We start from the raw sequence: 57671 nt of genomic DNA, 5'->3' as shown, positions 1-57671 counted from the left end.
CGGAGATCGGCGCCGGCGGCACGCCGCGCCGCGCGAAGAACCGCTCGAGGAAGTGCGCGATCAGCAGCGGGATGTCCTCGCGGCGCTCCCGCAGCGGCGGCAGGCTCACCGAGAGCACGTTGAGCCGGTAGTAGAGGTCCTCGCGGAAGCGGCCCTCGCGCACGAGCTGCTGCAGGTCGCGCTTGGTCCCGGCAACGACGCGGACGTCGACGGGGACGGGGCGGGTGCCCCCGAGCCGCTCGATCGTCCGCTGTTGCAGCGCGCGCAGCAGCTTCACCTGCATCGAGAGGGGCACGTCGTCGATGTCGTCGAGGAACAGCGTGCCGCCGTCGGCGCGCTCGAAGCGGCCGGCGCGACTGCTCACGGCGCCGGTGAACGCCCCCCGCTCGTGGCCGAAGAGCTCGGACTCGATCAGGCTCTCGGAGAACAGCGCGCAACTCACCGCGACGAACGGCTTGTCGCGCCTCGTGCTGTGCAGGTGCAGCGCGTTGGCGACCACCTCCTTGCCGGTGCCGCTCTCGCCGGTGACCAGCATCGTGCCCTGACCCGGACCGACGAGCGCCAGGTACCGGAAGATGGCGCGCATCCGCGGATTGCGTCCCACCACGATGGACTCGAGGGAGAACGGCACACGGTCTGGCGGAGGCATGTCACGCCACCTGGACGAGGCGCAGGCCCGGGTCGAGGCGGCGCAGCGCCCGCTCGATGCCGACGTGGAGGGTCATGTGGGAGGTGGGACAGTCGGCGCACGCACCGACCAGCCGTATGCGCACCTCGTCGCCCGCCAGCTCCACCAGCTGGATGTCGCCACCGTCGGCAGCGAGGTAGGGCCGGACGCGCGTGAGCACGCCTTCGACGGCCGTGCGACTGGGCATGGGCGAGCCTCTCCGATCGCCCACGGTAGCACCGCCGACTCTCCGGCGTCTGTCAGACGATTCTGATAGTCACGCCGGAAATCCGGTAAGTCGGCCGGCTGGCGCCGGGCCGAACAGTGCGGCGATGCCGCGCCAGTCACGGGCTCGCCGGACCCCGGCTTCCAGCTCCGGCTTCCGGGTTCATCACACCTGCTCGCCCGCTGGCGCTGAACCGCTGGCCCTCGGCGGCCGTCCCATGAGAGTCATGACGAAGGGGCGGGTCGATCGGGGAGCCTGGCGGAGCCGCGTCGGGCGCGTGCTTCGCTGGGGAGTGAGCGCCGCGCTCGTGGTGCTCGGCGTTGCCTTCACGGTCGCGTACGTGCGGTCGGGCAACGTCTGCGACCAGGGACCACTGCCGACCGGACCGACGCCGATGGCCGCCCTCGTGCAGTGCGAGTACGGCGGCCCGGACGTGCTCCGAATGGCGCGGATCGCGCGCCCGTCGCCCGGCCCGGGCGAGGTGCTCGTGCGGGTGCGCGCGGCGTCGGTCAACCCTGTCGACTGGCACCAGATGCGCGGCGTGCCGCGCGTGATGCGGCTGTCGACCGGGCTGCGCAAGCCCTCCGACATCCGTGTCGGCGTCGACTTTGCCGGCATCGTCGCGGCCGTCGGTCCAGGCGTGCACAGCCTTGCCGTCGGCGATGCGGTGTTCGGCATGCGAAACGGGGCGCTCGCCGAGTACGTGGTGGTGCCGACGACGCGTGTCGTGCGCAAGCCGGACGGGGTGTCCTTCGAGGCCGCCGCGGCGGCGCCCCTGGCCGCCATCACGGCCCTGCAGGGCTTGCGCGACCACGGGCAGGTACGGCGCGGGCAGCAGGTCCTGGTGAACGGGGCGTCGGGTGGGGTCGGGACCTTCGCCGTGCAGATTGCACGGCAGCTGGGCGCCACCGTCACCGGCGTGTGCAGCACGCGCAACGTCGCGATGGTGAAGGGCCTCGGGGCGCAACGCGTCATCGACTACACCCGCGCCGACGTGACGCGCCTGCCCGACAGGTACGACGTGATCTTCGACACCGTCGGCAACCACGCCCTCGGGGCCATCCGCGGCGTCCTGGCGGAGGGCGGACGCTACGTCGGCATCGGCGGCGGCACGCCCCACGACGCGGTGTGGCTCGGCCCGCTGCCGCGGGTGCTCGCGATGATGCTGCGATCCCGGGTCGGGTCGTCGACGATGACCTTCTTCGTCACGAAGGCCAACGCGGCCGACCTCGACCTCGTCGCACGATGGCTCTCGGATGGGACGCTGCGCACGCAGATCGACCGGACGCTGCCGTTCGCGCAGGCGGCCGAGGCGATCCGCTATCTCGAGCAGGGACGGGCTCGCGGCAAGGTCGTGGTCATGATGTCCGCCCCGTGATGCGTCAGTCCTCGCTGACGTACCCGTCGGCGATCGCCTTGGCCTGATCCGGGAAGATGGCCATGGCCGTGCGCATCCTGAGGAAGCCGAAGCGCCGGTAGAACGCCTCCTTGCCGGGCACCGCGTACAGGATGATCTTCCGGTGGCCGCGCGACAGGTCGACCAGCTGCTGGACGATGGCCTTGCCGACCCCGGTGCCCTGGTGGCTGGGCAGCACGGCCACGTCGCACACGTAGGAGCAGTCCACGCCGTCGGCGAGCGCGCGCCCCGCCCCGACCAGGCGGCCGTCCTCCCATGCAAAGCAGCGATAGCGGCTGTTGGCATACGCCACGCGCAGGTCGTCGGCGTTCTTGTTGCCGAGCGGTGCGGCCCGATACAGCGCTTCCAGTTCGTGCCAGTCGATGTCGTCGATCGTGTGTGTCCAGCGGATGGGCACCGGAACCTCCTAGACTCATGAGATACGCATCCGGGCCGTGCCGGTTCGCCCGTCCGGGCGCGCGAACCCGTCGCCATCGAGGCGCGCCGGCGCGCCGGGTGCGCACCAGCGGATAGAATCGTCTGGTTCGCCCCGCGGTCCGCACCAGCCGGCGCACACTTCCAGATGAGATTGACGAACTTGCGATGTATCGGCGCCGCACGTGTGCCTCGCGGCCTGCGGGCCCTGACGATGGTGCTCGCGCTGGTCGCGGCAGCGAGCGTCGGCCTGCGTGCGCAGTCCCGCGTGCTGTCGGGCACCGTGCTCGATCCCGCGGGACGCAGCGTGCCTGCCGCCACGGTGACGGTCGTGACGACGGCGGGCGCGACGGTGGCCTCCACGTCCACCGACGGCGAGGGCCGTTTCACGCTGCGCGTGGACGCCGCCGCGTCGCCGGCCGAGGTCCGCATCGAGCGACCGCGCTTCGAGCCGAGCCGCCTCGCCGTCCCGGCCGACGACGCGCCGATGCGGGTCGTGCTCGCCCTCGAACGGTGGGAGGAACAGGTGTCGGTCAGCCCGCTCGTCGTCGATGCGACGACGGTCGATTCCTTCGGCGCCAGCCGCACCGTCGTCACCGACCTGCAGGTCGAGCAGTTGAACGCCGTCGACCTGGCCTCGGCGTTGCGCAGGACGCCGGGCGTCACCATCTCGCGGTTCAACCCGGTGGGGGCCTTCGGCGGCGAGTCGGGCGGTGCGGTGTTCGTGCGGGGCACGGGCATGAGCCGTCCCGGCAGCGAGCTCAAGACCTACGTCGACGGGGTGCCGTTCTACATGGGCATCTGGGGGCATCCGCTGCTGGACCTGCTGCCGGTGAGCAGCCTCGATGCCGTGCAGGTGCACAAGGGGCCGCAGCCCGAGGCGTTCGGCAATGCGTTTGCCGCGATCGACCTCTCGACGCGGCGGGCGCGCGGCGAGGGCGTGGGCGCATCGCTGCGCGCCAGCGCCGGCAGCTTCTCCACCGTGGTGCAGCAGGCCGAGGTCAGCGGTCGAGCCGGGGCGTGGGACTTCGCCGTGGCGCAGGGTTTCGCGCGGTCCGACGGTCATCGCCCCGCCGCCGACGGCCGGCTGGCCAATCTGTTCGTGCGGCTCGGCTGGCGGATTGCGCCGGGATGGACCGTCGCCGCGACGGCGCTGGCGGCCGACAACGACGCCTCGGATCCGGGAGTGGTTGGTCAGCCCGACACGAGGGCAGGGCGCTTCGGCACCAGCGGGACGCTCGCGACGCTGTCGCTCGCGCACGTCGGGGCCAGCGTCAACGGAAGCCTGCAGGCCTACGCCAACCGCGGTGAGGGGAACTGGCGCGGCCAGCCGCCGCCCGACGGCGACACGTTCACCCGGTTCGCGCTCTCGGGCGTGCGCTGGCGCGAGGAGGTGCTGGCGTGGGCCGGCGTGCACGTGTCGGCCGGCCTCGACGTCGACCGCATCGACGGCGACGTGCGCTACGACACGGTGCCGCCGGTGCCGCCCTCGCGCTTCGAGGGCGACACGCTGACCATCGTCGGGCCACACGTCGCGGCCGACCGCGTCGTGCCGATCGGAGGGACGTGGTCGATCCAGCCGTCGGCAGGCGTGCGAGTCTACGACCACTCGGTGTTTCCGTCGGCCGCCAGTCCGCACGCCGGCCTCGTCGTGCGCGCCGGTGGCGTGCTGGCGGCACGCGTCAGCTACGCGCGCGGGCTGTCGTATCCGGGGCAGGAGGTCGTGGCGCTCTCCGGGCTGATTCCGCCGCTCGGCCAGTCGTGGCGCCAACTCGAGGCCGAGCAGGTCGATCACGTCGAGGTGGGCGTGGCGCTCACCCCGCGCCGCGGCACGAGCGTGGATGCCGCCGTCTTCCACGACGAGTACGCCAGGCGGTACGTCTTCGCCTTTCCGCCGCGCGTGGCGCGGCCGACGTTCCTCAATCTCGGCGCCCACACGGTGCGCGGCCTCGACGTCTCGGTCCAGCAGGACCTCGGCGCCGGCTGGCGGGCGTTCGTGGGAGGCACGCTGCTCGATGCGTCGATTCCGTCGTTGCCGTACCTGCCCGAGCGCTCGATCGTCGCGGCGCTCACCGGGCGGTTCGGTCCCCTCCAGCTCGCCGTGGACGTGCAGCACCAGTCGGCGATGACGGTGCTCGCCCGTGCGCGCACGGCGACGGCGGTCAACCCCCAGCAGGTGGACGGGTTCACGGTGGTCAACGCACGCCCGTCGGTCACGCTGCCACGCAGCGGTGGCCGGGCCGACCTGTTCGTGGCCGTCGAGAACCTGTTCGACACGACGTACGCCTACCGCCCCGGCTACCCGATGCCCGGCGCGTCGGTGCAGGTAGGTGTGGCCTTGCGAGCAGGCCGTCGCTGAAAGTGCCGCCCGGTGCCCGGTGCCCGGTGCCCGGTGCCCGATCCCCGATACTGATCCCGATGACGCCGCCTCTCGTGACACCGCGATTCCTGACCATGTTCGCCTTCAGCTTCCTGGTCTTCATCTCGGTGTTCCAATTGCTGCCAGTGGCGCCCTACCGGATGCTGGCGCTCGGCGGCACCGAGGCGTCGGCCGGCTGGTTCCTCGGGCTGCTCACCATCTCCTGTGCGGTTTCCGCGCCGTTCACGGGGCCCCTCTCCGATCGCATCGGGCACCGCCGGACGCTGATCCTGGCCGGCGCATCGCTGTCGGTCATCACGGCCACGTACGCGCTGGTGCGCGACAACCGGCTGCTGCTCGGCCTGGTGGTGTTGCACGGCGTGGTCTGGTCGGCATTGATGGCGGCATCGAGCGCCTACGCCACGGCAACCATCCCGCCGGCGCGCCGCGCCGAGGGGCTCGGGTACTGGGGCATGGCGTCGATCCTGGCGATCGGCATCGCCCCGACCATCGGATTCTGGGTGTACCACCTCGGGTGGTTCGTGCTATGTCTCGAACTGGCGGCGCTGAACCTGATGATGACGACCGTCGGGTGGTTCCTGCCCGACGAGCGTGAGGCCGCGCTGGCGGCCGGCGCGCCCATCGACGAGCCGCCGCGGCGCTTCGGCATCGAGTGGCGCGTCATCGCGCTCGCCGTCACGCTGTCGATGATCTCGTTCGGCTACGGCGGACTGACCTCGTTCTCGGCGCTCTTCGCCGATGCGCTGGGGATCACGCCGCGCGGCATCTTCCTGTCGGCGATGGCCGTGTCGGTGATCACCGGTCGCCTGGCGGTGGGGCGGCGCCTGGACCGATGGGGCGCCGCGCCGGTGCTCATGGTGAGCCTGCTGTTCCCGGTGTGCGGGCTGGCCGTGCTGGCGACGGCGGCTGGCCGCACCGCCTTCGCGACGGCGGGCCTGCTGTTCGGTGCGGGATTCGGCCTGGTCTGGCCGTCGTTCGCGGCGCTGGTGATGGGGTCGATTCCGATGGCGCGGCGGGGCGCGGCGTTCGGCGCCATCCTCGCGGCCTTCGACACCGGGATCGGCGTCGGCTCGGCCACCACCGGCTGGATGGTGCGCGCCCACGGGTTCCGGGCGGCGTATGGCCTGGCGGCCGTCCTGGCCGCCATCGCCCTCCCGTACTTCCTGGTGGCGCGCCGCCGGCTCCACCTCGGCGAGTCCGTGCACTGATCGTGGCGCGCCCCGGAAGGCAGGCCCGCCGCGGGCTATCTCTTCGCGACGGGGTACAGGTCGACGCGGCGCACGTACAGTTCCGCGCCCTCCGACTGGATCATGATCTTGCCCTTCGAGAGGCTCGGCCTGGTGCCGACGTTGACGACGCGGCCGTTGACGATGTTGGTGATGCGGTCCTTCTCGACGATCACCTCGAGGCGCGTCCACTCGCTGCCGTGGCCCTCGACATCGGCCACGCCGACGAACCCGAGCTTGTCGGCCCAGTCGGCGTCGCGGCCCCACCAGTTGATGCGCTGCCCCGACGAGTGTTCCATCGCCACGCCGTTCGGGTCGTAGTACAGCTCGCCGGTGCGGTCGCGCAGCGTCGTGGCGGTCATCCGCGGCACGAGCTTCGAGCCATCCTCCGCCGTGCCGGCCACCAGGATGAAGTCGCCGACCCCGCCCTCGATGATTTGTGCCTCGATCGAGTGCATCCACGGGCCGTTGAAGTCCTTGCCGGTGTTGCCGTCGCGTCCTTGCGCGTGCACGAGGACGCCGCTGTCACGGGCGCGGTCCTTGCGGTTGCCCCAGGTGAGGTTGCCCCAGCGGAACTCGACGACCAGGTGGTAGGTCTCGTACTCCTTCCGGGTGGTGATGCCGCCCCACTTCTGGCCGCTGATGCGGATGGCGGGCGCGCCGTCCACGTTGTCGACCACCGTGAAGACGCGATCGGGATCGGCGAGATGGTCGTCGACCAGCCACGAGTAGAAGTGCTCGGTGAACTGCTTGCCGTCGAACAGGTGGATGACGTCAGGCGCTTGCGCGGCCGCGGGCACGGCCATCAGCAGCGCGAGCGCGGCGGAGGGGAGGACACGAGTCAGCATGGATGGCGCGCATTCTCCCACACGCCAGGCATCCGTTTGGTGTCACATCGTGGGGCAAACGAAGGGTGTCGCGGCGTGTGACGTGCGTCGCGCACGTCGGGCACTGCCGCCGAGCCGACGCCCCTCAGGCGCGTGTGGAGGCGTATCGCCACTGCGCCGCCCCCAAGGCGATGATCACGGCGGGCAGCACGAGCCCCGCGGGTCCCGACGCCTGCCAGGCCGGCGTCGCCGCATACATGCCGACCATCTGCACGAGCACGGCGGCCAGCGACAGTCCGAGCACCGGCCCTGCCCACGGGGCGCGACGCCAGAGACCCACTGCGCCGATGACGCCGGTGACCGTGGCCACGCCGAAGACGACGAGCAGCCACGCGGGCGTGGCGTCGAACACGGCACGGTCGGCCGGGGCGAGGGCGGCGACCTGCTCGGGACCGATGGTCACGCGCAGCACGAAGATGATCAGGCCGATCAGGTTCCAGAGAATCGCGGCGGCGGCGATGTAGGTGTGGCGGTTGGTGGACATCGATTCCTCCCCGAGCGTCGAGGCCAGGCGCGCTACCAGGCGCCCGCCGTGGCGGATCGCCATGCGGTGTACGCGATAGCGTAGCTGACGGCGTTGCGGGGGTGACGAGGCCAGCGAGCGCGTCTGACGCCGCGGCATCACGCGGTCTCCCGCATGTCAGCGTGCGCGCGTGCGGTCCGGTGGAGTCAGAATGCCCGGGGGCGCTCGCGTCAGGCTTGACTGAGGAAACGCGCGCGGGATCCTCGATCTGCCCCACCGCGGCCTGGCTGCTGCACCTGGCAGCAGCCGTCGCTCGCAACGATTGCGTCAACTCCTTGAAAACTGGATACTTGCGGGTGCTGCTGTTTCCGCGGTACGCGTGCCTCCGCGTCTTCGGCGGAGTTGAGGGGACACGGCGCGGTGGACCGGCCCGCGGGCGTCGCCGCAGCGCTGCGGGCGACCGGCGCTGCTCGCCGCAGTCCCACATGTCGAATCGTTGCGTTGGTCCGTCCGTTCACACCCGCGCGCGCTCCTCGCGGTAGATCCGCGCGAACTGTCGTCGCACCGCAGGGCTTTCGATCGCGCCGAGGGTCTCCGCGTGAACCGCCGCGGCCTCGTCGCGACGCGAGGACTCCAGCAAGATGGCCAGCCGGTGACGATGCGCCGTCTGCGCATCGGGGAAGTTCTGCGACTCCAGCGCCACGGCTTCGGCGTCGTCGGCCAGGCGCAGCGCCGCGTCGCGCTCGCCGAGCTGCCTGAGCAGGCCGATCTGGAGCAGCTTGTTCAGCACGCTGTTCCTGCCGATGGCGTACCGATGACAGTACGACTCGTGCCGCTGCGAGTAGGCCAGGGCCACGCGCAGGCGGGCGCGCCGACGACTGTCGTCCGTCTCGGCCATCGCTTCCACCGACACCACGCACGCGAGGTTGTGGTACACGGCGAACAGGTGCTGCAGGTCGCCCTCCACCACGAACAGGCGGGCCGCATGCAGGAGGTCGCGCAGGGAGTCCGGATACATGCCGCGCGTGCGCCAGATCAGCGAGCGCAGGTTGAGCGCCTGCCCCTGGAGCCGAAGGAACCCGAAGTCGCTGGCCGTCGCCATCACCGTGCTCACGAGGCGCTCCGCGTCGTCGAGGTGGCCGCGGCGATAAGCCACCCACGCGCGCTGCAGCGTCGCCTGCCCGCGCAGCGAATGGACGATCGGCGGCGGGATGTTCGCGGCGGCTTCCTCGGCCTCGTGCGCGGTCCGCTCGGCGAGGTCGAGGGCGCCCGTGTCGCGCAACCGCTTCGCCGTGAGCAGCAGGGCCATCGCCGTCAGCAATGGATCGGAGGCCGGCACGGCGTCCACCGGCGGTACGTTGGACAGCGCCTCACCAGGCTTGTCGTGGTAGTGCATCGTCCGCCACACGGGCTCGGCGGACTCCATCCATCCGTAGACATCTTCTGCGCTCGACGCAGTGCGCGTTGCATTGGCGACCTCGAAGCGTCTCGCCAGCGCCCTTGCCGTCTCGGTATCGATCGTGGGCCGCGCCGCGAGACGGAACGGCCCCCGCAGCTGGCTGCGACAGGGCGCCTCGACGATGCCGGGGCAGGCGAGGTGGATCCGCTTCACCTCCCGACGCACCTGCGACGCGAGGCTGGCGGTGGACTGGCCGCCATGCCACTCGTGCAGCCCCGAGATGTCGGAGAGCGTCACCCAGCCACTCTCGGGGGAGGTGCGATCGGCGTCGAGTCGGCGGACGGCGAGCAAGGCGAGCAACGCCGTGGCGCGCAACGGCAGGTGTGCAGTCTCGCGGCCGCAGGTCAGTGTCGAGGCTCCGACGTCGAGCCGCGCAGAGACGCCCGTCGATGTGGCGGGCCGGCGGCCGCGCAACTGGAGGATCACGCGCCGATTCTAGTCACGAGGACGGCGCACGCGCCCGCGAATCCATTGGGCAAAAAATGCCTTTGTGAGCAATGCTGCCACATTGTCAATTGTGTCAATTTCTGGGACTCGACACGGCCCCTCACTGGTGTAACGTGCCTCATCCATACCCATGGGTGACGCCCCGATGACACGCGAGTCGATGGAAGCAGCGGGCCGCCTCAACGGCTGGAAGGAAATCGCCGACTACCTGGGGCGCAGCGTGCGCTCCGTGCAGCGGTGGGAGAACGAGTTGTGCCTCCCCGTCCACCGCCTCAAGACGCGCAACGGGCAGGTGGTCTACGCCTACCGCGCCGAACTCGGAGAGTGGCTCGAGCGCTCGGAAGTCCAGCGAGAACTCGGGACATCGGCGGCGCCGACAGACGGCCCCGACACCGGTACCCCGACACCCGGTCCTGACGCGCCGCCTGCCATCGTGTCTGGCGTCGCGAGCGACGTCACTGAACCCGTGTCGGTACCCGAAGCGCCGTCGATCGCAGCGCGTGCCGTGGTGGAGGAGGGGCCGCACGCGGGACTGCCCGCGGTCATGCCCGCGGGGCCGACCGTCGTCAGCGAGGCCGTGGCCCCGGTTGCGGCCGCGGCCGCTCGCCCGAAGTGGCGCGAGTACGTCTGGCTGGGGGCGACGGCCGCGGCGCTGCTCGTTGGCGTGCTGATTGGTCGCGGCGCTGGCTCCGCGTCGGGGGCGACCGCCACGACCGTGCACATCGAGGGGCGAGTCATCGAAGGCCACGACCGTGCCGGCCGCCTCGTGTGGCGTCACGACGTGGGGCACTCCGTGCGCTCCACGCAGGACAGGCCGCCCACGGGCGAAGACGGCGCGAACACCGACAGCGTCGCGCTCGAGGACATCGATGGCGATGGCACCTCCGAGTTCCTGGTGCCTGTGCGCTCCGGCGACGGGCGTATCCCCGCATCGACCGATCGCCTGATGGCCTTTGGCGAGGATGGGCGGCTGCGGTGGTCGGTGGCGCCGGAGTTCTCGGTGCAGTGCGGCGACCGGACGTTCCGTGGGCCCTGGGAGCTGCGCGCGGTCGCGGTGTCGCGCGGCCCCGGACCGAAGCGCGTGTGGGCGTCGTATGTCGACAGCCTCTGGTGGCCCAGCTTCGTCATCGAGATCGACCCCGCGGGGCAGAGCCGCACGCGCTTGTTCCAGTCGGGATGGGTGCTCTCGCTGGGGGAACTCGACACGCCGGCGGGCCCTCGGCTCGTGGCGGGTGGGGTGCTCAACGAGCACGCGCGGGCGTCGCTCACGGTCGTCGACCTGCAGGGACCACCGACCGTGGTGAAGGCGTCGGCGCCGGAGTTCCAGTGCCGGATGGACGGGCAGGTGCCCGATCGGGTGCACTTGCTGCCGTCGCTGGAGATGACGGGGGCGATGGGCCTGCCCTACCGACTGATCAGCCGCCTTCGAACCAATGGCGCCGATCTGCTGTGGGAGGACAACTACGGCCACGCCGTCGGCTACCTCGGCGTCGACGGACGCATCTCCGAGTTCCTGCTCACCGACATGTACTGGCACGAGCACGAGGGCGCGAGCCGGTTCGCGGTGAAGCACATGCCGCGCGATTGCCCGGAGCGCAAGGGGCCGTACGAGATCCGCGAGTGGACGGCGGCGGGTGGGTGGGGCAGTTACGCGGTCTCGTCCGGCGCCGGCCGACAAGCGGTCGCCGAGATGGCGTCGAACCAGAAATAGCGCTCAGTGTGACGGCGATGGACGCGGGCCTTCAGGCGGGGCAGCACAACGCGGCGTTGGACGCGCTCACGGACGCGCCCGCGCTCCTGGCGCGGTTGTCGGCGATGACCGATCAGGAAGCCATCAAGCCGCTGCGCGCCGAATGGCGTGCCTGGCTTGCCGCGTCGTCTGACGCGGACCTCGGTCCGGTCCTCGTGCAGCGATGGCGTCGGTTGTGGGCAGCGGTGGCGACTGAATGGCCGGCGGACGCGCGGCGGATGCTCTTCCGCCTGGGTGCGAACGTCGTCGTGCCGGCGACCATGACGTCGGGGACGCTGAGTCGTCGCGCGAGCGAACTGCTCGCGGCGCTCGCCCCGATTGCCGACCTCGTCGAGACGGACCACGCGGCCAGCGTTGACGAGCGCGGCGCGGTCATTCACGTGCATGTGCTGCTCGGCGAGTACACGGCCGATCATCATCCGGGACGAGAGGTCGCGCATTACGAGCGAGCGCTCGCCATCGCCGAGCGCGAAGCGGCGCGGGCGCCGGAGGTCGAGCGCTACCGCGAGTGGCTGGTCAACGTGTCGTCGAGGCTCGCGCATGCCGTGAAGCCGCACGACGCGGCGCGTGCGCGAGTCCTGTACACGCGCGCCCACGAACTCGCGTCGGCGCTGGCGGCGTCGGCGCCAGGCGATCTGCGTCGCCGGCATTCCCTTGCCGTCACCCTCGAGGATCTCGGGCGCCTGGACGTCCGCACCGACCCGGCACGCGCCCTGGCACTCCACGTCGAGAGCGTGCGCCTGCAGGAGTCCATCGTCGCCGAGGCGCCCGAGTCGGCTCGCTATCGCGTCTCGTTGCTGCAGACCTGTGCATGGCTGTCGCTGCACGAGCGGCTGGAGCACGGCACGGATGCCACCGGCTGGTGGCAGAAGGCGCTGGATCAGGCGCGCGCGCTGCAGGAACTCCCGGGCGCCGAATCCGAGCCAGCCGTCAAGGCCGCGATCGTGCTAGCCCTGTACGCCGCATCGCGCGCGAACCAGGAGTCGGCCCCGCAACGCACCGCCGGTTGGTTGTTCGAGGCATTGCCGCTGGTCGAGGGCCTCCTTGGGAGCCAGCCTGGCCATCCTGAGTGGGAGGAGCGCAGCCGCAGCGTGTGCGACTCGCTGTGCACGCTCGCCATCAACGACGAGGGCGACCGCCTCGGCCTGAGGTCGGCGCTACTCGCGGCGGCGCCACAGATCGAGCAGATCCTCGATCGTCCGTCACGATCGGATCGGGACGAGGCAGGCGATAGGCTGCGCAAGTCGTACGGGATTCTCGCCGCGTTCGACCGAGACGAGGCGCCCGAGCGCGCGACGGCGTGGAGAGGTCGGCTGCGGCAGTTGACGGGATCCAGTGCGACGCGTACCGGTGTTGCCGTCGGCGTGCACTGAGTGCGCGTGGTGTTCCACCGCCGTGAGGGAGGGCGACCGGGCCAACGCGCGGCCCGGCCGCCAGAATCACACGGCTACTTGATGTTGAACGTGTAGATCTTTCCGGCACCCGAGCCGGACAAGGGTGCGCCGCCGCCAGGCGCAAGGAACCCGAACTCGCCGAGTTTCAAGCCCTCGACCTTTACCAGGTACGTGCGGGACGCGACCTTCTCATACTTGAACTCGCGGAGGCTCTCGCCCGTGCCGCTCGACGCGCCGAGTCCTCCGAACTTCCAGGCTCGGAACTCGCGGCGGCTGTCCTTCTCCCACATATCCAGCAACTGGTACTCAGTGATGCCGGTCCCTTCCGGTGTGACCATCAGGAATTCACCGGGCATGCCGACGGTGTAGGCGCTGTGTGGCCCGGACACGGTACCGTTCGTGTGCGCTGACGCGAAGCCACCGGAGGCAATGAACTTGAGCATCCCACCCGTCTTCCAGTTGACGAGTTCCGGTTCGACGTCCTTCCAGCTGTCCCCGGATCTCAGGTACATGCCGGTTTCTGTCGGGTAGGGCGAGACGGCCGGTGGGGGCGGAGCGGCGGCGACGACTGCCGCAGCCGCGGGTGGCGTTGGTGGCGGCGCGGTCGGGTCGATCATCACGCGCACGATCCCGGTAGATACCCCTGCCTTCTTGAGTGCCACGAGGCCAGTGGCCGAGATGTCGAAGGCGTTGCCTGGCGCCTTCCTGATGGCGGCGACGATCACTTCTTCGTCGAGGCCAGCCGTGATCATCCCCAGCACATCGTCGTTGTTCATCAATTTCGGGGCTGGCGGCGCTGGAGCGGCAACCGCCGCCGCGTTGCGCGACGAGGCTGCGCGCGACGCGCGTGCTTGGGCGGCGACATCGTCGGCCGTAACCGGTACCAGCAGCAAGGTACTCAGGACCACCGTGTAGGTCTTCATCAGCGTGCTCTCCCTCGCCAGAGTCTCTGGAGTGGCCCGCCAGTTGCTGGGGTGTGGGCGGACGGAACGGGAACTGCTGGACGAATCGGCGTGCCTGGCCGCGCCGGCAGTGCGACAAGCTGCGTCGCACTGCGACAAGCTGCGTCGAACCACCACCGGCGCGTCGTGACGTGTCCATGACGTCACTTGTCCCATCGTGGCATCACGTGCGTCGTCGATTGCCCTTCCTGACCGGCCCGACGACTCTTCGCTCGAAGGCCGGCGAGGAGGAGAGATGAGCAAGTCTTCGAACGCCGCCATAGCCCTGGCCCTTGGACTCCTGTGCATGCTTACCGCCGCCTGCGGCGGGAGTAGTGAATCAGGTACGCCCACATCGCCGACCTCGGTCGCCTCTGTTGCAGTTCACGGTGTTCAGGTGCAGCCGTCCGGCACAGGCGTCCAGTTCTTCACGGCCTTCCAGTTCACAGCTCAGGGCACATTCCCTTCAGGGACGCAGTTCACCTGGAACTTCGGCGACGGAACTTCCTCGGTGTCCACGCAACCCCAGGCGAGCCATCCCTACGGTTCGCCGGGCAACTACACGGTGAGCGTGCAGGCCACCGCGGGGGCAAACTCAGCGGTCGGCTCCTCGCAGGTCAGCGTCGGCTCCCTGGTTGGCCAATGGGTCGGCACGATGTCTGGGCATACGACGCTCCCCACGATCCGCCCACGGCCCATAAGTTCATTCGACCTGAGGATCGACAGCATCCAGAGCACCAGCAACAACAGGTACACGATGAGAGGCTCGTGGAGTGATAACGCCGGGTGCCGCCACTCGTTGCTGGCCATCTTCACGCCTCCGGGTGGCGTGGCCGCTAACAGGAACGTGGCCTTCTCGTTGGAGCAGTTCGAATGCAACGGCGAGGGCGGCTACGCCGATCTGAGCTTCAGCGGCACCGCCAACGAAACATTGTCCATCGTCCTCGGTGAACACCCAAATCCGGCCATTTAGCGACACCTCAAAACCGGCCATTTCCTGAGGCCGGCGCCGAGACGTGAACCGCGCCCGGACGCCCTGTGCGTCCGTGAGCGCCATGGGGAACGTCTTGGACCCACAAAAACAGCAGCAGGTGGTGGCGCTGGGGCGCCTGGGCTGGTCGCTGCGCCGCATCGAGCAGGCGACCGGCGTGCGCCGCGAGACCATCAGCGGCTATCTCCGGGCCGCCGGTGTCGCCGTGCGGGGCCGCGGGCGGCCGCGGGCCGACGCGCCCGCGCCGCCGAGCGAAGCGGCGGCAAATCCGGCCATTTCGCCGACGGGGGTGTCCACCGACCCCACACCGTCCCGCGCCTCGAGTGCGAGCGCCTGCACGCCGTACCGCGACCTGATCACCGAGGCGGTCGGTCGCGGGCGGAACGCCCGCGCGATCTGGCAGGACCTGGTCGACGACCACGGCTTCACGGCCGGCTACGCGAGCGTCCGGCGCTTCGTCGGCCGGCTGCGTGGTGCCGCGACGCCGGAGGCGCGCGTGGTGATCGTCACCGCGCCGGGCGAGGAGGCCCAGGTCGATTACGGCGAGGGGCCGATGGTGCGGCCGCCGGGCGGGGGCAAACACCGGCGCACACGCCTGTTTGTGCTGACGCTCGGCTACTCGCGTAAGGCCGTCTACCTCCTCACGTGGCAGTCGAGCGCGGCGATCTGGGCCACGCTGCACGAGCAGGCGCTTCGTCAGCTGGGCGGCGCCCCGCGCGTGCTGGTCCTCGACAACCTGCGCGAAGGCGTGCTGACGCCGGACGTCTACGACCCGACGATCAATCCGCTCTATCGCGATGTGCTCGCGCACTACGGCGTCACGGCGCTGCCGTGTCGCGTGCGCGATCCCGATCGCAAGGGCAAGGTCGAACGCAGCGTCGGCCACGCGAAGCAGACGCCGCTCAAGGGGCAGCGCTTCGAGTCCCTCGAGGACGCGCAGGCCTACCTCGATCGCTGGACGGCCCACTGGGCGGACACCCGCATCCACGGCACGACGAAGCGGCAGGTGGCCGCGATGTTTGCCGAGGAGCAGCCCGTGCTGCAGGCGCTTCCCGTCACGCCGTTTCGCTATTACCGGTACGGCACGCGCACCGTGCATCTCGATGGCTGCGTCGAGGTCGAGGCCGCCTACTACTCGGCGCCGCCCGGCTGGATCGGCCAGCGTGTCCAGGTGCAGTGGACCGATGGGGTCGTGCGCCTGCTCACGCTCGACGGCCAACTGCTGCGCGAGCATGTGCGTGGGCCGCGGGGGCATCACCGCATCGCGGAGGCGGACCGGCCCGCCAAGACGCCGGCGACGACGCTCGCGCTCCTGGCGCGCGCCCGCCGGATCGGTCCCGCGCTGCACACGCTGTGCACGCACATCCACACGCACGACGGCGCGGCCGGCACACGCCGCATCCTCGGCGCGCTCGCCCTCGCGAAGCGCTACGGCCCGATCGCCCTCGAGGACGCGGCCAAGGCGGCGCTCGAGCTGCGCGTCCTCAATTACCGCTTCCTCCGCCGCTACCTGGAGCGACGGCCGCCGCTCACGCTGCGGCAGGTCGACCCGCTGATCCGTCAACTGACCGTCTATCGCGATCTGATCGATCGCACCACAGGAGATCCCACATGACGCTGCCCGAACTCGATGCCGCCCTGCGCAAGCTGCGCCTCTCCGGGATGGCCGATGTCCTCGAGGCCCGCCTGCGCCAGGCGCAGCAGGAACGCCAGGCCCCGATCGATCTGCTCTCGGCGCTGGTCGGCGACGAGCTGCTGCGCCGCCAGGACCGGCTCCTCGCACGCCGGCTGCAGCAGGCCGGCTTTCGTGATGCCGAGCGGACCCTCGACACCTTTGACTTTGGCTTCAACCGGAAGATGCCGCAGGCGCTGATCCACGAGCTCGCCACCGCGCGCTTCGTGGCGCAGCGAGAAGACGTGCTGCTCCTCGGCCCGCCCGGCACCGGCAAGAGCCATCTCGCGCAGGCCATCGGGCGTGCGGCCATCCTGCAGGGCTATCGCGTGCTGTATCGCGAAGCGCACATCCTGCTCGAGGAGATCACCGAGGCCAGCGTGGAAGGGACGCGCAAAGCGCTGATGCTGGAGCTGACCACCGTGCCGCTGCTGATCATCGACGACCTCGGCATGCGCAAGCTACCGCACACGGCCGCCGAGGACCTGCTCGAGGTGATCATGCGGCGCTACGAACGCGCCTCGACGCTGCTGACGTCCAATCGGCCGGTCGATGACTGGGGCAAGCTGCTCGGCGACACCGCCGCCGTCACGGCGCTGCTCGATCGCCTGCTGCACCACGCCCACGTGCTCAAGTGCGGCCCCCGCAGCTGGCGAACCAAGGTGCACACCGACTTGCGTCCGGAGGCAGCCGCGCAGTAGAACTCAGACCGTCTCGACGCCCGGCGGGAATGGCCGGTTTTGGACGTCCACGAAATGGCCGGTTTTGACCCGTCCACCGAGGATCGTCGAGGGAACCTGTCGAGGCGGGCCGAACTGCACCTTTCGGATGACACGGCGTTGACCGGCACAGGCTCGTGGGCCGGCAGTTCTCAGTGGCCTATCTCGCGGAGCCATCGGCCAGATGGCTCCCTCTGTGCCTGGCGTGGGCAACCGCGGCCTGATGCCTGCCGATGCGTCGCCCGCTCGAGAGCAACAGGCCCGTCCTGCGTCGCCACCCACCTGCATCACCGCTGAGACCTGGCGACGAGCGTCGCATCTTGTCGCGCCCCATGCGCAGCTTGTCGCATCCGGTGTTCCCAGCAGGGGCCGATGTCCTCATGGGGACGCCGCGTTCCCGCGCGGGGGGGGCCGCACAGTCGTGGAGGGACAGCCATGAGTGGTACATACAGGACGGCCACGAGGCACATCATCGCGATCGCGGCGGTGCGTGACGCTCGTGATGAGCATGCCGCCTCGCAGCAGCCTTGCGTCGATCGCCGCTTCGGCAGGTTACGCAAGCACGTCGGTCGCCTCGTCCTGACCGCCCTTGCACTGGCAACCTGCGTCGGCGTCAGTGACGCACAGGATGACCCGGGCGGGGCCCTGACCCCGCCGGGTGCGGAGCAGGTCGCAAGCGCCTGGGCGGTTCACACGGTGTACCTGGCCGAGGGCGCCACCTCGGCGTTCTTCGACACGAGAATCGCCCTCCTGAACCCGGGTACCGTCGGCACCAACGCGACCGTGTCTTTCCTTCAGCAGGGTAAGGCCGCCATCTCGCTCGTCGTCTACGTGCCCGCGCGCACGAGGGTCACGGTCGAGCCTCGAGTTGTGGGCGGGCTGGAGAACGCCGAGTACTCCACTCGAATCGAGTCCGACCAATTCCTCGTCGTCGACAGGATGATGTGGTGGGAGAAGAACCAGGCGTATGGCGCTCATGCCGAGACCGGAGTCCGGGCACCGGCTCTCAAGTGGTACCTGGCGGAGGGCGCTACCCAGGGCCCCTTCAACCTCTTCTACCTGATTCAAAACCCCAACGCATCAGATGCACAGGTGCTGGTGAGATACCTCCGGCCATCGGGCTCCCCGATCGAGAAGATATACACGCTGCCGCCCAATTCACGCGGCAACATCTGGGTGGATCTCGAAGAGTTCCCTGGGCTCGGTCAGGCGCTCTCCGACACGGCCGTGTCGGCGGTGTTCCAAGTACTCAACAACATGCCCATCATCGTCGAGCGGGCGATGTATGCGGATGCCCCAGGTCAGCCGTTCGGCGCTGGCCACGAGAGCGCCGGCATCACGGAGCCGGCCACGGAGTGGTTCTTCGCCGAGGGCGCCACAGGCACGTTCTTCGATCTTTTCATCCTATTGGCCAATCCTTCCGACAGGTCTGCTCTGGTCGAAGCCAATTTCCTTCTGCCGTCCGGCGAGGTGATTCCCAAGCAGTACACCATCGCGCCAAACAGCCGCTTCAACATCTGGGTCGATCTCGAGGACTCGAAGCTCGCCTCCACATCGGTGTCGACGACCATACGTTCCACAAACGGGGTTCCGCTCGTAGCCGAGAGAACCATGTGGTGGCCCGAGGGCGGGTGGTACGAGGCTCATAACTCTGCAGGTGCAACGGCGGCGGGGACCCGCTGGGCCGTCGCCGAGGGTGAGGTCGACAAGGCACGAACGGTGGAGACGTACTACCTCATCGCCAACGTCTCCGACACGCCTGCGACGCTCAGGGTCTCACTGCTGTTCGATGACGGGCGCGTATCGGTCCAGGAGTTCACCGGCGTCGCCGCTCGCAGCCGCTTCAATGTGCCCGTGGGCGTCGTGTTCCCCGACGCTGACGGCCGGCGGTTCGGTGCGCTCATCGAATCAACAGGGCCGTCGCCAGCGAACATCGTCGTCGAACGTGCCATGTATTGGGACGCTGCCGGCCAGAAGTGGGCGGCAGGGACCAACGCGCTAGGCACCGTCCTCAGAGATGAGGTGATGGCCGGTGTTCTTGGTGACTCGCCGCAAGTGGACGGGTCGATATCGCTCGATGGCGACGATGAGGACGGTGGCGCAAGCGTCGTCCAGGCTGCGACGGCCAGTTTTCCCGAAGCCCTTGCGTCGTTTGGCGTGGCTTCGAAGGACGTCATCCTCACGGACGTTCCATGGCGGTCGCAGTTCGGGATGCAGAACGATACCTGCGGCAGCACTGGGGCACTGAGGAACATCAACGGGACATGCGGACACAACACTGCTGCCATGGCGATTGCCCACTACAAGAAGCTGGGCAGCGTGTCGAACGACCTCGTCAAATCGATCGTGCTCGGAACCGGCAAGGCGTGGGAATGTGGCGGGGCAGTGGATCCTGACCAACTGGTCAGTCAAATGCAAGTGCGTGGAGTGCCGAGCTGGGATCGTTCCGTCAACGCCGAGGAAATAGTGCGCGCGCTCGAGCAAGGGCACCCGTTGATCGTTCTGCTCTACCCACAAGTGACTTGGCCTGCCGACTCGACGAGATTGAATGAAATAGACTTTCCAGAATCAGGAGAGACGGATCTTGGGCACTACATGCTGGTGATTGGCATCACGGCGCCCACGCCTACACATCCCAAGGGCACCATCATCGTGCACGATGGCGGCAGGACTGTTGCCAACATCCAGCATGCGAAGAGCCGAGCATTCGAGCTCGAGACATTCTTGAGAGCATGGCACCACAAGACAGACGCCAGGTCATGGTGGGCCAAGCACGGGTGGAGAGCCATCGAAGTCGGCCGCACCGCTTCGGCGAATGCGAGCGTCACGGGCGACTTCAGCCTCACTGCGTCGCCGTCGTCAGTGACAGTGAGGCCAGGCGCGACGGCGGAACTGTCGGTCCTGCTCGAGTCCGCGGCCGGCATGAGTTCGGAAGTGGCACTGAGTGTCGAGGGAATACCCGGTGGGCAGAGCTTACCGGGGACTCGCTTCAAGCCCACCTCGCGATTCGCGGCCGGCGCTCGAACAGGGGCGAGGGTGTTGCAGGTGTCGACGAACGAGGCGACACCCAAGGGCTCATTCACGATCACCGTCGTTGGTCGTGCTGGAGCCACCGTGCGCACCTCGTCCTTCACCCTGAACGTCCAGGGGGACGTCAGCAATGTGCCGGTCGCCATTACGGCAAGCCCGAACTCCGTCACGAAGTCCGATGCCGCCCTGGCTGCCATGGTCACGCCGAACGGCCTGCCCACCAACGTACACTTCGAGTGGGGCGCGACGAACGCGTACGGGAAGGCGACCCCCCCGGTGCTCATCGGGTCGGGGCACAGTGCTGTGGCCGTATCGACGCGCCTCACGGGACTGCCTGCCGGTACTGAGCATCATTTCCGCGTGGTTGCAGTCAACAGCGCAGGTCGAGCGACTGGCGATGATCGGAAGTTCCTGACGACCGATGTAGCGGCCCCTTCGACACCTGTAGGGTTGACCCCGGGAGCTTTATCGACGCCGGGACCCACGACCGACACCACCCTGGTACGGCTGGCCTGGGAGGCGACGTCGGACGCCACCTGGTACGGCGTGGCGGTCCGCGATTTCACCACTGATCAGCTCGTGGTCAGCACGACAGTCAGCGATCCTGGGTACCTGATCAACCTCGGAGCGGGGGGACAGTACCGCTGGAACGCGAACGCGTGCAACTCGGCGGGATGCTCTCCCTACGCCGCTCCCGTGTACTTCACCACGCGGACCACTGCCGCCGTTCCTGCCACGCCGGCCGGGGCGACGCCGGGTACCACGGCAGCTCCGGGGATCCTACTTGGCACCCGCGCCGTGACGATGACCTGGGGCGCGTCCACTGGAGCCTCGACCTACCAGCTCGCGCTCGTCGACATGACGTCCGGAGCGACCGTGGTCGACACGTCAGTGATCGGAGCCGCCTATACGATGCCGCTGAGCACCGGGCGCCTCTATCGGTGGAATGTAGCGGCCTGCAACGCGGCGGGATGCTCCGCGCCGACGCCCATGTTGTACGTCACGACTCCAGCCGAGACGACCACGCCAGCGACCCCTGGTGGTGCCAGTCCTGGCGCGACAGCCAACCCGGGGCCGACTCTGGCGAGCAACGTCTTCTCGGCAGCCTGGGCTGCTTCGTCAGGGGCCACCAGCTACAACGTCGTGGTCCGTGATTCGGGAACGGATGTCCTTGTCGTTGACGCGCACGTGACCGGAACCGCCTATGCCGCCAACCTCGGCGCGGGGCGCACGTACCGGTGGAACGTCGCGGCCTGCAACAGTGCCGGCTGTTCGAGATACACCGCGGTCCTTTACTTCACGACGCCGACGAGTGGGAGCACGCCGACCAAGCCCGCGACGCCCCCGGGCCCGAGCCCCGGGTCCACCAGCAGTCCTGGGCCAACAACGGGGAGCAGTTCGGTCACCGTGGGGTGGGGCGCCTCGAGCGGCGCGGCCAACTACGGCCTGGCGATTCTGGATGTGTCGACGGGCGCGCTGGTGGTGGACACGTACGTGACGGGCACCTCCTACACCGCAAGCCTCTCGTCGGGGCGCACATATCGGTGGAACGTGGCGGCCTGCAACAGTGCCGGCTGTTCGAGCTACACCGCCGTCCTCTACTTCACGACGCCGACGAGTGGGAGTACGCCGACCAAGCCCGCGACGCCCACGGGCCCGAGTCCCGGGTCCACCAGCAGTCCTGGCCCAACAGCGGGGAGCAATTCAGTCACCGTGGGGTGGGGCGCCTCGAGCGGCGCGGCCAACTACGGCCTGGCGATCCTGGATGTGTCGACGGGCGCGCTGGTGGTGGACACGTACGTGACGGGCACCTCCTACACGGCGAGCCTCTCGTCGGGGCGCACATACCGGTGGAACGTGGCGGCCTGCAACAGTGCCGGGTGTTCGAGCTACACCGCCGTCCTCTACTTCACGACGCCGACGAGTGGGAGTACGCCGACCAAGCCGGCGACGCCCACGAGCCCGAGTCCCGGGTCGATCAGCAGTCCTGGGCCCACGACGGGAAGCAGCACGGTGACGATCGGTTGGGGCGCGTCGAGCGGTGCGACCAACTACGGCGTGGCGATTCTGGATGTGTCGACGGGCGCGCTGGTGGTGGACACGTACGTGACGGGCACCTCGTACACCTCGAGCCTCTCGTCGGGGCGCACGTATCGCTGGAACGCCGCAGCTTGCAACAGTGCCGGGTGTTCGTTGTACACGACCGCGCTGTACTTCACGACCCCGACCGCGCTGGCCGCGCCATCGGTCCCGAGCGGCCCGAGCCCAGGATCGACGAGCAGCCCCGGGCCCACCATGGGAAGCAGCAACGTTACGGTGGGGTGGGGCGTCTCCAGCGGCGCGACCTCCTACGGTCTCGGCATCCGCGATATGACCACCAACGCGCTCGTGGTCGACACCTACGTGACCGGAACCTCGCACACCGCCTTGCTGACGGCCGGCCGCACATACCGATGGAACGTCTCGGCGTGCAATGCGGCCGGGTGTTCGTTGTACACGACGGGACTGTACTTCACCACCCCGAGCGTTCTCATGGCACCGACAACCCCCACGAGCCCAAGTCCAGGATGGACCACGAGCCCAGGCCCGACGATGGGAAGTAACGTGGTGACGGTCAGCTGGGGGAGTTCCAGTGGGGCGACCAGTCACGGCATCGGCATCAGAGATATGACAACGAACACGCTCGTGGTGGATACGTACGTCACCGGCACCTCGTACACTGCCTCGCTCACGCGAGGTCGAACGTACAAGTGGAACGTCGCCGCGTGCAACGCCGCGGGATGTTCTGGCTATACGACACCGTTGTACTTCAAGACGCCATGAGTCCGCAACAGGGTTGAGCGGCCCAATCACCGGAACACCCGGCCGCTCGCCCAACACGGGCGGCCGGTCTGCATGTGGCCGCAGGTGCATTGGCGCCAGTGCTAGCTGGGCCGCAGGAGCCGGCGCGGCCTGCAACGATCGCGTCAAGGTGCGTCAGTCACACAGATGTCGCTAGTTGACGCGGGTGAGACCTCGATTGTGTCGTCTTGCGCACGCCCTCCGCGGTCGATTGCCCTTCCGAACCGGCCGAGGTGGCCAGTCCAGGCTCCGGTGAGGAGGGGACATGAGCAGAAGCTTCTACGCGGTGGTCACGTGCGCCCTCGGTTTGGCGATCACACAGGGCGGTTGGCATGGGTTGAAGCCCATCCCGTCCGGGCTGCCGAGCCTCCGTGCCGCGCCCACCCGGGCCGCGAGGGGGGCGACAGTCACAGTTCCGTCGGCGGTCCGGGTGGCAGGGCTGTCCTCGGACGACTGGTCAGCGCTGCTCGAGGCTCACGAAAGGGCAGGCGATGCGGTCGTGCCGGCGAAGCGTGGCGCCTATCTGGCACGCAACCGTGCCCAGCACTGGACCACGCACTTCGACGGTCGCGGATTCACAGTCCAACCTGAGGATCGGACGTGGTCCTGGGGGCTCGAACTACGCGCGTGGGGCAGGTTACACTCGCTGGCCGAGGTCGACGCGCCGGTCACAGTGACGTCCGAGGGGCAGCGGCTAAGCTACCGCTGGGGTAGTGCGCTGGACGAGTGGTACGTGAACGACGCGCGAGGACTGGAGCACGGCTACACCCTGCACCGAGCGCCTGACGGAGTAGGCGCAGTCGAGTTCGATCTGAAAGTGCGGGGCGACCTCCGGCCTCGGCTCGAAGCAGCCGGCAAGGACGTAGCCTTTATCAACACCGCTGGCGATGTGGTAGCGCGTTACGCAGGGCTGTCGGTTGTCGATGCCAGAGGTAGGAGTCTGCCGGCGACATTTGTGCAGCAGCCGCCCGATGCGCTCCGACTCCGCCTCGATGATACTGACGCGCTGTATCCCATCACCGTGGACCCGCTCGCCCAGCAGGCCTATCTGAAGGCGTCGAGCACTCAGTCCAACCACTATTTTGGTCGTTCAGTGGCCATCTCCGGGGACACCGTGGTTATCGGTGCCGTCGGCGACGACAGTGCGGCAACGGGCGTCAACGGGGCCCAACTCGACGATCGCGCGCAGGAGTCAGGCGCGGCTTACGTGTTCGTGCGGACGGGTGCGACGTGGACGCAGCAAGCCTACCTGAAGGCATCGAACACGCAGGCCGGCGACTCCTTCGGCTCTGCCGTGGCCATCGACGGCGACACCATCGTGATCGGCGCCCATGCCGAGGACAGCGCCGCCACCAGGGTGAATGGTGACCAAACCAGTAACAGCGTCGCAGACGCTGGCGCGGCCTACGTGTTCGTCCGCACGGGGACCACCTGGCGTCAGCAGGCATACCTGAAGGGGTCTTACACCAACAGCTGGAGCAACTTCGGTGCCGCGGTCTCCATCTCTGGAGAAACGATCGTCGTCGGTGCGTCCGGAGGACGAGGCAGCCACGGTTTGTGGAATGGGGGCGTCGCCCATGTATTCCTAAGGAGCGGGATGACATGGAGCCATCAGGCTCAGCTGATGGCATCCAACGCGCAGGAGCATGCCTACTTCGGGAACGCCGTCTCCGTTCACGCAGACACGCTTGTCGTAGGCGCCTACAGTGAAGCCGGTTCCGCGACCGGCGTGAACGGCGACCAATGGGCGCAGGACCTGTCGAAGATGGAGTCGGGAGCCGCGTACGTGTTCGTCCGGGAAGGGGCGGTCTGGACGCAGCAGGCATACCTGAAGGCGTCCAACACCGGCGCAGGCGATGCATTTGGCGGCGCAGTCGCCAATTGGGGAGACACGGTTGTCGTCGGCGCTCCGCAAGAAGGGAGTTCCGCCGACGGCGTGAACGGGAACCAAGCCGACAACAACGCCTCGTTTGCGGGCGCCGCCTACGTGTTCGTACGCGCGGCCGGCAGATGGTCTCAGCAGGCCTACCTGAAGGCGTCCAATTCCGAGGTCACCGATCGCTTCGGTGTGGCCGTCGCCATCTGGGGCGACGTCCTCGCCGTTGGCGCCGATGGCGAAGACAGTGCTGCGACCGGGGTCAACGGGAACCAGGCAGACAATAGCGCCGCCTCGTCGGGTGCGGTCTATACCTTCATTCGGAATGGGAGCACGTGGGCACAGCGTGAGTACCTGAAGGGAGGTCACGTCTTTGAGAGGACCTGGGTCGGGAGTGCAGACGCTTTCGGCGCGGCGTTGGCCATTGCTGACGGCACGATCGTGGTCGGGGTCGAGGGAGACGACAGTTCCGCCACGGGAGTGAACGGCGATCCCGCGAACACACAGGCGACCTTCTCGGGGGCCGCCTATGTGTTTGCCACTCCGAGCGTACAGACACCATCGTTCACGTTGGCACCTGGCAGCTGGGCGGCGCCTGGGGCCGGGGGCAGCCAGACGGTCACGGTCTCTGCCACTGTCAGCAGTGCGACCTGGTCGGCCTTCAGCGGCACCGCCTGGCTGACTGTGAGTCCTGCCAGCGGGATGGGTAGTGGCGCGGTGACAATCGTGGCAACCGCCAATAGCACGGGGACGGCACGGTCGGCTTCCGTGACCATTGCCGGGCATGTACTGGCCGTCACTCAGGCCGGCGCTCCCACGTTCAGCGTCACGCCATCTGCCTGGAACGCGCGCGCGAGCGGCGGTAGCCAGATGCTCACGCTCACCAGCACGCCTACGGGCGCCGAGTGGACGGCCAACAGCGACGCGGCGTGGCTGACCGTGAGCCCCGCCAGTGGAACAGGGAGCGGTACGCTCACGCTCACCGCGGCGCCGACCACGGCGGGATTCCCACGGACGGCCACCGTGACGGTAGCGGGCCGGATGGTCAGCGTGACACAATCCGGCGTACTTACGCGGTACCTGGCCGAGGGCGCCACGTCGTCCTTCTTCGATACGATCATTGCGCTGCTCAACCCCACCGACACCGACACGGTGGCCGATGTGACGTTCCAGCAGACAGGCCAGCCGCCGCTGACGGTCCCCGTGTTCGTGCCCGCTCAGTCCCCTGCCGGCTTCCGGCCGAGCGAGTATGGTCTGTGGAACGCGGAGTTCTCAACGGTGGTTACCGCGTCGCAACCACTCGTCGTGGATCGAATCATGACCTGGGGAGGTGGAGGCCACGGCCTGTACGGGGCACATGCGGAGAAAGCCGCGGTCGTGCCGTCGGCCACCTGGTACCTTGCGGAAGGCGCCACGCACAGTGGCTTCGAGTTGTTCTATCTGGTGCAGAACCCCTCCAGCACGGCAGTGACAGCCAGGATTCGCTATCTGCGAACCAGCGGCGTTCCCCTCGTGAAAGAGTACGGGCTCGCTCCTCAGTCGCGGACCACCATCTGGGTCAACGTCGAGGAGTTCCCCGGCCTTGGGCGTGCACTTGCCGCCGCCGAGGTCAGTGCCGTCATCGAGTCCATCAACGGCACGCCACTCATCGTGGAGCGAGCGATGTACCGCAGCAACCAGGGACGAACGTTCAACGCCGGGCACGAGAGCATGGGCGTCACTGCGCCGGCCGCGCGCTGGTTCCTCGCGGAAGGGCGAACCGGGCCGTTCTTCGATCAGTTCGTGCTCATCGCGAATCCGAACAGCATCGCTGCCGACGTACAGGTGACGTACCTCCTTGACGATGGCCGGACGTTCTCGAAGCGCATTACGGCGCCAGCCTCGTCCAGGTCTGGCATATGGGTCGATATGGAGCAGATTCCTGGTGTGGGGGGCTATCCCCTGGCTGATGTCGCCCTTGCCATGCGGCTCGAATCGGTCAATGGCGTTCCGATCATCGTGGAACGCGCCATGTGGTGGCCGGGTGATGGGGCGTCCTGGCATGAAGCCCACAACTCGTCTGGCGCCACCGAGTCGGGTACGAAGTGGGGCATGGCCTTCGGGCAGACCGGTGGCCCCTTGAACGTGCAGACGTACGTCTTGATCGCCAACACCTCGTCCACGCCAGGACTGGCTCGCGTCACGATAATGTTCCCCGACGGAGAGCAAGCGGAGAGAACCTACACGTTGCTTCCACAATCACGCACCAATGCGGCGATCGGACCGGATTTTGGCGGGATCACGGACCGGATGTCGTTTGGCATTGTCGTGGAGGCTCTTGGGGCGACTGCCGGCGCGCCGATTCCACAGATCGTCGTCGAGGAGGCGATCTACGTCGATGCGCCGGGGGCTCCCCTGGCCGCGGGTACCAATCTGGTTGCCACCAAGATTCAGTAGCTCTTGCGGGCGCCGCTCAGAAAGTAGACCAGTCGGCCGCTCGGAAAGTGATCCACCCGAGGGGCCTCGATTGTACGCGGAGCGAGCCGGTAGGCCCGCTGCCCCGCCCTCGGTGCGAGGGTGGTCCTGACGGCCTGCGGGCGACCTGGCCCCCGCTCTGAGGGGCTAGGTCGGCTGCAGGCCGTGCGCCGCGCTACGCGGCGCTGGTTCTCCGTTTCTTCATGCGATAGCTCTTGCCCTTGGTGGTGATCACCGTCGCGTGGTGCGCGAGGCGATCGAGCAGCGCGGTGGTCAGCTTCTCGTCGCCGCCAAAGACGGTGACCCACTCGGCAAACGCGAGGTTGGTCGTCACGACCGTCGCCCGACGCTCGTAGCGATCGGCGAGCAGGTTGAAGAGCAGTTCACCGCCGACCCGATCAGACGGGACGAAGCCCAGTTCATCGATGATCAGCACGTCCTGCGTGAGCAGCCGCCGCTGCAGGCGCCCGAGCTCGCGTGCGTCGCGGGCCTCGAGCAGCTGGCGCACCAGGTCGGCGGCACGGGCAAACAGCACGCGTCGCTTCTGCCGCGTGGCCTCGACGCCCAGCGCGATCGCCAGATGCGTCTTGCCCGTGCCGATCGGGCCGGCGAGGATCAGGTTCTCGGGGCGCGTCACCCACTCGCCGCGGGCCAGGGTCTGGATCTGGGCGGGGTTGAGGCCCTCGGCCGACGCAAAGTCAAAGGTGTCGAGCATCTTCACCTCGGGGAAGCGCGCCTCGCGGAGCCGCTGGCGGATCACCGACTCATGGCGGGAGACCTGCTCGGCGCTGAGCACCTCGTGCAGGTAGTCCTCGTAGGTCCAGTGCGCCTCCTGGGCCTGCCGGGCGAGCGCTTCAAAGTGCCGCGCGACCCCGGGTAGCTTCAGGGCGCGCGTATGCGCCACGACGAGATCGCGCGTGATCGTCGGCGCACTCATGCGGCACCGTCCTGGAGCCACTGGTCGTAATCGGCGGCGATCCCGCTGGCGACCTCGATGTCGCGCAGCGTCGCGGGCAGCGCCTCGTCGTCGAGGGCGACGGCGCGCGTGGCGCGCCGCGGGAGTCGCACCGGGGCGCCGGTCCGCAGCGCTTCCTCAAGGCGAGGGATCACGGCCGACGCGCCCTCGGCCGTCAGCACCCCGAGGATCGTGGCCAGCTGCCGCGCCGCATCGAGGGGCGTGTGATCGGCGACGAGCTGATCCCACACGGCCGGAAACGGCGCGCCGAGATCCCGCAGGAGATCGGGCAGGATCTCCCGCACCGCCTTGGGCTTGGTCGCCAGCGCGCGGAGGTAGTGGCGGTAGTCGATCGAGCGGCCGCCAAAGGGCTGGCGCGGATGCGTGATCCGCGTGCCCTCGCGGCCCACGATCGTCACCGTCGTCGCGCCCACCCACGCGACCAGATCCAGGTCGGCCCACTCGCACGGCACCGAGTACCACGCCCCGTGCACCTTGCCCAGGGCCCGCGGCGAGATGCTGACCGTCGTCGGCGCCTCGGCGACAAACGGCACGTCGAGCGGCCACAGCAGGCGCGCTTCCTCGGCAAAGCGTGCGGCGATGGTCTCGGTGGTGCCGGCGCGCCGCGTGTCGACACGGCCATCGAGCTGCGCCAGCAGCGCCGTGTTGATCGCGTCGAGCGAGTCGGCCGACGGGATGGGCGTCAGCGCCTGCAGGCGCACCGCCTTGCCCCGCGCTTCGACGCCGCCCTTGTCGTGGCCGACGCCGGGCCGACAGAAACTCGGCTCATACAGGTAGTGCGAGACCAGCGCGGCAAAGCGCAGCGTGAGCGCGCGCTCGCGGCCGGCGAGGATCTTGGCCACCGCCGGCTTGAGATTGTCGTAGGCGATCCGTGCCGGCACGCCACCCAGGTGCGCAAACGCGCGGACGTGCCCGTCCAGGAAACTGATCTGGTCCTGCCGCTCGTAGATCCAGCCGAAGTCCCGGCCGGAGTACATCAGCCGCAGCAGAAAGAGCCAGGCCTTCCGACGCACGCCCGCGACGTCGACGACAACCTCGAAGAAATCGACTTGGGCTAGCTCGCCCGCCCGGTACGTCAGCGGGACGAGCGGCTCGCGCTGCTGGCGCTTCCACTCGGCCACCGCCTCTTTGACCACGGTCACGCCCACCGCGTACCCCTCGGCGCGAAGCAGCTGGTGCAGGCGCGTCGCGGTCAGCCGCTGCTTGGCCGTCGTCCACCGCGGCGACTCCGCCAGCAGCGCGGCGATGCGCGGGCCGACGGCCTCGCTCACCGGCCGCGGCCGCGGCTGCGCCTCGTGCCGCACCGGCGCCGCCTGCGCCAGGTACTTCTTCACCGTCACGCGCGAGACCCCCAGCTCCCGCGCGACCGCCCGCTGCGTGCGCCCCTCGACCAGCACCTTGTGTCGGATCACATGCACCTGATCCATCCTGAGCATCCTCTCCAGCGGACCCCGGCGCCGCGCCCGCCGGCAAGCCCGCTCACTGGACCCTCAGGTGGTCTACTTTCCGAGCGGCGAGTGGATCACTTTCCGAGCGGCGCGCCCAGCTCTTGCGAGAGCACTGTAGGCACTGTCGGCCAGCGCCTACTCGGTGGACGCGTCCTTGTAGTGACTTGTCGTGCGGGTGTCGCGACATGGCGTCCCTGCAGCGTGGGTGGCTGTTCGTATGGTGAGGACTGTTGACAGGGCGCCGGGAAAGCCTGCGCCCTGTCCGTCGTTGGAGTGGGGAAGCGCGCGCGAGCCGCCAGGCCGCAGTCTGTCTCTTCTGGGAGGGGGAAGGCAGGTCGCGCGCTTCCCCGGTTCATTTGCCGGTGCATCACCAGCCGTCGACCTGAAGGTCGACGCCTACGCTCGGAAGGTGGGCGAGCCGTCGCGTAAGCGCGACGGCTACACCTGGCGACGAAGGTCGTCCACGGCACGGGCCAGCGCCCCGAACGCTTCGGCGAAGTCCGCCGCCTGGTGGTTCGCGTTGAGCCCACTCGTGTTCGGCACGACCCACAGCCGCGCACCAGCGAGCGTCTCCGGCTGCGGGCCGATGACGGCCTTCGGGCGGTCGAAGGCGACGCGGTACGCGCCGATGCCGACCACCGCCACCACCAGCGGCCTGTAGCGGCGCACCTTCTTCTCGAGCGCCAGTCGGCCGGCACGCAGTTCGTCGTCGTCGAGTTCCGCGGCGGTGGCCGTGGCCCGCATGACCAGGTTGGTGATGCCGAGGCGCGCGGCGAGCAGCGCCTGCTGCTGCCAGGGCTGCAACAGCGTCGGCGTGAGGCCACCCTCATGCAGGGCGCGCCAGAACCGGTTGCCCGGCCTGGCGAAGTGCAGGCCCGTGAACGCCGAGTACAGGCCCGGGTTGATGCCGCAGAACAGCACGTCGAGGTCGCGCGCGATCAGGTCCGGGATGCGGCGACCGGCCGAGGCGAGCAGTTGCGCGCGGGTCGGGCGCGGCGGGGGAGCGTCGTGGCGCATCAGGACACTTCTATCCCGGTGCGGTCGATGATCGATCGTCCGGGGAGATCACTGACCATCGACCTGAAGGTCGACGGCTACGACTTCAACCGAGGCCGCTTTGCCCTACCTCGGCATTCCCGGCATTCCGGCATCGCGGCATTCACAATGAATCGGCCCGGGGCCAGAGGATGGCGCCGGGCCGGTGTGAGACCTGGTGGGTTTCTCGTACCTGTCGTTCGGGGCCGGGTCGCGCTGCCGTGGTCGTCATGGGCGGTCGGCAGCTGCCGGTGAGGCGCATGTGGCCTCGGGGTCGCGGCGTCCGACGTCAGCGTGACCGGGGATGCATCCCACGCAAGCAGATGATGGTCGTCATCGGCTTACGCGGCCCTCACTTCCGGTGGTGTGTCCTGCGGCATCAGCACCTCGCAGTCCTGCGACGTTCAGCGGTGGTCCGCCGGGATGACAGGTGCCTCGGTCCGTGTTCGGCAGAAGCCGGATGGGCAGCGGGCCCATGTGACGGTGGCTACGTGTCAGCCCTGACGGTGTCGGCGTGCGGCTCGACCGGTGTCACGTGCGGCACCCGTCGCGCCCCGACTCGTACGGTGGATCACCCTCGTTCATCGCTCCTCCCGCCCTGGCTGGTGTCCCTCGGAGGGGTGGCACCGGCGGTACTGGAGCCACCTTACGCCCGAGCTCCGAGGTGCGACAAGGGCGCGAGAAATCACAATCGGGAAATATTGATCTCGCGGATCGCGGATCGGGGGGGCTACCGACGGCGTGCTCCGGGCAGGGGATACAGGTCGACGCGGCGGAAGTAGATCTCCGCACCTTCGGACTGGATCATGATCCTGCCGCGCGTCAGGCTCGGCCTGGTGCCGACGTTGACGACGTGTCCGTTGACGATGTTGGTGATCCGCTCGGGTTCGACGATGACCTCGAGGCGCGTCCACTCGGCGCCGTGGCCCTCGACGTCGGCGACACCGCGGAAGCCGATCGGCGCACTGCCGCGGTCGACGTCGCGGCCCGACCAGTTGATCCGCTGGCCGTTGGTGAACAGGCGCGGCGCGCCCTGCGGGTCGAAGCGGAACTGCCCCAGCCGGTCGGGCGAGACGGTCGCCGTCATCTCCGGCGCCAACCGCGCGCCGCTCGCGTCGCTGCCCGCCACGAGGATGAAGTCGCCGACGCCGCCCTCGATGATCTGCGACTCGATCGACCGCATCCACGGGCCGTTGAAGTCCGGCTTCGTGTTGCCGTCCGGCCCCTGGCAGTGCACCAGGATGCCGCTGTCGCGCGCCAGCGCCTTGCGCGGCGCCCACGTCACCGCGCCCCACCGGAACTCGACGACGAGGTGGTACGACTCGAACTCCTCGCGCGTGGCGATGCCGCCGTACTTCTGCCCGCTGATGCGGATGGCCGGGGCGCCGTCGATGGCGTCGACCACCGTGAACACGCGATCGGGATCCTCGCGGTGGTCGTCGACCAGCCAGGTGGTGAACGTCGACAGGTCCTTGCCGTTGAACAGGTGGACGACGTCGGGGGCCTGCGCGTACACCGGTGAGGCGAGGAGCAGGCCGACGAGGAGGGCTGGCACGCGGGGCGGCATCGTGCGCGGATTCTTGCACAGCCGGCCGCCGGGGAATCCTTCGCGCCAGCGGGGAATCGCCGTCACTGGCGGGACCGGCCGCGTGGAGACCGCATTCCCGCGCCCATGTCCCGACGGTACGGCTCTTGCTCTTCCGTGGGCGGGAGGTTCCCATGCAGACCCACCTGCGTGCGTCGCTGCTCGCCGCGGCGCTCTTGACGATCGCGTCGGTCGCCTTCGGCCAGGGCGTGGCGCACTCGTTCGGTGAACTGCGTCTCCTGGTGCGCGAAGGTCAGACCGTCACCATCGTCGACGCCGCCGGCAAGGCAGTGACGGGCCGTATCACCCTGCTCACGCCCAGCGAACTCGTCCTGGGCACTCCCGACCGCCGCGCCTGGCAGGAAGCCGACGTGGCCACGATTCGACAGCGTCGGCAGGACTCGCTGGGCAATGGCGCACTCATCGGGCTGGGGTGTGGCGCCGGATTGGTCGGCGTCGCCGCGCTCGCCAGCGACACCCCGGCCGAGGACGCGGGCTGGGTCGGCCTCGCGGCGCTGTTCTACGCCGGCGTGGGGGCGGCGATCGGCGTCGGCGTCGATGCCCTGGTCACGCGCGAGTACGACGTGTATCGCCGCGAGCCTGCCGCGACGCACGTCAGGCTCATGCCCCTGGTGAACGCACGCGGCGGCGGGTTGCGCGTGGCCGTGGTGTTCTGACGGAAAGGTAGGGCGGGGTGTCCCCACCCCGCCGTTGGTCCGGCGGATCGACGAACGGCGCGGTCGGAGACCGCGCCCTACCTCCGAGCCATCAACTGCTCCGCGCTCGTGAAGCGCGGCTCGATGTCCACCGGCACGCCCACCAGCCGATCGAGCACCTTCTGCACCTGCGGACGAATCGTCGCGCGCGCCATCAGAGCCTTGGCGGCGGCGTAGTCGCCCCTGGCCTGCACGGTCATGATCTCGGTGGTGAGGGCCTTCACGGCCTCGCGGATCTTCGTCGGCTCCACCCGGAACGTGCCATCGGGGTTGACGACGAACGCACCGGCGTCCAGCAGGGTGTTCAGCTGGATGGCGATGCCGCGGCCGTGCGCCTCGGTCGTGCCGAACCGGATCGACCGGAACGCCGAGGCCAGGAACGTCGTGTACATCGTGTCGGCCAGCCCCTTGTCGATGACCCCGTCGTCGACCAGCGTCTGCAGCGCCCACAGGCCCGAGATGTCGGCCTTGGCCTCCTCGAGCGTCGAGTAGGTCTCCTTCAGCTGCGAGCGCACGGTGACCTTCTGCCCGCTCACCGTGAGGCTGTTCGGTCCGAGGCCGTGCATCAGCTCGTGCATCAGGATGTGGGTGAAGAACGCGTCGAACTGCACCTTGTCCTGGTCGTCGGTCGCCAGCGCCACCTTCGCGATCGGCTGCAGCACGAGGCGGAACTTCGCCTCCTGCGTGTTCTTCAGCATGGTGCGCTTGGTGCCCTTCTCCTCGACGACCTTCTCGTCGTTGGGCAGGTTGAACGCCGCCGTCTGCACGCCGCGGTTGCCGTCGCCGGCGCTGAACACGACGTTGACGACGCGGATCGGCGACAGCGCTCCGAGCTTCGGGTTGCGCCAGGCCGGGTCGATGGGCAGCCGGTTCTCGAGGCCCTGGAGCTGGCTCGAGAACTTCGCGAGCTTGGCCGTCTCGGCGTCGTCGCGCAGGGTGATGAAGGCCTCGAAGGCGGCCTTGGCGGCGAACCACTCGTCCTCGTAGACCTCGTAGGGGCCGATGGTCGGCTCGATGGAGGCGTCGAGTTCCATCCACGCGACGTCCGACGCGTAGTAGTCGTTGGAGAGCAGCGCGGCGGCGCGGCTCTCGAGGAACTTCTTCAGCGAGGGCTGCGTGGTGGCCTTCGCGGCGGCGCGGAGGTGCCCGGCCATCAGCGCCAGCTCGCCCTGGTATTCCACGGTGTAGGGCACCGTCATGAACTTTCCGTCCGCGCCGCGGCGGATCGTGGTGAAGAAGCCCTGTGCCTGCGCCTTCTCGGCGGCCGACAGGCCGGCGATCCACTGCTCGATGTCGGCCTTGCTGGCGCCGGCCGGGTAGAAGTTCGCGCCGTGCGGCTTCTCGCCGACGCCGTCGATGAAGGGCGCCGCCGCGTCGAGGCGCGACCATGGCCCCTTGTTCAGGAGGAAGTACCGCAGGCGGGCCTGCCCCTCGGGCGTCCGGTCGCCCTGCAACTGCAGGAGCAGGGCCGGGTTGCCGGCATACACCTGCCGCAGGAACAGGCCGTCGACGATGCGGGAGGCTTCGATCAGGTGGCGGAGGGCGGTGCGCTCCGATTCCGGGAGTTTCGACAGGTCGGCGCCGATGTCGGCCGGCGCGAAGCGGGCGGCCATCGCCTGCAGGTCCTGGCGCGCCGGGGCGGCGGGCGCCTGGCCGGACCGGGCTTCCGGCCTCGCCGGGAGGAGGGCCATGCAGGCGGCCAGGGCCAGGACGGCCATCGAAGCGCCGGCACGGACGCCGGCAGGGGGGACGCGACTGGTACCCATCATGCGGCGAATGATAATGTAAAGCGTTGTTCATACCCCGGCGCGGTCCGGAAGCGGACTCTGCCGCGCAGCCCGCCTGGCTACAGGATTCAGAATTCTCATGACCAACGGCCCCCAGGACGTCCAGGACACCACCGCCGCCATCGAGACCCAGGAGTGGATCGACTCGCTCGACTGGGTGATCACGCATGAAGGTCGCGAGCGCGTGGCGCAACTGCTCGACGCGCTCGAGTCGTACGCCCGCCACAAGGGCGTGCCACTTCCGTTCTCGGCGCACACGCCGTACATCAACACGATCTCGCCGGAGCATCAGCAGCCCTTCCCGGGCAGCCGCGAGATCGAGCGCCGCATCAAGAGCCTGGTCCGCTGGAACGCGATGGCCATGGTGGTGCGCGCCAACAAGAACTCGGACGGCATCGGCGGCCACATCTCGACGTTCGCCTCGTCGGCCACGCTGTACGAGGTGGGCTTCAACCACTTCTTCCGCGGCCCGGAGCATCCCGAGGGCGGCGACCTGGTGTTCTTTCAGGGCCATGCCTCGCCCGGCATCTACGCCCGCGCGTTCCTCGAGGGCCGGCTGACGCAGCAGCACCTCGAGAACTTCCGCCGCGAGCTCGCCGAGGGCGGCGGCCTGTCGTCGTACCCGCACCCGTGGCTGATGCCGAATTTCTGGCAGGTGCCGACGGTGTCGATGGGCCTCGGCCCGATCATGGCGATCTACCAGGCGCGCTTCTGGCGGTACCTCGAGCACCGCGGCCTGAAGAAGACCACGAAGAACAAGGTGTGGGCGTTCCTCGGCGACGGCGAGACCGACGAGCCCGAGACGCTCGGCGCGCTGACGCTCGCCTCGCGGGAGAAGCTCGACAACCTGATCTTCGTCATCAACTGCAACCTGCAGCGCCTCGACGGGCCGGTGCGCGGCAACGGCTCGATCATCCAGGAACTCGAGGGCGCGTTCCGCGGCGCTGGCTGGAACGTCATCAAGGTGATCTGGGGCAGCGAGTGGGACGACCTGCTGGCGCGCGACAAGACGGGCCTGCTGGCGCAACGCATGGCCGAGATCGTCGACGGCGAGTACCAGCGCCTGTCGGTCTCCGACGGCGCCTACGTGCGCGAGAAGTTCTTCGGCAAGTACCCGCAGCTGCTCGAGCTGGTCAAGCACCTCTCCGACGACCAGCTGAAGAAGCTGCGCCTCGGCGGCCACGACCCGGAGAAGGTCTACGCGGCCTACAAGCAGGCCACCGAGTCGAGCGGCCGGCCGACCGTGGTGCTGGCGCGCACCATCAAGGGCTACGGCCTCGGCGAATCGGGCGAGGGCAAGAACCCGACGCACCAGCAGAAGAAGCTGAACGAGGAAGAGGTCCTCAGCTTCCGCACGCGCTTCAACATCCCGCTGAGCGACGAGGATGTCGTCAAGATGCCGTTCTACCGCCCGGCGGAGAACAGCACGGAGATGACGTACCTGCAGGAGAAGCGCGCCGCCCTCGGCGGCTACCTGCCGCAGCGCCGCACCGACGCGCCGCGGATCGAGTTCGCCGGCCTCGACGAGAGCTTCGCCGAGTTCCTCAACGGCTCGGACGGCCGCGCCATCTCGACGACGATGGCGTTCGTGCGGATGCTGACCAAGATGCTGCGCGACAAGGAGTTCGGCAAGCTGGTGGTGCCGATCGTCCCCGACGAGGCGCGCACCTTCGGCATGGAGGCGCTGTTCCGGCAGGTCGGCATCTACTCGTCGACGGGCCAGCTGTACGACCCGATCGACAGCGATCAGCTGCTGTACTACAAGGAAGCCAAGGACGGGCAGATCCTCGAGGAAGGCATCACCGAGGCCGGCTCGATGTCGTCGTTCATCGCCGCGGGCACCTCCTACGCGACGCACGGCATCAACGCGATTCCGTTCTACATCTACTACTCGATGTTCGGCTTCCAGCGGGTCGCCGACCTGATCTGGGCCGCCGCCGACATGCGGACGCGCGGCTTCCTGCTGGGCGGCACGGCGGGCCGGACGACGCTGAACGGCGAGGGCCTGCAGCACCAGGACGGCCACAGCCACCTGGTGGCTTCGTCGGTGCCCAACTGCATCGCCTACGACCCGGCGTTCGCCTACGAGATCGCCGTGATCATCAAGGACGGCCTCCGTCGCATGTACCGCGACGACGAGAGCGTCTTCTATTACCTCACCCTGATGAACGGCAACTACGAGATGCCGCCCATGCCCGCCGGCACGGAAGAGGGGATCATCAAGGGCCTGTACAAGTTCAAGGCCTCCGGCCTGAAGAAGGCCAAGGCGCACGCGCAACTGCTCGGCAGCGGCGCGATCCTGCCCGGCGTCATCGACGCGGCCGCGATGCTCGAGAAGTACGGCGTGGCCGCCGACGTGTGGAGCGTCACCAGCTACACCGAACTGCAGCGCGACTGTCTCGCCGTCGATCGGTGGAACATGCTCCACCCGGCCGAGGCGCCGCGCGCGTCCTGGGTCGGCCAGCAGTTGGCCGGCGCCCCGGGCGTAGTGGTGGCCGCCTCCGACTACGTGAAGCTGATGCCGGCCGGCATCGACCATCACGTCTCGCAGCCGATGGCGCTGCTCGGCACCGACGGCTTCGGCCGCAGCGAGAGCCGCGAGGCGTTGCGCGACCACTTCGAGGTCGACGCGCGGCACGTCGTCGCGGCGACCCTGTCGCTGCTCGCGCGCGAGAAGCAGATCGACGTCAAGGTGGCGCAGGCCGCCTTCAAGGATCTCGGCATCAACCCCGAGAAGGCCAACCCCGCGCACGCGTAATCAAGGCATCGCAACGCTCATGGCAAACCAATTCACGCTGCCCTCGCTCGGCGACAACGTCAAGGCGGGGGATGTGCTCCGGGTGCTGGTCAAGGCCGGCGACGTGGTGGCTGTCGACCAGGCGGTGCTCGAGCTCGAGACCGACAAGGCGACGGTCGAAGTGCCCTCGACGATTGCCGGCACCGTGGCCGAGGTCAAGGTCAAGGAAGGCGATCGCATCGACGTGGGGCAGGTGATCTTCACGGTGAGCGGCGAGGCATCGGCGGCCCCGACCGGGGCCGCGCAGGTGCAGAAGGCCGCCGCGGCCGCCGTCGACCAACAGGACAAGGCCGAGCCGGTGCCCACGGCGCCGCCCGCGCCGGCCCCGACCGGCGGCGCTCGCATCGAGGTGACGGTGCCGTCGCTCGGCGAGAACGTCAAGGGCGGCGACGTCCTGAAGGTACTCGTCAAGGTCGGCGACTCGGTCTCGCAGGATCAGGGGATCCTCGAACTCGAGACCGACAAGGCGACCGTCGAAGTGCCGTCGCCGTCGGCCGGGACGGTCAAGGAAGTCGCGGTGAAGGACGGCGACAAGGTCGCCGTCGGGCAGGTGGTGCTCGTGCTCGACGGTGCGGCGCAGACCGCGTCGGCGCCGCCGGCCACGGTGGCCGCCGTGCAGCCGACGGTGCCGGAACTGCGCGCCGAGCGCGGGTTGCCGATGGCCCCCGTTCCCGGCCACGTGTCGGTGGCGACGCGCGGCCCGGCCGCGCCGCTCCCCGACGGCTCGGTCGCGCCGCCACGGCCCAACGTGCCGGCCTCGCCGGCGGTGCGTCGCCTCGCCCGGGAACTCGGCCTCGACATCGCCGACGTGCCCGGCAGCGGTCCCGGCGGGCGCATCAGCGACGCCGACGTGCGCGCCCACGCCAAGAACGTCATCACCGGCAAGGTGGCCGGTCCGGCCGGTCAGGCCGGCGCGGCGGCCGCGGGCTTCGCGTCAGAGCCGCTGCCGGACTTCAGCCAGTTCGGCGCCGTGGAGCGCAAGCCGATGCGCGGCATCCGCCGCAAGACGGCCGAGCACATGGTCGCCAGCTGGCACACCATCCCGCACGTCACCCAGTGCGAGAAGGTCGACATCACGGCGCTCGAGCAGCTGCGCAAGCAGTTTGCCAAGCGCGTCGAGGCCGGCGGCGGCAAGCTCACCGTCACGTCGATCATCACCAAGGTGATCGCGGTGGCGATGCGCAAGTTCCCGCAGTTCAACGCCTCGGTCGACCTCGCGAAGGAAGAGGTCGTCTACAAGTCGTACCTGAACATCGGCATCGCCGTCGACACCGAGCGCGGCCTGCTCGTGCCGGTGCTCAAGGACGTCGATCAGAAGTCGATCACGCAGATCTCGGCCGAGATCGCGCAGCTGGCCGAGAAGGCCCGCGCCGGCAAGCTGTCGCTGGAGGAGATGTCGGGCGGCTGCTTCACGATCACCAACCTCGGCGGCATCGGCGGCACGCACTTCACGCCGATCGTCAACCACCCCGAGGTGGCGATCATGGGCATGTCGCGATCGGCGATGGAGCCGGTGTGGAACGGCGAGAGCTTCGAGCCGCGACTCATGCTGCCGCTGTCGCTCTCGTACGACCACCGCGTCATCGACGGCGCCGATGCGATGCGCTTCCTCCGCTTCGTGGCCGAGGCGCTCGAGCAGCCGTTCTTGTTGGCACTCTAGAGGCTCACGGCTCAAGGCTCAGGGCTCAAACGAACAGGCTCGAGGCTCACGGCTCAGGGCTCAGAAAGATTGCTCGTGGCTCAGGACGCGGCGGCGACATCGTCCGCGGTGAGGCCCGAGGCTCGGGATGCTCTCCGAGCCTCGAGCCCTGAGCCTCGAGCCAGAGGGATTCCAATGGCAGACCCCACTCCACTCGTCGTCCTGGGCGCCGGCCCCGGCGGTCACGCCGCGGCGTTCCTGGCCGCCGATCTCGGCATGCCGGTCATCCTCGTCGACGAGGAGGCCAATCCCGGTGGCGTGTGCACCTACCGCGGCTGCATCCCGTCCAAGGCGCTGCTGCACGTCGCCAAGCTGCTCGAGGAGACCAAGCACGCCTCCAACTGGGGCATCGACTTCGGCCCGCCGACCATCGACGTCGCGCGCCTGCGCAACTTCAAGCAGGGCGTCGTCGACCGGCTCACGGGCGGCCTCGGTCAACTGACGCGCCAGCGCAAGATCACCTACCTGCAGGGGCGCGGCAGCTTCGTCGATGCGCACACGCTCAAGGTGGCGCTGACGGCGGGCGGCGAGCAGGTCGTCAGGTTCGAGAAGCTGATCATCGCCACCGGATCGCGCCCGGCCACGCTGCCCAACGTCAACGTCAGCAAGGAGCGGTTGCTCGACTCGACCGGCGCGCTCGAGCTGTCGCAGATCCCGAAGCGGTTGCTGGTCATCGGCGGCGGCTACATCGGCCTCGAACTCGGCAGCGTGTACGCGGCACTCGGCAGCGAGGTGTCGGTGGTCGAGATGATCGACCGCCTGCTCCCCGGTGCCGACAAGGACCTGGTGAACGTGCTCGCCAAGCGGATCCGCAAGATCTGCAAGCAGGTGCTCACGAGCACCAAGGTCGCCAACATGGAGGAGAAGGCCGACGGCGTGCACGTCACCTTCGAGGGCGAGCTCGAACAGAAGACGCAGGTGTTCGACCAGATCCTCGTGTCGATCGGGCGTCGGCCGAACGGGCACATCCCGGGCATCGAGACGACCGGCGTCGAGGTCACGGCACGCGGCTTCATCACCGTCGACCCCCAGCGCCGCACGACGGTGCCGCACATCTACGCCATCGGTGACGTCGCCGGCGACCCGATGCTGGCGCACAAGGCGACCTACGACGCCAAGATCGCCGTCGAGCACATCGCGGGGCACAAGGTCGCGTTCGAGCCGGCCGCGATCCCGGCGGTGGTGTTCACCGACCCCGAACTCGCCTGGTGTGGCCTCACGGAAGCCGAGGCACAGGAGCGCGGCATCGCCGTCGAGGTCGCGAAGTTCCCGTGGGGCGCGTCGGGGCGGGCGACGACCGTCGATCGCAACGACGGTCTGACCAAGTTGATCATCGAGCCGAAGACCGAGCGCGTGCTCGGCGTCGGCATCGTCGGCGTCAACGCCGGCGAGATGATCGCCGAGGGCGTGCTGGCGGTGGAGATGGCCGCGACCGCGAGCGATCTCAAGATGACGATCCACGCGCACCCGACGCTCAGCGAGACCGTGATGGAGTCGGCCGAGGTCTTCTTCGGCACGGCCACGAATTACTACAAGCCGAAGAAGTAGTCGGGCGCTGGGATCCGGGCACCGGGACGCGCGGATCGCGGATCGGGAAGGACGAAGGTCGACCAATGAAGGCCGACGGCCGAACTCGCCGCGCCGCAGGCGCACATCGGCGAGCCTGCAATGGCCGAAGGCCGTCAGCATCGCGAGGATTCATGGCGCTCGAACTCACGTGGCTCGGCCACGGCACGTTCCTGTTCACGTCGCCCGGCGGCGTGCGCGGGATGATCGATCCCTTCCTGTCGGGTAACCCGTCGTGTCCCGCGCAGTTCCACGAGGGCTACGGGCCGCTCGACGTGATCCTGGTCACGCACGGGCACAACGACCACATCGGTGACCTGGTGCGTGTGGCCAGGGCGACGGGCGCCACGGTGGTCGGCTCCTGGGAACTCGCGCAGTGGCTCGGGCCGCAGGGTGTGACGGCGCTCGAGCCGATGAACGTCGGCGGCACCATCGACGTGAAGGGCCTGCGCGTCACGATGACGCAGGCCTTCCACAGCGGCGGCTTCGTCACCGACGACGGCGCCATCGTCTATCTCGGCCCGCCGGCCGGCCTGATGGTGCGCTTCGAGGACGGCTACACCGTCTACCACGCCGGCGACACGTGCGTGTTCTCGGACATGCGCCTGCTCGCCGAGCTCTACCGCCCCGACGTCGCGATCCTCCCGATCGGCGATCGCTTCACGATGGGCCCGGAACAGGCCGCCAGGGCGGTCGAGTTCCTCGGCGTCCGGCACGTCGTGCCCACGCACTTTGCGACCTTCCCGCTGCTGACCGGCACCGTGCCGGCATTCGAGGCGCTGCTGCCGGCCGGCGTCCGCGTCGAGCATCTCGTCCCGGGTACGCCCGTGTCGCTGCAGAGATAGCCGAGCGGCCGTCGGCCAAGGCCGACGCGCGGCACCCGCCCTGCGGTAAGATCCGACCCGGATCCCGTGGTGAGCTGGTCCTTGCACAGGGTGGCCGTCGGCGGCCTCCTCGTCGTGGCGTTGGTGTCGGCGATCTCCGCGCAATCGCGGAACGCCGTCGCGCCCTCGCTTGCCTCGTCGGCTGCTGCCAGCGCGACTCCTGGGTCGCGACCGAGTCCCGCGTCCCGCGTCCCGACTCCCGACTCCCGCGTCCCGACTCCCGACTCCCGACTCCCGACTCCCGTCCATCGCGCCGCGGCGACGCTCGATCCGAGCGCCGCAGCGGCCACCTTCCGCGAGTTCTGCGTCGACTGCCACGGCACCTCGAAGCCGAAGGGCGGCATCAGCATCGAGGGCCTGCTCGAGAAGATGACCGTCGAGGACGTCGGCGCGCACTGGGAGGAGTGGCAGAGGATCGCCGACCGCATCGAGCTGCGCGAGATGCCTCCGGCCGACGAGGACCCGCTGCCGACCGATGCGCAGCGCGAGGTCGCCCTGGCGTGGATTCGCGGTGCACTTGCGCAGTACGACGCGCGACACGCCGGCGAGCCCGGCCGGGTCACCGTCCGCCGCCTCACCAGCGCCGAGTACGCCTATGCGATCCACGATCTCACGGGGATCGACGTCAAGACCGGGGTCGACGCCTCGAGCGACGCCGTCGGCGGTGAGGGGTTCGCCAACTTCGGCGACGTGCAGTTCGTGCAGGACACCACCGTCGAGCGCTACCTCGAGGCGGCGCGCCAGGTCGCCGAGCACGCGGTGATCGGCGCCGGCCCGCTCGGCTTCTACGAGGACCCCGGCAAGACGGGGCTCGAGCTCTCGGCGCTGTCGCGCATCGAAGGGCTCTACGCGGCACACGGCTTCCGCGTCGTGTCGGGAGAGGGCGGCCGGCCCTTCGGGTTCGACCGGTACGGCAAGGCCTTCTACGTGGCCTGGCACTACCGACATCGTGCCGCGCTGGGCGAGCCGACGATGACGCTCCGCGCGCTCGCCGCTCGCGAAGGCATCACCGGACGGTTCGCCGAGCACGTCGCGTCGGTCGTCGCGCGCCCGACGGCCGGCTATCCGGCCAGCCTCACGATCGACCGCTGGCGGCGGCTGCCCGCGCCCGGGACCGACCGGGCGGCGTCGATCGCCGCGGCCCGCGCCGAGTGCGACGCGATGACGACGGCGCTCGTGACCTGGCCGAGCTGGTTCTTCGCGCGTGGCGACCTCGCAGCGGGTGGGCAGGGCGACGAGAACCCGCTCGTGTTCGACGACACCACGCTCGGCGTCGAATCGCGGCACGCGTGGACGCACGCGCTGAATCGTCGTCCCGGGCGAGCGACGTCGCGTATCCCGGGCCCATGGACGGTGCACCTCGCCGTGGACGCCCTCCGCGCCCCCGGGACCGCGGCACCGGTCGTCATCTGGCGCGACGCGCGGGTCGTGTTGCGCACGCCGCCACCTGCCCCGAAGCCCGACGACACGCCGGCCATCATCCGCGCGCGCCAACCCGGGCCGATCGTGTCGTCGCGTCCGCTGCGCGAGGTGCTCGCGCCGGCCGACGCCGAGCGCCTCGGCTTCGGGCGCAGCCCCGACGGCACGCCGCTCGGCCCCGACGACTTCGCGACGACGACCGGCGTGTCGATGGCCATCGACGTCGATGCCGGTGATCTCGTCGCCGAACTGCACGTCACCGCGACGCTCGGCGCCAATCGCGACGATGTGGTGCGCGTGATGGTGGCCGACACGCCGAAGGGCCCGGCACGCACGCCAGGCCAGCGCATGTTCCTCGGCGACGCCTCGAGTGCGGGCTATCGCGCCTTCCGCGCCGGCATCGCCGAGTACGTGGCGCTGCTGCCTCCCAACTCGCACGGTGCGGCCAACCCGGCCGACAAGGATCCGGTGCCGGCGCCCTTCGACAACACCTACAACAGTCCCGAGCACGATGCGTTCGTGACGACGGTGAAGTACCAGCGCACCGACGACTTCTTCACGCGCAACATCGTCGACGGCGTCGAGCGGGCGCGGCTCGAGCAGGCGTGGACGGACCTGTTCGGATCGTGGCCCTATCACGACGCGTACCTCGGCATGCTGCTCGACCACTTCAAGGTCGGCGACGCACCGCGGCGCATCGCCGACATGACGCCCGCCCGCATCGCGGCGCTGCCGGCGGCGGTCCGTCCGCATGTCGAGGCGCTGCGCGAGCGCTACGTCCGCGTGCAGCGCGACCTCCGACTCGCCGAGCCCGGGCACGTCTCCGACGCGCTGGCGTTCGCGAGCCGGGCCTGGCGCCGGCCGCTGACGACGCAGGAGCAGGCGACGTTGCGCGGCTTCTACCGGGCCATGCGCACGACGCGGGGCCTCGATCACGACGGCGCGACGCGCGCGCTGCTGGCGCGCATCCTGATGTCGCCGGCATTCCTCTATCGCCTCGAGACGGCGCCCGCCCTCACCGAGGGCCGGCTCGACTCGTGGGAGATTGCCAGTCGCCTCAGCTTCTTCCTCTGGTCGTCGGTGCCCGACGACGAACTGCGGCGCGCCGCGGCGGCAGGCGAGCTGGCCACGCCCCGCGGCATCGCCGCGCAGGTCCGCCGGATGACGGCCGACCCGAAGGCGCGTCGGCTCTCCACCGAGTTCTTCGGCCAGTGGCTCGGGTTCTACCACTTCGACCAGTACCGCGGCGTCGACACCGGCCGCTTCCCGGAGTTCACCGACGCGGTCCGCACGTCGATGTACGACGAGGCCGTCTCGACCTTCGAATACCTCGTGCGCGAGCGTCGTCCGGTGAAGGAAATCCTCCACGCCGACTACGCGTTCCTGAACACGACCCTTGCGACCTTCTACGGCATCGAGGCGCCGGTCACGTCGAAGGACGCGATGCAACGCGTCCCCGACGCGACGCGATTCGACAAGGGCGGCGCCCTGCGCCTCGGCGCGGTGCTCACCACGACGTCGGCGCCGCTGCGCACCAGCCCGGTCAAGCGCGGCGACTGGGTGCTGCGGCGCATCCTCGGCACGCCGACGCCGCCGCCGCCGGCCGATGCGGGCACGCTGCCTGCCGACGACAAGAGCTTCGAGGGGCAGACGCTGCGGCAGCGCCTCGCGCAGCACAAGAACCGGGCGGCCTGCGCCAACTGCCACCTCCGCATCGATCCGCTCGGCTTCCCGCTCGAGGGCTTCGACGCCGTCGGCCGTCGTCGCGCGGCCTACGCCGATGGCGTGCCGGTCGACGTGATCGGCGAGTTCCGCGACGGCTCGACCATCACGGCGACCGACGGGCTGCTGTCGCACCTGCAACGCAACGAGCGCCTGGTGCTGACGACCCTCGCGCGCAAGATGATCGGGTATGCGCTCGGGCGCAACCCGCAGGCCTCCGATCGGCCGCTGCTCGCGGCGATGGTCGGCGCGGGCGGCGACGCGACGTTTGCCGACCTCGCGACGATGATCGCGACGAGCCGTCAGTTCCGGCAGCGCGTCGGGCGCGGCGCGACGCCACCGGCGCCCGCACCCCTTCCGGCGCACGCGCCGACAACCTCGGGCACGTCGGCCCGCGCAGGCCTCCCATGAGTCATCTCGACCGCCCGTTCCAGCCCCCGATGGGGCGTCGCCGTCGGACTGCTCCGACGGCCTCGTCGCGCCGTCATTTCCTGCGTGGCGTCGGTGTCGCCCTGGCATTGCCCTGGCTCGAGTCGGCGTCCGCCTTCGCCTCGGCCAAGGCCTCCGCCTCGGCCAGGGCTTCGGCGGGACCGCCGCTGCGCCTCGGCATCGTGTACTTCTCCAACGGCGTCGAGCCGGCGCACTGGTGGGCGAAGGGCAGTGGCGCGACGATGGAGCTCGGGCCCGGCCTGGTGCCGATGCTGCCGCACCGCGAGGACATGGTGTTCCTGCGCGGCCTCTACAGCCACGCGGCACTGTCGTCGACCAGTCCGCACCTCGGACGCATGAACCTGCTGTCGGGCGCGCCGGTGAGCCTCGACCCCGACGTGATCCGCGTCGGCACGTCGATGGACCAGGTCATCGCCAACGCGATCGGCAGCCAGACCGCCGTGCCCAGCCTGGTGCTCGGCGTCGAGCCGAACGAGCTCCGCCTCGAGGATGGCCTCTCGATGGTGTACGGGTCGAGCCTCTCGTGGGTCGCCCCGACGCGGCCGGCGACCAAGGAGATCTACCCGGCACGCGTCTTCGATCGGCTTGTCGGCGACGGCACGGGCCGCGCCCTCGACCGCAGCATCCTCGACGCCGTGCAGGAGGAGGCCAGCAGCCTGCGCACGCGCGTCAGCCGCGACGACCATCACAAGCTGGGCGAGTACTTCGAAGGCATCCGCGACATCGAGACACGCATCGCGCGCGCCTCGAAGGAGGAGCGCCTCGAGGGGTGGCGCCCGACGCTGGCGCAGCCCGACATGCCGCGTCCGAAGCACGAGCTGCCGCAGGACGTGCCCGCGCACATGAAGCTGATGCTCGACCTCGTCGTCCTGGCCTTCCAGATGGACAAGACGCGCGTCGCGACGCTGATGCTGAACAACGACCTGTCGCAGATGAACTTCAAGTTCGTCGATGGCGTGCAGGGCGCGCTGCACCTCGACCTCACGCACAACGGGCGCGTCGCCGCGAAGGAGGCGATGTACCTGAAGACGAACCAGTTCCACATCGCGCAGTTCGCGTACCTCACCGAGCGCATGAAGGCGATCCACGAGGGCGAGACGACGCTGCTCGACAACTCGATCCTGATGTGTGCGTCGAGCCTGTTCGACGGCGACCTGCACAGCGCCGAGCAGTTGCCGATCCTGCTGACCGGCAAGGGCGGCGGCACCCTGAAGACCGGCCGCATCCTCGACTACATGGACAAGGGCGACGCCAATCGCAAGGTGTGCAGCCTGCACCTGTCGCTCATGGATCGCATGGGTGTCCGCCTCGACGGCTTCGGCGACGCATCGTCGCGGCTCGAGGGACTCTAGATCACGGCAATTTCACAATTGCAGACGTTCAGAATTGCAGGGCACGCCTCTGGGCGGAGCACCTGGCGCTGTGAAATTCTGAGATTCCTGCAATTCTGCAATGCTGTGTCTCGATGAGCCTCCTCCTCCCTCCCGACCGTCACCTGGGCGTCATCGGCGCCGGCGTCATGGGTCGCACGTTGCTGCGCGGCCTCTTCGAGGCAGGGCTGCTCGCGCCTGAACAGGCGTGGGCCGCCGCGCATTCGCAGGAGACCTGCGATGAGGTCGCCTCGGAGCTGGGCATCCCCTGTGTCCGCGACTATGCCGCCCTCCTCGACAACACCGCGGTGCTTCTCATCTGCGTCAAGCCAAAGCAGGCCGCCGAGGTGGCCGAGGCTCTGCGACGCGGCGGAGTGCGTTCGGACACGCTGCTGGTGTCGATCCTGGCGGGCGTGACGATCGCCCGCTTCGAGCAGCTGCTCGAGGTGCCCATCGCCTGGGTCCGCGCCATGCCGAACACGCCGTGCGTCGTCGGCGCCGGCATGACGGTGGTGGCGCCGGGCACGCACGCCACCGAGGAGCACCTGCAGCTGGCCGAGCGGATCTTCTCGTCGGTCGGGCGGTGCCGCATCGTCGACGAGGCCTACTGCAACGCCGTCACGGCGCTCAGTGGCAGCGGCCCGGCCTACATGTACCTGATGATGGAAGCGATGGCCGACGCCGGCGTGCGCGTCGGGTTGCCGCGCGACCTCGCGCTGCAACTGGTTGCCCAGACGATGCTCGGCTCGGCCCGCATGGTGCTCGAGACCGGTCGGCACCCGGCCGCCCTGCGCGATGACGTGACGACGCCCGCCGGCTGCACGATCGGCGGCGTGCTGATGCTCGAGGACGGCAAGATCCGCTCGGTGCTCGCCCGCGCCGTCGAGGAAGCGACGCGCATCGTCGAGCAGCTGGGGAAAACGGCGAAGTAACGCCTGACGCTTAACGCCTGACGCTGGCCGCCGACGAATCGCTCAGGCGTAGCCGCCGACCTTCAGGTCGGCGGTCGGCTGCCGCGCGGGCGCGTCGACCTGAAGGTCGACGCCTGCACCTGGTTCACACGAAGGTCGCCGCTGCTCAGAGATACGCCGTGACGATGAGCCAGAGGCAGGCGAAGACGAGGATGGCCGTCATGATGCGGTCGAACAGCTCGGGGTGCACGCGCGCGATGAAGTAGCGGCCGGCGTACACGCCCACGGCGACGAGCGGGCAGAAGGCCAGCGACCACAGCAGGGCCGGTACGGTGACGACGCCGGCCATCAGCGAGCCGGGAATCTTCAGCGTGTTGATCACGGCGAAGAACAGCGTCGTGATGCCCATGAAGGTCACCGGCGAGATCGGCTGGAGCAGCAGGTACGAGGTGATCGGTGGCCCGCCGGCGTTGAGCATGCCCGAGCTGATGCCCGACAACAGGCCGGCGAGCGGCGCGTGCCAGCCGCGCCGCTGGTAGTGCTCGCGGCCGCGCCAGTGACTGAAGATCTTGTAGCCCACGACGACCAGGCCGGCCAGCCCCAGCCCGACCCGCAACGACCGATCCGGCAGCCCGCGCAGCAGCGACAACCCGATCAGCACGCCGACGACGCCGGCCGGGATCAATGCGCGCGCGTGTTCCCGGTCCCACGCCCGCCAGTAGGTGTACATGGCGAACGCGTCGCCGACCATCAGGAGCGGCGTGGCCAGCGCGACGGCCGTCGCCACGCTGCCGCGCTGCGTCAGCATCAGCGTGGCCAGCATGGTCGGCAGCGGCCCGCCCAACCCGCCCTTCGAGATGCCGATGAGGAGGGCGGCGGCAGCCAGCGCCGTGAAGTCGTTGCCCGAACCGAAGGTCATGGGCGGCCTGCCTCGCGGCCGTCGAGCAGGGCGCGCGCGTGCCTGAACACGTCGCCGAGCATCGCGTCGGTCAATCGCCCGGTGTGCGTGTTCTGGCGCGATGGATGGTACGACTGGATCACCAGCGGCAGGCCGGCGGCCGGGGCCGCCACCACGTGTCCGTGTGCGAACGGCGCCGCGGGCAGCTTCAGGCCACGACGCGCCAGCAGTCGCCGATACGCGTCGTAGGCGATGCGGCCGAGCACGACCACGACCTCGACACGCGGCAGGGCGGCCAGTTCCGCCTCCAGGTGCGCGAGGCAGGTGTCGACCTCCTGCGGAAGCGGCTTGTTGTCCGGCGGTGCACAGCGGACGGCGGCCGCCACGTAGGCGTCCGTGTACCGCAGTCCGTCCTGCGGATCGTGCGAGGTCGGCTGGTTGGCGAAGCCGCCGGCCATCATCGCGCGCATCAGGAAGTCGCCCGACCCGTTGACGCCGTCGCCGGTGAACACGCGACCCGTGCGGTTGGCGCCGTGCGCGGCCGGGGCGAGCCCGAGCACCAGCAAGCGGGCGGACGCATCGCCGAACCCCGGCACGGGGCGGGCCCAGTATTCCTGATCACGGAAGGCAGCGCGCCTGATCTCGGCGATGCCGCGGCAATAGGCGCGCAGGCGAGGACACGCCTCGCACTCGACGATGCGTGTGTGCGCTGCGCGCAGGCGCGGTGGCACCGGGCGCTGGACCGGGTACGCCGCGCCTGCCATCCCGGAAGGGGCTAGCGGCAGGCGGCGGCGCCTGCGGGCGCACCGGCCTGGGCGAGGCTGTCGGCCTGCTCGTGTGCGTGGTACGAACTGCGGACCAGCGGTCCGGACTCGACGTGCCCGAATCCGAGGTCGAGCGCGATCGCCTTGAGCTCGCGGAACTCCTCGGGCGTGTAGTAGCGCACCATCTCGAGGTGCGATTCGGTCGGCCGGAGGTACTGCCCGATGGTGAGGATGTCGACCTTGATGTTGCGCAGGTCGCGGAACACCTCGACCAGCTCGGCCTTCTCCTCACCGAGGCCGACCATCACGCCGGTCTTGGTGGGAATGGACGGGGCGTAGGCCTTGGCGCGCTCGAGCAACTCGAGGGTGCGGCTGTACTTGCCGCCGCTGCGCGCCTTGCGGTACAGGCGGGGCACCGTCTCGGTATTGTGGTTGAGCACGTCGGGGCGCGCGTCGAGCACCGTCTGCAACTGGTCGGCCTTGCCCTGGAAGTCGGGGATCAGGACCTCGATGCGGCAGCCGGGGGAGAGCGCGCGGGTCTGCGTGATGGTCTCGGCGAAGATCCCGGAGCCGCCGTCGGCCAGGTCGTCCCGATCGACCGAGGTGATCACCACGTACTGCAGCCCGAGCACCTTGACGGCATCGGCGACACGACGCGGCTCGTCGAGGTCGAGCGTCGCGGGCTTGCCGTGGGCCACGGCGCAGTAGCCGCAGGCGCGCGTGCACACGTCGCCCAGGATCATGAAGGTCGCGGTGCCGTGGTGCCAGCACTCGCCGATGTTCGGGCAGCGCGCTTCCTCGCACACGGTGTTCAGTCCGAGGCCCCGCATCAGCTTGGTCAGGCGCAGGTAGTTCTCGGAGCCGGGCGCCTTGACCTTCAGCCACTCGGGCTTGGGCTGGCGCGGGCGGATCACGTGGAGCGGGGCGACGGTGCTCATGGGGGATGACGGGCGTCCCGGGCGGGACCCCACCTCGTCATCGTAGCACGCGGGTCAGCCGCGGTCGGCGGCCGCCCCGGCCTGCTCGCTGGCCAGTTCCCGCACGCTCCGGAGCAACTGCTCGGGGCGCCAGGGCTTCTGCAGGAAGACCGTGCGAGGGCCGGCGGTGAGGTCGCCGGCTTCCTCGGCCGTGTACCCGCTGGTCAGCACGATCGGCAGGTCGGGCCGCTGGCTGCGGACGTGGGTGAGCACGGCGCGTCCCTGGATGCCCGGCAGCGTGAGGTCGAGCACCACCAGCGAGAAGGCGTCCGGTTGCGCGTCGAACGCCGCGACCGCGTCCTCGCCGGTGGGCACCTCGGTGACGACGTACCCGGCCCGGCGGAGGGCGACGCGCGCCACGTCGCGCACCAGCCGCTCGTCGTCGACGACGAGCACGTGCAGGGCCGGTGCCTCGCTGGCGGCCACGACCGGCGCAGCGGGCGCGGTTGGTGCCTCGTGCGGGGCGGCTGGCGGCACGACGGGCTCGGTCTCGTCGGTCGGGCGACCGCAGGGGAAGAGCAGGGTGAACGTGGTCCCGACCGAGGGCTGACTGGACACCAGGATCCGGCCGCCATGGCTGCGCACGATGCCCTGCACGGCCGCCAGGCCGAGGCCGCGTCCGGCCGGCTTGGTCGTGAAGAACGGGTCGAAGATCCGGGCTTGCGTGTCGGCGTCCATCCCGACGCCGTTGTCGCGCACCTCGAGCCACACGTAGTCGCCCGGCGTGAGGCCGAGGGCGCCGGGCTGGTGCGACGTCGCCGCTTCGCCGGGCCGCAGCGTGCGCATCCCGGCCGAGATCCGGATCTCGCCGCCGGCGGGACCGATCGCATCCGACGCGTTGGTGATGAGGTTCATCACCACCTGCCGCAACTGCGACGGGTCACCGGCCACCAGCGGGAGGTGCCGCGGGAAGTCGAGCGAGACCGTGACGGTGCGCGGGATCACCGAGCCGAGCAACTCGCGCACCTCCTCGACGAGTCCCTCGAGCTTGACGGGCAGCACGATGAACCGCCCGCGACCCGAGTAGGCGAGCATCTGCGAGGTCAGCTCGCTGGCGCGCAGCGCGGCGCGCTCGATGCGCTCCACGTGCGGGCGCCCCGGTGCGTCGGTCGCCAACTCGGCCAGCGCGAGGCTCGCCTCGCCGAGCACGCCGACCAGCAGGTTGTTGAAGTCGTGCGCCACCCCGCCTGCCAGCACGCCGAGGCTCTCGAGCCGCTGCGCCTGCTGGATGCGTTCGTCGAGCACGCGCCGTTCCCGCTCGGCCCGCTCGCGCTCGAGCATCTCGTGGCGCAGGGCCGCCGTCCGCTCGTCGACCAGTCGCTGCAGTTGCTGCTGGTCGGCGCGAAGGCGCTCCAGGCGCCAGCGCACGACGCCGACGATGGCCAGCGCGAGCAGGCCGGTCGCCAGCGCGAGGAACCAGCGGGTCTCGTAGAAGCGCGCCGGCACCGTGAAGGTGAGCGTGCGCACCGGGCCGGGAGGCTCGCCGCGGCGGGCCCGCGCCCGGACCTCGAAGTGGTACTCGCCCGGCGCCAGGTTGGTGAAGGCGGCGACGCGGGAGGTGCCGGCGTCGACCCACGCATTGTCGAGCCCGCTCAGGCGGTACTCGTACTGCACCGCCCGGCCGCCGACCAGGTAGGGGGCGCTGTAGGTCACCTCGAGGTTACGCGAACGCAAGGGCGACGACAGGGCCGTGAGCGGCACGGTCTGCTGGTTGACCCGCACGCCGTCGATGCCCACGGTCGGCGCTCGCGGCCGGTCGGCGACCTCGGTCGGGTCGAAGACGACCAGGCCCTCGACGGTGGCGAACCAGAGCCGGCCGTCGGTGCCGAGCCAGCTCAGGGGCTGGTTGCCGTCGGTGCCGTCGCTGCCCGGCACGCCTTCCGCCCGCCCGTACTGGGTGACCGATAACAGGCCGCCGCGGCCGTCCAGGCGCGTGTGGACGTCGGCCATCCGCACCACCGCCAGCCCCTGCGAGCCGGTCAGCCACAAGCGCCCGAGGTTGTCCTCCATCACGTCGAACACCACGTCGTCGGGCAGGCCGTCGCGAGTGGTGATGCCCGAGATGCGGCCGTTGCGCAGGGCGAACAACCCGCCGCCGTAGGTGCCGATCCAGAGGACGTCGGATCGATCGTGATGCAGGGAGGTGACGAAGGGGTTGGTCAGGCCTTCGCGCTCGCCGTAGTCGACGAAGCGCCCGTCGGGCTCGAGGCTCTGCAGGCCGCCGCCGTAGGTGCCGACCCACACGCGGTCATTGACGGCGTAGATGACCCGCACCTCGGGGCTCTTGAGGCCGTCGGCCTCCCCGTACCGGCGCATCTGCCCGTGCTCGTAGCGCACCAGCCCATTGCCCCCGAACCACACGACGCCCCGCGAGGCCTCGATGGTGCGGAGCGAGGCGCCGGTCACCTCCGGCCCGACCCGTTCCACGACGCGGCCGTTCTCGAAGCGGAAGGCGCCCGCGCCGTTGGTGCCGACCCACACGCTGTCGCCCGTCCCGCCGGCGACGGTGGTGATGGCGTTGCTCGGCAGCCCGTCGGCCTTCGTGTAGACCCGCACGACCCCCTCCAGCAGGCTGACCAGCCCGCCGCCGTACGTGCCGATCCACCAGTGACGGGTCTGGCCGCGCTGGTAGACCGTGGTCACCGGGAACGGCGGCAGGCCGGCGCGGGTGTCGAGCAGTTCGCGGGCGGCCGGGGCCAGACGGTTCAGTCCTGCCGACAGCGTGCCGACCCACAGGGCGCCGTCGCGATCTTCGGTGAGGGCGATGAGGTAGTCACTGGTGAGGCCCTCCGCCCGGCGCACCGACTCGAAGCGCGCGCCGTCGTAGCGCACGAGGCCACCGCCGTGCGTCGCCATCCACACGACGCCGCGACGGTCGACCAGGACCTGCAGCACGCGCTCGACGGGCAGCCCTTCCGCCGTGCTGAACCTGGTGACCTGTTCGTCGAGCATCCTGATGGCGCCCTGCGAGGTGGCTGCCCAGATGGCGCCGTCCGGTGTTTCGGCCACCGAGGACACCTGGCTCGGGACGCCCTCGGCCGGGCCATACCGCCGCACCGTGCCGTCGCCGGCGATGGCGACCAGCCCGTGGCGCGAGGTGGCCAGCCACAAGCGGCCGTTGCGTGCGTGGTAGACGCCGTTGACGCCGTCGGTGGCCAGGTCCGGCGGCAGCGGCGGGGCCTGCCAGCGTCCGCCCTCGAAGACGCGGGCGCCGCGCGACGAGGCGAGCCACACGCGGCCGAGCCGGTCCCGCGAAAGGTCCCAGACCACGTCGTGCGGCACGCCTTCGGCCCGCCCGTACCGGAGCACGTCGCCGTTGGCGATCCGGAGGACGCCCGATCCGTACGTCCCGACCCACAGTGCGCCGTTCTCGTCGGGGAGCACCGAGGTCAGGCGCAGGTTGCCGAGGTCGATGCCACCGACCCGGCCGGGGGAGGTGAACTGTGCGCCGTCGAAGCGCGCCAGGCCCTTGCGCGTGGCAATCCAGAGATAGCCCTGCTCGTCCTGCGCGATGCTCGTGATGGTGTTCTGCGGCAGCCCGTCCTCGACCTGCCAGTGATCGACAATCAAGCGGGCCGTCGGCTGCGCAGACGCGACCGCCCCCGTGGCGAGCCACAGACAGATCAGGAGCAGGCGGCGGCAGGAGGCAGGCATGCCAGGGGATTGCCGGCCGGGCTGCACGGACGTCCCCCCCGCGGGAGACAGCTCGACGGGCACATGAGTGTAGAACGCTCGCCGCGCCTCCCGGGAACGGAACCGCGACCTTGCCGGTCCAAGAGCCATGCCCCGCGCCCCACGCGTCCTCCTCACCGCGGCTGCCGTGCTGCTGGCCGCGGGGGTGCTGGCGCTGGCTGCCGCCGGGCCGGGCTACGACGCGGGCTATCTCTCGTTGGCCGGCAGCTTCCGGCTGGTCGCTGCCGCGGTGGCCGGCCAGCTGCTCGGCGCGCTGCTCGCCTTGACGGCCCTGCGCTGGCGGCGCATGCTCACGCGCAGCGCATGGCTGGCGCTCGGCGCCATCCTTGCCGGCACCGTCATCGCCGCCGCCGTTCCCGCGGGCTGGGCCCGCACCGGACGCACCGTGCCTCCCATCCACGACATCACCACCGACACCGACGACCCGCCGCTGTTTGTCGACGTCCTGCCGCTCCGGCGGGGCGCCATGAATCCCCCCGAGTACGACGGGCCGGAGGTCGCCGCCCAGCAACGCGCCGCCTGGCCCGACCTCGGCCCGCTGGAGACGCCCGTCGACCGGGCCCGCGTCCACGCGGCGGTCCGGGCCGCCATGACCCGTGCCGGCTGGGCCATCGTCGGCGACGACGAAGCGGAGGGCAGGCTCGAGGCGGTGGCGACGACTCGCTGGTTCCGGTTCAAGGACGACATCGTCGTGCGGCTGCGCGCCGCGGCTCGTGGCGGCACCCGCGTCGACATGCGCTCGAAGTCGCGCATCGGCCGCAGCGACCTGGGCACCAACGCCCGCCGCATCCGGACGTTCCTCGACGACCTGCGCCGAACCCTCGAGGCGATGCGATGACCGACCCGCTCCTGCGCTGGCGCGCCGAGTTCCCGATCCTCGACACGTGCACGTACCTGGTCAGCCACTCGCTCGGCGCGATGCCGCGCGCTGCCCGGGCGCAGGCCGACGCGTTCCTCGACGCGTGGGCGAGCCGTGGCGTGCGGGCGTGGTCGGAGGGCTGGTGGGAGACGAGCCGGCAGACGGGCGACCTGCTCGCGCCGTTGCTCGGCGTGCCGGCGGGCACCGTGACGATGGTGCAGAACGTGTCGGTGGCGCAATCGGCGATCGTCTCGTCGCTGGACTTCACCGGCCCGCGCCGGCGCCTCGTCGTCGCCGAGCTCGACTTCCCGACCAACCAGTACGTGTTCGAGGGCTGGCGTCGCCACGGCGCCGAGGTCGTGTACGTGCCGTCGCCGGACGGGCTGACGCAGCCGGTCGAGCCATGGCTCTCCCGCATCGACGAGCGGACGGCGCTGGTCTGCTGCTCGTTGGTGCTGTTCCGGAGTTCGGCCATCACCGACGTGCGGCCGATCATCGAGCGGGCGCACGCGGTGGGCGCGCGCGTGGTGCTCGACGTCTACCAGGCGACCGGTACGGTGCCGCTCGACCTCACGTCGCTCGACGTGGACTTCGCGGTCGGCGGATCGGTGAAATGGCTGTGTGGCGGGCCGGGTGCCGGGTACCTGTACGCGCGTCCCGACGTCGCGGCGGCGGTCGTGCCTGCCGCCACGGGGTGGGCGGCGCACGCGCGGCCGTTCGCCTTCGAGACCGGGGCGCTCGATCCGGCCGAGGGCGAGGCGCGCTTCGCGTCGGGCACGCCGAACGTGTCGGCCTGGATGATCGCGCAGGCCGGCTATCGGATCGTCAACGAGGTCGGCGTCGAGGCCATCCGCGCCAGGTCGTTGCGGCAGACGCGCCGCATCATGGATCACGCTGCCGCCCGCGGCTGGCGCGTGCGCACGCCGCAGGACGACGCCTGGCGGGGCGGGACGGTGACGCTCGACGTGCCCGACAGCGCGCGCGTGGCCGCCGACCTGCTCGCGCGCGGCGTGATCATCGACCATCGCCCCAACGCGGGCATCCGGATGGCGCCGCACTTCTACACGACCGACGAGGAGATCGACGCGGCGCTGGCCGTGATGGACGACCTCGTGCACGCCAGCTGAATGCGCATCATCGGTTCGTGGGCGTCGAGCTTCAGCTCGACGCGCAACTGACCGTCGACATGAATGTCGACGGCTACGACGGCGCAGCGCGCTACCGCTGCAGGAACACGAACACGCCGTGCTTGTTGGCGCTCGCCACGTCGAGGCGGCCGTCGCCGTCGACGTCGCCCACCACCACCTGGTTGCCCACGCCTGACGTGTCGTCGATCAGGTGCCTGGTCCACGTGACGCCCTGGGGCGTGCGGCGCGGCCGGAACCAGTAGAGGACGCCCGGCGCATTCGGCTGCGGATCGCCGGTCGGCCCGTGCGCCCATCGGCGCTTGCCGGTGACGACGTCGGCGATGCCGTCGTTGTCGATGTCACCGACGTCGAGGGCGTGCGACTGCGAGAAGCTGTCGTCGATGGCGTGCCTGACGAAGGTCCGGCCGGCCTCGGTGCGGCGCTGCTCGAACCACCACACGCCGATCTGGTGTGCGGCGCTGGCCACGATGTCGGCCAGGCCGTCGCCGCTCACGTCGTAGACGGCCATGTGCGCGGCGTCGGGGCCGAGATCGACCGGCGTGAACGGCCACGGCGTTTCGCCGGGGCGCTCCGGGGCCAGCCAGTAGCCCTGCGTACTGACCACGTCGGCGCGGCCGTCGCCATCGAGGTCGCCGACGCCGAGGCCATGCGCGTAGCGATGGGCGGACGGGTGCTTCGGCGTGCTGATCGGGTGCGACTCGAAGGGCGCCGACGGCGAGGACGCGGGCGCGAGCCACGACAACCGTTCCTCGCTCGTGCCCATCACCAGGACCGGGCCGCGTCCGCGTACCAGGCGGGCCAGCGCCGGCGACTCGTTGCCGGTGGTCGGTGTGGCCTGCTGCGCGCGCCACTGGCCGCCGCGCGGCCCGGGATTGGCTCGCCAGATGGCGGGATCGCCGGGGAAGCCGAGCACGATCTGGTCGGGCCAGCCGTCGCCGTTCACGTCGAGGGCGAAGGTGTGGAAGGCGTTGGAGTAGCCGGTCGGGGCGTCGAACGGCTCGAGCGGCGCGATCTCGTGGCGCTTCCATGCTCCCGCCGCCGAGACCGCTTCGGCTGCCGGCGCCGCGTACCAGGCGTTGCCGGCCATCACGTCGATGCGGCCGTCGCGATTGACGTCGGCCAGCGCGACCCCCTCGGCGCGAAACGCGCCGTCGAGGATCACCTTCGTGAAGGTCGGCACGGCCGCGGACTGCGAGCCCCTGGCCGCCAGAAACGCGCCGCCCAGGCCCAGTCCGAGCACCAGTGAGAACGCCCAGCGCTGCTGCATGCGCGACAGGGTAACGCGTAATCTCCCGGCACCCGGCGCCCGGCGCCCGGCGCCCGATGCCCGATGCCCGGTGCCCGGTGCCCGGCTCCTACCTGACGACTATCCGCGCTCGCATGTTGGCGTTGCTCGGGTCGTCGTGATCGTGGATCCCGCAGGTGCGCACGACGTTGAGGTTCCCGGTCTCCTTGGTCTGGCCCGAGGCAAGGAAGCCGACCTGATTGATCTCGGGGCAATCGGTGTGTTCGGGATGGGGGTCCGAGCTCACCTGTCGGGCGCGGCTGCTCTGGTTGGTGAACCGGACGCGGGTGCCGGGCGACACCACGAGTTCCTTGGGCGAAAGCACGCCGCCGGCATCGATCGTCATCGTCGGCCCGCTCGCGGCGGGCGGCGTGGGCGTGGTGGGCGTGGAGCCACTGCCACCCCCACATGCGGCCATGCCGAGCAGG

General features: G+C 69.7%; 38 protein-coding genes (2 of these 38 cut by a window edge). 20 read left to right on the top strand and 18 right to left on the bottom strand.

The genetic code is table 11. The annotated features are described in order from the left end of the window. Both TBR22_RS26805 and TBR22_RS18090 read right to left on the bottom strand, forming a co-directional pair. A protein-coding gene (locus tag TBR22_RS26805; protein WP_305068738.1) for a sigma-54-dependent Fis family transcriptional regulator crosses the window boundary here: on the bottom strand, positions 1-649 show its 5' portion. 482 nt of this gene lie to the left of the window's left edge; the window shows 649 of its 1131 coding nt (coding positions 1-649); the start codon lies at positions 647-649; the stop codon falls past the left edge of the window. A gap of 1 nt (position 650) precedes the next feature. Then, positions 651-875: a NifU family protein gene (locus TBR22_RS18090; RefSeq protein WP_239489251.1), complete on the bottom strand. Its 225-nt coding sequence runs from the start codon at positions 873-875 to the stop codon at positions 651-653. 235 nt (positions 876-1110) lie between these two features. Between TBR22_RS18090 and TBR22_RS18085 the strand changes: the two genes are divergently transcribed. Continuing rightward, positions 1111-2271 (top strand): NAD(P)-dependent alcohol dehydrogenase, encoded by a 1161-nt coding sequence (locus TBR22_RS18085; protein ID WP_239489250.1) that lies wholly within the window; start codon positions 1111-1113, stop codon positions 2269-2271. 4 nt (positions 2272-2275) lie between these two features. Here the strand turns inward: TBR22_RS18085 and TBR22_RS18080 are convergent, their stop codons facing one another. Beyond that, positions 2276-2707 carry a GNAT family N-acetyltransferase gene (locus TBR22_RS18080; RefSeq protein ID WP_239489249.1) on the bottom strand — a complete coding sequence of 144 codons (432 nt, stop codon included), beginning with the start codon at positions 2705-2707 and terminating at the stop codon, positions 2276-2278. Between the two features lie 204 nt (positions 2708-2911). Between TBR22_RS18080 and TBR22_RS18075 the strand changes: the two genes are divergently transcribed. Then, complete coding sequence (locus TBR22_RS18075; RefSeq protein WP_239489248.1) at positions 2912-5083, top strand: TonB-dependent receptor; 2172 nt, start codon at positions 2912-2914, stop codon at positions 5081-5083. Positions 5084-5142: 59 nt separating this feature from the next. After that, positions 5143-6312 (top strand): MFS transporter, encoded by a 1170-nt coding sequence (locus TBR22_RS18070; RefSeq protein WP_239489247.1) that lies wholly within the window; start codon positions 5143-5145, stop codon positions 6310-6312. Positions 6313-6347: 35 nt separating this feature from the next. Here the strand turns inward: TBR22_RS18070 and TBR22_RS18065 are convergent, their stop codons facing one another. The 3 genes from TBR22_RS18065 to TBR22_RS18055 all read right to left on the bottom strand — a co-directional run bounded on the left by TBR22_RS18065 (position 6348) and on the right by TBR22_RS18055 (position 9565). Then, positions 6348-7178 (bottom strand): DUF1080 domain-containing protein, encoded by an 831-nt coding sequence (locus tag TBR22_RS18065; RefSeq protein WP_239489246.1) that lies wholly within the window; start codon positions 7176-7178, stop codon positions 6348-6350. 124 nt (positions 7179-7302) lie between these two features. Next, positions 7303-7764, bottom strand: a complete 462-nt coding sequence (locus tag TBR22_RS18060; RefSeq protein ID WP_239489245.1) for a hypothetical protein — start codon at positions 7762-7764, stop codon at positions 7303-7305. A 430-nt stretch (positions 7765-8194) separates the two neighbouring features. Then, entirely contained in the window at positions 8195-9565 is a 1371-nt protein-coding gene (locus TBR22_RS18055) for a hypothetical protein (RefSeq protein ID WP_239489244.1), read from the bottom strand. A gap of 166 nt (positions 9566-9731) precedes the next feature. Between TBR22_RS18055 and TBR22_RS18050 the strand changes: the two genes are divergently transcribed. Then, positions 9732-11297 (top strand): hypothetical protein, encoded by a 1566-nt coding sequence (locus tag TBR22_RS18050; RefSeq protein WP_239489243.1) that lies wholly within the window; start codon positions 9732-9734, stop codon positions 11295-11297. A gap of 17 nt (positions 11298-11314) precedes the next feature. Continuing rightward, entirely contained in the window at positions 11315-12709 is a 1395-nt protein-coding gene (locus TBR22_RS18045) for a hypothetical protein (RefSeq protein WP_239489242.1), read from the top strand. A 74-nt stretch (positions 12710-12783) separates the two neighbouring features. Here TBR22_RS18045 and TBR22_RS18040 read toward each other — a convergent pair whose 3' ends face one another. Next, positions 12784-13653 carry a hypothetical protein gene (locus tag TBR22_RS18040; protein ID WP_239489241.1) on the bottom strand — a complete coding sequence of 290 codons (870 nt, stop codon included), beginning with the start codon at positions 13651-13653 and terminating at the stop codon, positions 12784-12786. A 274-nt stretch (positions 13654-13927) separates the two neighbouring features. Here TBR22_RS18040 and TBR22_RS18035 point away from each other — a divergent pair, with 274 nt between their 5' ends. The 5 genes from TBR22_RS18035 (at position 13928) to TBR22_RS18015 (ending at position 27236) form a co-directional block, all read left to right on the top strand. Then, positions 13928-14644: a PKD domain-containing protein gene (locus tag TBR22_RS18035; RefSeq protein WP_239489240.1), complete on the top strand. Its 717-nt coding sequence runs from the start codon at positions 13928-13930 to the stop codon at positions 14642-14644. An 82-nt stretch (positions 14645-14726) separates the two neighbouring features. Beyond that, positions 14727-16277 (top strand): IS21 family transposase, encoded by a 1551-nt coding sequence (gene istA, locus TBR22_RS18030; protein WP_239489239.1) that lies wholly within the window; start codon positions 14727-14729, stop codon positions 16275-16277. Then, entirely contained in the window at positions 16274-17035 is a 762-nt protein-coding gene (gene istB / locus TBR22_RS18025; protein WP_239489238.1) for an IS21-like element helper ATPase IstB, read from the top strand. The genes istA (TBR22_RS18030) and istB (TBR22_RS18025) overlap by 4 nt, the downstream gene beginning before the upstream one ends. A gap of 453 nt (positions 17036-17488) precedes the next feature. Continuing rightward, positions 17489-22906 (top strand): hypothetical protein, encoded by a 5418-nt coding sequence (locus TBR22_RS18020; protein WP_239489237.1) that lies wholly within the window; start codon positions 17489-17491, stop codon positions 22904-22906. Positions 22907-23189: 283 nt separating this feature from the next. After that, entirely contained in the window at positions 23190-27236 is a 4047-nt protein-coding gene (locus TBR22_RS18015; RefSeq protein ID WP_239489236.1) for a BACON domain-containing protein, read from the top strand. A 193-nt stretch (positions 27237-27429) separates the two neighbouring features. On the opposite strand, the gene istB (TBR22_RS18010) is transcribed toward TBR22_RS18015, so the two are convergent. The 4 genes from istB (TBR22_RS18010) to TBR22_RS17995 form a co-directional block, all read right to left on the bottom strand. Continuing rightward, positions 27430-28191, bottom strand: coding sequence for an IS21-like element helper ATPase IstB (gene istB, locus TBR22_RS18010; protein WP_239489235.1), 762 nt, complete (start codon positions 28189-28191; stop codon positions 27430-27432). Continuing rightward, positions 28188-29657: an IS21 family transposase gene (gene istA, locus TBR22_RS18005; protein WP_239489234.1), complete on the bottom strand. Its 1470-nt coding sequence runs from the start codon at positions 29655-29657 to the stop codon at positions 28188-28190. Before istA (TBR22_RS18005) ends, istB (TBR22_RS18010) begins: the two co-directional genes overlap by 4 nt. A gap of 459 nt (positions 29658-30116) precedes the next feature. Beyond that, on the bottom strand, positions 30117-30695 hold the full coding sequence (gene mug, locus TBR22_RS18000) for a G/U mismatch-specific DNA glycosylase (RefSeq protein ID WP_239489233.1): 579 nt from the start codon (positions 30693-30695) through the stop codon (positions 30117-30119). Between the two features lie 748 nt (positions 30696-31443). Continuing rightward, on the bottom strand, positions 31444-32268 hold the full coding sequence (locus tag TBR22_RS17995) for a DUF1080 domain-containing protein (protein ID WP_239489232.1): 825 nt from the start codon (positions 32266-32268) through the stop codon (positions 31444-31446). A gap of 164 nt (positions 32269-32432) precedes the next feature. Between TBR22_RS17995 and TBR22_RS17990 the strand changes: the two genes are divergently transcribed. Further along, positions 32433-32975 carry a hypothetical protein gene (locus TBR22_RS17990; RefSeq protein WP_239489231.1) on the top strand — a complete coding sequence of 181 codons (543 nt, stop codon included), beginning with the start codon at positions 32433-32435 and terminating at the stop codon, positions 32973-32975. Between the two features lie 77 nt (positions 32976-33052). Here the strand turns inward: TBR22_RS17990 and TBR22_RS17985 are convergent, their stop codons facing one another. Next, positions 33053-34783, bottom strand: a complete 1731-nt coding sequence (locus tag TBR22_RS17985) for a hypothetical protein (protein ID WP_239489230.1) — start codon at positions 34781-34783, stop codon at positions 33053-33055. 97 nt (positions 34784-34880) lie between these two features. Here TBR22_RS17985 and aceE point away from each other — a divergent pair, with 97 nt between their 5' ends. From aceE to proC, 7 genes are all read left to right on the top strand, one after another. Then, positions 34881-37559: a pyruvate dehydrogenase (acetyl-transferring), homodimeric type gene (gene aceE / locus TBR22_RS17980; protein ID WP_239489229.1), complete on the top strand. Its 2679-nt coding sequence runs from the start codon at positions 34881-34883 to the stop codon at positions 37557-37559. Positions 37560-37578: 19 nt separating this feature from the next. Then, positions 37579-39258 (top strand): dihydrolipoyllysine-residue acetyltransferase, encoded by a 1680-nt coding sequence (locus TBR22_RS17975; protein WP_239489228.1) that lies wholly within the window; start codon positions 37579-37581, stop codon positions 39256-39258. A 174-nt stretch (positions 39259-39432) separates the two neighbouring features. Continuing rightward, positions 39433-40845: a dihydrolipoyl dehydrogenase gene (gene lpdA, locus TBR22_RS17970; RefSeq protein ID WP_239489227.1), complete on the top strand. Its 1413-nt coding sequence runs from the start codon at positions 39433-39435 to the stop codon at positions 40843-40845. A gap of 152 nt (positions 40846-40997) precedes the next feature. Further along, the gene (locus TBR22_RS17965) at positions 40998-41708 is read left to right on the top strand and encodes a metal-dependent hydrolase (protein ID WP_239489226.1); all 711 of its coding nucleotides are present in this window, start codon (positions 40998-41000) and stop codon (positions 41706-41708) included. Between the two features lie 69 nt (positions 41709-41777). Continuing rightward, on the top strand, positions 41778-45299 hold the full coding sequence (locus TBR22_RS17960; protein ID WP_239489225.1) for a DUF1592 domain-containing protein: 3522 nt from the start codon (positions 41778-41780) through the stop codon (positions 45297-45299). Further along, positions 45296-46690 carry a DUF1552 domain-containing protein gene (locus TBR22_RS17955; protein ID WP_239489224.1) on the top strand — a complete coding sequence of 465 codons (1395 nt, stop codon included), beginning with the start codon at positions 45296-45298 and terminating at the stop codon, positions 46688-46690. The genes TBR22_RS17960 and TBR22_RS17955 overlap by 4 nt, the downstream gene beginning before the upstream one ends. A 113-nt stretch (positions 46691-46803) precedes the next feature. Continuing rightward, positions 46804-47640, top strand: coding sequence for a pyrroline-5-carboxylate reductase (gene proC / locus TBR22_RS17950; RefSeq protein ID WP_239489223.1), 837 nt, complete (start codon positions 46804-46806; stop codon positions 47638-47640). A gap of 145 nt (positions 47641-47785) precedes the next feature. Here the strand turns inward: proC and TBR22_RS17945 are convergent, their stop codons facing one another. Genes TBR22_RS17945 through TBR22_RS17930 form a run of 4 tightly spaced genes read right to left on the bottom strand, consistent with a single transcriptional unit; the run spans position 47786 to position 53912 of the window. Next, complete coding sequence (locus TBR22_RS17945) at positions 47786-48538, bottom strand: sulfite exporter TauE/SafE family protein (protein WP_239489222.1); 753 nt, start codon at positions 48536-48538, stop codon at positions 47786-47788. Further along, positions 48535-49281: a uracil-DNA glycosylase gene (locus TBR22_RS17940; protein ID WP_239489221.1), complete on the bottom strand. Its 747-nt coding sequence runs from the start codon at positions 49279-49281 to the stop codon at positions 48535-48537. Before TBR22_RS17940 ends, TBR22_RS17945 begins: the two co-directional genes overlap by 4 nt. Positions 49282-49292: 11 nt before the next feature. Then, entirely contained in the window at positions 49293-50219 is a 927-nt protein-coding gene (lipA, locus tag TBR22_RS17935; protein ID WP_239489220.1) for a lipoyl synthase, read from the bottom strand. A 54-nt stretch (positions 50220-50273) separates the two neighbouring features. Next, complete coding sequence (locus TBR22_RS17930) at positions 50274-53912, bottom strand: two-component regulator propeller domain-containing protein (protein ID WP_239489219.1); 3639 nt, start codon at positions 53910-53912, stop codon at positions 50274-50276. Between the two features lie 127 nt (positions 53913-54039). On the opposite strand from TBR22_RS17930, the gene TBR22_RS17925 reads away from it, so the two are divergent. Both TBR22_RS17925 and TBR22_RS17920 read left to right on the top strand, forming a co-directional pair. After that, positions 54040-54789, top strand: a complete 750-nt coding sequence (locus tag TBR22_RS17925) for a DUF1499 domain-containing protein (RefSeq protein WP_239489218.1) — start codon at positions 54040-54042, stop codon at positions 54787-54789. Beyond that, positions 54786-55937 (top strand): aminotransferase class V-fold PLP-dependent enzyme, encoded by a 1152-nt coding sequence (locus TBR22_RS17920; RefSeq protein ID WP_239489217.1) that lies wholly within the window; start codon positions 54786-54788, stop codon positions 55935-55937. Before TBR22_RS17925 ends, TBR22_RS17920 begins: the two co-directional genes overlap by 4 nt. A 91-nt stretch (positions 55938-56028) precedes the next feature. On the opposite strand, the gene TBR22_RS17915 is transcribed toward TBR22_RS17920, so the two are convergent. Further along, on the bottom strand, positions 56029-57225 hold the full coding sequence (locus TBR22_RS17915) for a VCBS repeat-containing protein (RefSeq protein WP_239489216.1): 1197 nt from the start codon (positions 57223-57225) through the stop codon (positions 56029-56031). Between the two features lie 88 nt (positions 57226-57313). Next, positions 57314-57671: the 3' portion of a hypothetical protein gene (locus tag TBR22_RS17910; RefSeq protein WP_239489215.1), read on the bottom strand. It continues 41 nt past the right edge of the window; only the last 358 of its 399 coding nucleotides appear in the window; its start codon lies off the right edge, out of view — the gene reads right to left on this strand; it ends in the stop codon at positions 57314-57316.

The organism is Luteitalea sp. TBR-22, from assembly GCF_016865485.1.
In the GTDB taxonomy this organism is placed as follows: domain Bacteria; phylum Acidobacteriota; class Vicinamibacteria; order Vicinamibacterales; family Vicinamibacteraceae; genus Luteitalea.
Note: the sequence above shows the minus strand (reverse complement) of the source record. Positions and strands in the feature narration are given on the sequence as shown.

Excerpts from the sequence above, each read along its gene's own strand:
- TBR22_RS18090 (WP_239489251.1), bottom strand. The coding sequence starts at position 875 with ATGCCCAGTCGCACGGCCGTCGAAGGCGTGCTCACGCGCGTCCGGCCC.
- TBR22_RS18085 (WP_239489250.1), top strand. The coding sequence starts at position 1,111 with ATGAGAGTCATGACGAAGGGGCGGGTCGATCGGGGAGCCTGGCGGAGC.
- TBR22_RS18070 (WP_239489247.1), top strand. The coding sequence starts at position 5,143 with ATGACGCCGCCTCTCGTGACACCGCGATTCCTGACCATGTTCGCCTTC.
- TBR22_RS18065 (WP_239489246.1), bottom strand. The coding sequence starts at position 7,178 with ATGCTGACTCGTGTCCTCCCCTCCGCCGCGCTCGCGCTGCTGATGGCC.
- TBR22_RS18060 (WP_239489245.1), bottom strand. The coding sequence starts at position 7,764 with ATGGCGATCCGCCACGGCGGGCGCCTGGTAGCGCGCCTGGCCTCGACG.
- TBR22_RS18050 (WP_239489243.1), top strand. The coding sequence starts at position 9,732 with ATGACACGCGAGTCGATGGAAGCAGCGGGCCGCCTCAACGGCTGGAAG.
- TBR22_RS18045 (WP_239489242.1), top strand. The coding sequence starts at position 11,315 with ATGGACGCGGGCCTTCAGGCGGGGCAGCACAACGCGGCGTTGGACGCG.
- TBR22_RS18040 (WP_239489241.1), bottom strand. The coding sequence starts at position 13,653 with ATGAAGACCTACACGGTGGTCCTGAGTACCTTGCTGCTGGTACCGGTT.
- TBR22_RS18035 (WP_239489240.1), top strand. The coding sequence starts at position 13,928 with ATGAGCAAGTCTTCGAACGCCGCCATAGCCCTGGCCCTTGGACTCCTG.
- istA (WP_239489239.1), top strand. The coding sequence starts at position 14,727 with ATGGGGAACGTCTTGGACCCACAAAAACAGCAGCAGGTGGTGGCGCTG.
- istB (WP_239489238.1), top strand. The coding sequence starts at position 16,274 with ATGACGCTGCCCGAACTCGATGCCGCCCTGCGCAAGCTGCGCCTCTCC.
- TBR22_RS18020 (WP_239489237.1), top strand. The coding sequence starts at position 17,489 with ATGAGTGGTACATACAGGACGGCCACGAGGCACATCATCGCGATCGCG.
- TBR22_RS18015 (WP_239489236.1), top strand. The coding sequence starts at position 23,190 with ATGAGCAGAAGCTTCTACGCGGTGGTCACGTGCGCCCTCGGTTTGGCG.
- istB (WP_239489235.1), bottom strand. The coding sequence starts at position 28,191 with ATGAGTGCGCCGACGATCACGCGCGATCTCGTCGTGGCGCATACGCGC.
- istA (WP_239489234.1), bottom strand. The coding sequence starts at position 29,657 with ATGGATCAGGTGCATGTGATCCGACACAAGGTGCTGGTCGAGGGGCGC.
- mug (WP_239489233.1), bottom strand. The coding sequence starts at position 30,695 with ATGCGCCACGACGCTCCCCCGCCGCGCCCGACCCGCGCGCAACTGCTC.
- TBR22_RS17990 (WP_239489231.1), top strand. The coding sequence starts at position 32,433 with ATGCAGACCCACCTGCGTGCGTCGCTGCTCGCCGCGGCGCTCTTGACG.
- TBR22_RS17985 (WP_239489230.1), bottom strand. The coding sequence starts at position 34,783 with ATGATGGGTACCAGTCGCGTCCCCCCTGCCGGCGTCCGTGCCGGCGCT.
- aceE (WP_239489229.1), top strand. The coding sequence starts at position 34,881 with ATGACCAACGGCCCCCAGGACGTCCAGGACACCACCGCCGCCATCGAG.
- TBR22_RS17975 (WP_239489228.1), top strand. The coding sequence starts at position 37,579 with ATGGCAAACCAATTCACGCTGCCCTCGCTCGGCGACAACGTCAAGGCG.
- lpdA (WP_239489227.1), top strand. The coding sequence starts at position 39,433 with ATGGCAGACCCCACTCCACTCGTCGTCCTGGGCGCCGGCCCCGGCGGT.
- TBR22_RS17965 (WP_239489226.1), top strand. The coding sequence starts at position 40,998 with ATGGCGCTCGAACTCACGTGGCTCGGCCACGGCACGTTCCTGTTCACG.
- TBR22_RS17955 (WP_239489224.1), top strand. The coding sequence starts at position 45,296 with ATGAGTCATCTCGACCGCCCGTTCCAGCCCCCGATGGGGCGTCGCCGT.
- proC (WP_239489223.1), top strand. The coding sequence starts at position 46,804 with ATGAGCCTCCTCCTCCCTCCCGACCGTCACCTGGGCGTCATCGGCGCC.
- TBR22_RS17945 (WP_239489222.1), bottom strand. The coding sequence starts at position 48,538 with ATGACCTTCGGTTCGGGCAACGACTTCACGGCGCTGGCTGCCGCCGCC.
- TBR22_RS17940 (WP_239489221.1), bottom strand. The coding sequence starts at position 49,281 with ATGGCAGGCGCGGCGTACCCGGTCCAGCGCCCGGTGCCACCGCGCCTG.
- lipA (WP_239489220.1), bottom strand. The coding sequence starts at position 50,219 with ATGAGCACCGTCGCCCCGCTCCACGTGATCCGCCCGCGCCAGCCCAAG.
- TBR22_RS17930 (WP_239489219.1), bottom strand. The coding sequence starts at position 53,912 with ATGCCTGCCTCCTGCCGCCGCCTGCTCCTGATCTGTCTGTGGCTCGCC.
- TBR22_RS17925 (WP_239489218.1), top strand. The coding sequence starts at position 54,040 with ATGCCCCGCGCCCCACGCGTCCTCCTCACCGCGGCTGCCGTGCTGCTG.
- TBR22_RS17920 (WP_239489217.1), top strand. The coding sequence starts at position 54,786 with ATGACCGACCCGCTCCTGCGCTGGCGCGCCGAGTTCCCGATCCTCGAC.
- TBR22_RS17915 (WP_239489216.1), bottom strand. The coding sequence starts at position 57,225 with ATGCAGCAGCGCTGGGCGTTCTCACTGGTGCTCGGACTGGGCCTGGGC.